Raw genomic sequence first — 57,671 nt, 5'->3', positions numbered from 1 at the left:
TTCCGAGCGTACCACACTTTGGACATTCCACTCCTCGCACTAAATCTCTAGGTGAAATACGATAATATTCACATAACGGAGGCATAATGTACGGTGATAGATTTTTCTCGATGTGCGACGTAATTTCTTCAAACTTGACCAACGAAACTGGCTCGTGCAAGCCGTTGCTATGCATTTGATAAATTTTCTCCATCATGCTTTCTAGCTTAAATATAGGATAGTGGGAAGGTTTCTCGCGAATGCGACTGGATTTAGCGGTTATAATGACTGCACCAGTAACTTTCATGGTAGGGCACACGTTTCGGAGAAATTCTTTCATGAAGCGAATGTTGCGTGTGAGTTGAAAGTAGGGGTTGGGGAAGGGAGTTTCTATTCCATCAACTTCTTTATAAAATTCTTCCTCTTTAAAATACAAGTTACCACTCATATTTTTGGATTCGATGACCATACAACAGCGATCGCTGACTATTAAACAATCAATTTGTACTTTCCAATCTTCTAACACCAATCCCACATCAGAAAACACTTGTAAATTTCCAGAAAGCCTTAATTCATCTAGCTTAGCTACCAACCGATCTTCTCCTCGGTCACCAGATTCACTACGACGAATATCATCTGCCACCAGCATATATTTCTCATGCTCACCTAACAATCTTTTTAATAAAATCTTCTGTACAGGATACAATACTAATATTCACCTCCATTCTAATTATATATGTTACTTCAAACGTCAGAAAATTTCATTATTTTATAAATTGAAACTTATTCATTGAGTTTTCGTCATAACTATGACAAAATAACCAACAGCAGGAGGGAAACAGATGAGACTAATAATCCAAGTACTTACTCTCGCAGCAATTACACTAGGACTTGCTGCTTGTAATGATAAAGAAGAGGTAAATCCAAGTTCGGGATCAGTGAACGATTCAACTCCATCACAAACGGAGTCAGCAATCGATCATGGAGCAGAGGATAAATCAGACGTAGGCTTCCAAATGTCTTCTGGTGGAGACATTGAAGAGGCAGCTAATGTACCCGAGGAAGAAAAAACAGCAGTATTAAATGCATTTAACGAATACATTGAAGCATTTAACGAAGAAGATATAGACCGCTATTTAAGTGTAATCTCCAAAAAACCAGAGGGCTTCAACTATGAATCCGAAAAAGAACTAGTATTGGAGACCTTCGAAAACTACGATACTGTACGTACAGCTGAGGACGTTACTATTATTGAATATAATGACAAAGAAGCTCAAGTATATTCAAATATCCATATTGCACTTCACGAGCCAGGGTCTGGAGCAAAACTCGATCGTAATGGTCGTCAGGTGACGGTTTTTGTGAAGGAAGAAGGCAAATGGGTGGTAACAAGTGTCTATTTTATAGGCGAAACAACTGAATAAATCACCATATCCCCAGCATATATGACAAATATCATGTTTGGGGTCTTTTTATGCTTTCCTTTCCTATCCATATTCAGTAAACTAGAGTTAGGAGAGTGATTTCTTACATGACAAAAACGGTAATAGTGACTGATAGTACAGCTTATATTCCAGAAGATAAACGAGCAAGTTTAAACATTAAAATGGTTCCTCTTAGTGTCGTAATCGGTAACGACACATATAGAGAAGAAATAGATATTAACGCTTATGAATTTTACGATAAAATCCGAAATGAAAAAGCACTTCCAAAAACCTCACAGCCTTCTCTAGGAAACTTCGTTAACACCTTCGAAGAGTTAGAGAAGGATTATGACACCATCATTTCTATCCATCTTTCTAGCGGAATTAGTGGAACATTGGCAGGAGCAGAGCAAGCAGGAGGTATGGTCGAAGGTATTGATGTGTATACATTCGATACAGAGATTTCTTGTATGGTTCAAGGCTTCTATGTAATCCGTGCTGCAGAAATGGCGCAGGCCGGTGAAACTCCAGAAGTAATTTTACAAGAATTAAACAAGATGAAACAATCGATGCGTGCATACTTCATGGTGGACAACCTAGATCATCTTCACCGTGGCGGCCGTCTAAACGGCTTTGAGCGTGTCATTGGATCTGTGCTTCAAGTAAAACCAATCCTTCATTTTGAAAATAAAGTCATCGTTCCATTTGAAAAGGTTCGCACTCGCAAAAAAGCGATGAAACGAATTGCAGATATGCTAGAGGAAGATGCAAGCAAATACGATAAAATCAAGGCTACTATTATTCATGCCAACAACGAGCAAGAGGCTATAGAATGGAAAATTCTTTTAGAAGCAATTATGCCAAACGTTGAATTTACAATCAGCTACTTTGGTCCGGTTATCGGTACGCACCTTGGAGAAGGCTCCATGGGACTAGGCTGGTACCACGTAGAATCATAATGAAACAAGTAAACGAGCAATTACAGCAATTTCTCACTGGACGCATATGGCTTCGCGCACACACGCCTTTTCCGCGCGAGGTCATAGACGACCATATCCTCAGCGGCCACATTCATCTAAAACCAGGAATCAAAACGATTAAACCTCAAACAATATTTCAATCAATGAAACACATCTGCAATCGATGTCACAACACAAATCCATCATTATTTTACTCTTTCCAATGCGCCTATTGTAATAAAACCTGTACCTACTGTCGTCATTGCATCCGTATGGGACGAGTTAGTAGTTGCTCTGAACTGATAACTTGGGTCAAGGAGCCAGCTATCGGAACAACCGAGGACATTTTTAATTGGTCCGGTCAGTTAACTGCACTTCAACAAAGGGCAAGTGAAGAGCTTTTAAACAGTGTCCAAAACAATCAGTCTCACCTTTTACATGCAGTCTGTGGAGCAGGCAAAACAGAGCTACTTTTTCCATCTATCTTTGCCTCTTTGCTAGCAGGCAAACGTGTATGCGTTGCTGCACCAAGAACTGATGTCATTTTAGAACTGTTCCCTCGTTTTCAAAAGGTGTTCCCAAAAACTATCATCCATGCACTTTACGGAGGAGCATCAGGCCAGGAAGGCTTTGCCACTTTAATCCTGGCCACTACCCATCAGCTATACCGATTCGAAGATGCTTTTGATGTCGTATTTGTCGATGAAGCAGATGCCTTCCCTTATTATGCAGATGAGACTCTTCGACAAGCGGTTGTAAAAGCTGCAAAACCAAATGCCGCTATTCACTATGTAACAGCCACGCCCAACAATTCCCTTCAAACAGTCAACCAATCCATTCTCACCAAGCGATATCATGGTTATCCTTTGCCTGTACCTAGATTCGACAGCCTTTGGGGCTACGCTAGACAATTAAACAAAGGAAAAATCCCGCGCAAACTACAGCAATGGATAGATGAAAAAATTCAAAAAAATATCCCATTTCTCGTATTCCTCCCAACTATTGAAATGCTAGAGCAATTCCCTGGTGATTTGCCTCGTGTACATGCTGAACATCCAGATAGAAAGGAAAGAGTCATGCAGCTTCGCGAAAAGAAAGTGCCTGGTTTATTAACAACTACAATATTAGAAAGAGGAATCACTATAGAAAATGTTCACGTTGCAGTAGTAGGAGCAGAGCAGGATATTTTTACTGCTAGCGCTCTCATACAAATTAGCGGGAGAGTAGGACGCTCCATCCAGTATCCAGACGGTGACATTGTTTTCTTTCATCATGGAATAAGCCATGCGATGGATGAGGCAAAGGAGGAAATTGAAAGGTGGAATGGGCTATAAACTGTTTGATTTGTGGGAGTATATTTTCACGCCCTGCGACATGGAGGCGGTTATTCCTCTATGAAATCGAGACTGCTAGCTGTGATCGATGCCACCAAAAATTTGAGAGAGCGGAAGCCTCATTTGATTTCTCTGACTTTATTGGGACCCCCTATGAAGGAGCAGTGGATCAAGTTACATCACTTCATACTTACAATGAAGCGATGAAAAACTATCTCCATCAATACAAGTTTCTACAGGATATTGCACTTGCTGGCGTATTTGCTCGTGAAATAAATGAATTCCTTCGCCTTAAACAAGGAATAGTTGTCCCTATACCTATGCACCCGGAAAAATTAAAGGAAAGAACCTTCTCTCAAGTGGAGGAATTTCTAAGTAAAGCCGACATTCCATTCCGAAACCTTCTTGTGAAAACTACTAGTAACGAGCAGGGAAAAAAGTCAAAGAAGGAACGTCTGGAAGCTGGAATTTTATTTGAATCTATAACAGATGTCCAGCCAGTACACTATATTTTATTTGATGATATTTACACAACAGGTGCCACCATTCATCATGCTGCAAAAGTGCTGAAGGATGCTGGTGCTAAGAGTGTGGAGGCAATTACTTTAATAAAAGGGTAATCTGCCGATATAAAAGACAACTAGCAGAAATAGTGGAGGTATGGTCATGGGAGAACTAAAGAATTGTCCATCATGTGGCGAGTTTTTTAACTATACTGGGTTAAGAGAAGTGTGTAATCCTTGTGCTATGAATGAGGAAAAGCTATACGAGATCGTCTATCGATTCTTAAGAAAACGAGAAAATCGCGCAGCTACGGTTGATAGAATCGTAGAGGTAACAGGAGTGGATGAGGACCTCTTACATAAATGGGTTCGTAAGGGAAGATTACAGCCAGCTCTATTTCCGAACTTAGGATATCCATGTGACAGCTGTGGCAAATTGACACAGGTAGGAAAGCTTTGTGCAAAATGCTCCGATGAATTGAAATCTGGGCTACGCCAGTTTGAGGCCGCAAAAGAATTTCGTGATAAGGTAAATAATCAAGAGGCAGTCTATTATAAGGATCAAAAGTAGCTCTCACCATGTGTGGGAGTTTTTTTATCTGGTTCAAACTAAGTGCCCTTTAAGGTCAACTGGAACAAAGGTTCGACCGATAGTTCTACCTACTTGCTTGAGTCATAGAATTCTAGTCAAATGGTAATGCCCTAAGGCTCATTTCCCATACCAATCTTTTCCTACAAAAGAACTCTAAACACTTTTTAAAACTTACCGAAATATAGAATAGATACTAATAGAACGAAAGGGGTATGTATATGAAAATCACAAATCTAGGTGTCAATCAGATCAATCCTTACAAACGCAATCAAATGCAAACAGAAAAAACACAAAATGCTTTGAAGGCAACTGCAGACCAGTTGGAAATTTCATCAGCAGCAAAAAGTATGCAGACGAAATCTCCGATAGAGGTAGAGCAGGCAGAGCGCGTTGCTGCTATTAAAGCAGACATCGAAGCAGGCACTTACAAAGTTTATGCGAAGCAGCTAGCTACAAACATTTTGAAATACTACCAAATTTAAAGGAGACCCGAGCATGTCCATCGATAAGATTCTGCACTCTCTAACAAACCTAAATATGCTTCACAAAAGTTTGTTAGAAATTGCGTACAAAAAAACAGAGGCCATCAAAACTGGGGACATGGACAGTCTTAACCAACTGCTCAAGGACGAGCAGGCGCACGTAGCCGGTATTTCTCAGCTAGAGCAACAGCGTCAATTAGAGGTAACGGATTACCTTAGAGCAAAAGGAATTGCTCCGATCGACAACCCAACTGTTGCACATGTCTTAGAAAACACCAACACTGAGGAAGAAAAGGAGCAGCTAAGTACTGCACGTAAACAGCTTCTTCTCACATTGGAAACTCTCAAAAATCAAAACGATCTGAATCAAAAGCTAACATTCCAATCATTACAATTTGTCAATATGACGTTAGATATGCTACGACCAAAGCCAGACCAAATAAACTACTCAAAGAACGAAGTAAAGCGTCCTTCAAAGGATAAATCTTACTTCGATTCACAAGCTTAAGGAGGCCAACCCATGCGCTCCACATTTATGGGATTAGAAGCAAGTAAACGAGGACTTTTCACACAGCAGTCCGCTCTATATACAACAGGACATAATATTTCAAATGCCAACACTATTGGCTTCTCACGTCAAAGAGTAAATATGGAAGCTACATTAGGCTATCCTGGTACGGGTCTTAATGCACCAAAGACTGCCGGCCATATTGGCACGGGTGTACAAGCGCAGTCTGTACAAAGAATAAGAGATAATTTTATTGATAGACAATATCGTCAAGAAACAACAAAACTAGGTTATTGGGAATCACGATCTAATGCCATTAGCCAAATAGAGGATATTGTGACAGAGCCTTCAGATTATGGTTTAAATACAGCCCTTGATCAATTTTGGAACTCTTTACAAGATCTAAGTGGAAGTCCAGAAAATGCTGCGACACGTAAAGTTGTCATACAACGTGCACTACATGTAGCAGATTCATTTAACTATACACACAAACAACTGTCAGATATTCAATCAAATCTTGGAAATGAAATCAAAGTCTCTACTGACGATATTAATTCTATATTAAAACAGATTGCTTCTATTAATGAACAAATTCAAGCAATTGAGCCAAATGGCTATATGCCCAATGACTTGTATGATGCTAGAGACTCTCTAATCGATGATTTATCCCAGTATATACCAATTGAAACTGAACGTGTACCATCAGGTGGTAATGCTTTAGCGATTGCAGAGGGAAGCTTAACTGTTACGATGAAGTTAAAAGACGGCACTAAAGTAGAACTAGTAAACGGGAAAAACTTTGCACAGCTTGAAACTTTAGATACTTCTAATAATAAGTTGGATGGTACAGACCTCACAGCAGGATTTAAGGAAATTAAAATTACAGGTTTAGGTGGCGAAACAATTACCTATAATCAATTAGATCCTTCAAAAGGAAAGTTAGTTTCACTAATTGACTCATTTGGTCACGGAGATCCTGCCACCGGTTATTTCACAGAAACATTAGCAAAATTAGATGATATGGCCAATGCATTTATGAAAGAGTTTAATGATATTCATAAACAAGGATTCACTCTTGCAGAAGGGGCGACTGCTAGTACTAATAATCAGGAGTTTTTTACGGGAGTAGGAGCTTCAGGTATTGAAGTACTAGAGGAAATTATAAAGAATCCAAATTTAATTGCTGTTTCTGACGCTGCTGGGGAAGTAGGAAACGGAAAAAATGCAATTAAATTAGCGAACATGAAATTTAATAAGTTAACTGATTTGGATGGCGCAACGGTACAATCTTTTTATCAAGGAGTTATTGGTAAACTAGGAGTAGATGGTGAGCAAGCGAATCGATTAACAAAGAATGCTGGAACAATACTTCTAACAGTTGCAAATAATCGTGCTTCAGTAAGCTCCGTATCTCTTGATGAGGAAATGACTAATATGATTACATTCCAACAAGCGTACAATGCGAATGCCCGTATGATTACGGTAATTGATGAGACTCTAGACAAAATAATAAACGGCATGGGTCGAGTAGGCTTGTAGAAAGGGGATATTTAAATGCGTGTAACACAATCGATGCTTTCTAGTAATATGCTTCGTAATCTCTCAAACAGCTATTCCAAAATGGGGAAGCTACAGGATCAAATTAATACGGGTTCAAAAATTAGCCGTCCTTCAGATGATCCAGTAATAGCTGTAAAAGGAATAGGTTATCGAACAAATCTAAATAAAGTAGAACAATATAAGCGCAATATGGGGGAAGTAGAAAATTGGTTAGATACTTCTGATGATACCCTTGATCATGTTGGAATTGCTCTTCGTCGTGTTCAAGAGCTCGTAACCAATGCAGCAAGTGACACGAATACAGATGAAGACCGAGAAAAGATGAAAAAAGAAATAGATCAAATTAAACTTCAAATCCGTGATTTAGCAAACACCAAAGTTGGGGAAAAATATTTGTTTAGTGGAACAAATACCCTGAGTCCTGTTTTTGAAAATGGGAAATTTGCTGGTCAAACTTTTACAGAAGGTGATAGCTTAACTAATTTAGTTAATACCGCTAACCCTGGATTTTCAAACTCTGTAGAAATTGAAGTGTATGATGGAGTTAATTTAGATGTGAATACAAAAGCAGTTGATATGTTTGCTCAAATTGACGACATGCTAACAAGTATTCAAAAAGATTTAGCTGATCCTGCTGGAACAATAGGAAGTAAAATTGGTGATCATTTAAGTACAATAAGTACTGTGCAAAATAAAGTGCTTGAAAACCGTGCAGATATTGGTGCTCGACAAAATCGAGTAGATATGATGATTAATCGTCTTGCAACACAAGAAGTAGTTGTAACAAAGCAACTTTCTGATAACGAAGACATTGATTATGAACGTGTTATTACAGATATGATTACCCAAGAATCTATTCACCAAGCAGCACTTTCAGTAGGTGCCAAAATCATTCAATCCACATTAGTAGATTTTATTAGATAATTCAAGGCGTTTGGACAACCTGTTCAAACGCTTTCTTTCGAGGTGAGACAAATGAATTTTCCACAGCTTCAAATACGGACCACAGATGCAAAGCTAGGACTTAATATCGTTAATGCTAAGCAAACAATTAAACAACCGAAGGCAACTCAACATATTGAACAACCTGCTGCTATATTAGATTTAGAAACAACTCGTGGTATTATGAAGATTGATTCTTCTCAAGCAAGAAGAGATATAGGATTAATAGGACCCCTCGAATCTGCTTCTAACTTTGCGGCAGAGGGTCGGAAAAAAGCCATGCAAGGGATAGCCAGGCGTGTTAGGGAAGGAAACCAAATGATGGATATCGCACATAACCAAAATGCAGTACCATCTATTGCGAAGCAAAACACATTTCCTCATAAAAAGGCTTTAGGTATAGATTTTATTCCATCGGTAGGTTCTGTAAAATTAGATTATGAGCCAGCTAAGCTGGATATAAATGTTCAAACGCAAAAGCCTATAATAAATGCTCAAATTAACAAACCGGTTTACGGCTATACACCAGGTAAAGTATCAGGGGTTATGATGCAAAATCCAACGATTGAAATCGACTTCATAGTCTAAAGGAGTAAAAAACATGAACATTGAAACAAAATTTTTAGGATCAATGGCAATAGATGAAAAAGATATTATTCAATTTCCAGATGGAATACCAGGATTTGAAGAAATAAAGGAATTTGTAATTTTACCCTTAGAAAAAGATTCACCTTTCGCAGTACTTCAATCAATTAAAGAACAAGAAATTGGGTTTGTTATTGCTTTCCCTTTTGCATTTAAAAATGATTATACATTTGATGTTTCAGAGGACGATAAAGAGGACTTGCAAATAGAAAAAAGTGAAGATTTAATCACCTACTCCATTGTTACATTAAGAGATCCATTCCATAGTTCCACTTTAAATTTACAAGCACCCTTGTTGATTAATTACAAAAAGCGACTTGCAAAACAATTAGTATTACAAGATGTAACCACTTATCCGATTAGGTTTCCTATTGAAGGGAGTGCTATTTAATGCTTGTTCTTTCAAGAAAGAAAGATGAATCTATAATGATTGGTGATAAGATAGAATTAAAAATATTGAGCGTAGACGGAGATCAGGTTAAGCTAGGAATTGTAGCTCCCCAAAATGTAAAAGTATACCGTTCTGAAGTGTATGAAAGCATTCAACAGCAAAACAAAGAGGCATTAAATATCTCTAAATCATTAATTGAACAAATTTCAAAAAAAAATATTTAATAAACTATTAAACTATCTTTAACTTGTACGATAATACTAGTGTAAGGCAGAAATGGGGCGGCCGACCTTATACTGCCAAACAAATTCCACAAGGACGTGGAACTAATTAAACCAAAATTCAAGGAGGAATCTCACAATGAGAATTCAACACAATATTTCAGCTTTAAACACACACAGAAACTTAACAGCTAACCAATCACAATCTTCTAAAAACCTAGAAAAATTATCTTCAGGTTTTAAAATCAATCGTGCTGGTGACGATGCTGCTGGTCTTGCTATCTCTGAAAAAATGCGTGGACAAATCCGCGGATTAGACATGGCTTCTAAAAACGCTCAAGATGGTATTTCTTTAATTCAAACTGCTGAGGGTGCACTTAACGAAACACACTCTATTCTACAACGTATGCGTGAATTAGCAGTACAATCTTCAAATGATACAAATGTTGCTGCAGACCGTGAAGCAATCCAAGCTGAAATCGATGCATTAGCATCTGAAATTACACGCATTGCTGATAATACTGAGTTCAATACACAAAACCTATTAGGTGGTACTTTCTCAGGTAAAACATTCCATATCGGTGCCAATTCAGGACAAAATATTGAATTAACTATTGCTACTATGAATGCTGGAGCATTATCAGTTAATACTTTAGATGTAGAAACTCAATCAGGATCAGATAAAGCGATCACAACTATTAACGATGCTATCGAAACTGTTTCGAAAGAACGTTCAAAATTAGGTGCAGTTCAAAATCGTTTGGAGCATACTATTAATAATCTAGGTGCTACTTCTGAAAACTTATCTGCTGCTGAATCTCGTATTCGCGATGTTGATATGGCAAAAGAAATGATGTCATTCACTAAAAACAATATTTTAACTCAAGCTGCACAATCTATGCTAGCTCAAGCAAATCAACAACCTCAAGGTGTTTTACAATTACTTCAATAAAATAGTAAAATCCGAACTTTATTTTAAAGTTCGGATTTTTGTTTTTAACAAAAAGGGATTTAAGCAAAGTAGCTTAAATTTCTTTTTTTATTATAATAATAAAAAATTCTTCTTAAAGTAATGATTACGTTTACGTAATAGATTTGATGAAGTGTAGAGTTAAGGGGAACTTCTATATTTATAAACAAAAACTACTGGAATTGACTTTTAATTTGAATCATGATTTTAATACTTTATTTATTTGGATAGGTGTCGATAATAAAAGTAGAGGTGTTAAGATATGACAACATTAGATATAGAAAGAATTACATGTAAATCGGGAGATATAACAATTAAAATAAATGGTTTCTTTTTGCACAGTAAGTATGATCCTTTAAAAGAAGCAGAACAATTTGTAGACATGAATTATAAACCAAACCATCTTCATATATTATATGGGTATGGAAATGGTTATTTTTATAAAAAATTTAAAGAAAAGCTTAAAAGTGAAGAAGAATTATTAATTATAGATCCGATAGCAAAGGAAATCGATATTGAATGTTACAAAGAAATCATAACTGATATATATGAAAAAAAAAATTTGAACATTTTGGATAAAAAAATTGACAAATTTAATAGACGAGTAAATATAATTATTTCTCCAAATTATGATAAAGTAATGGAAGAAGATTATGTAGAATTTTTAAAATTAATAAAAGATAGGCTTAATATAAATAGAGTTACTGAAAACACAGTACGTTTTTTTTCAGAAATATGGCAAAAAAATTATCTGTTAAATCTCTACTATACTACTAAAGATAAATCTTTAATTGAGTTGAAAAATAAGTATAATCTTCCAGTAGTTATTGCATCAGGTGGTCCTTCTCTTACTAAACAGATTCCGATATTACAAAAAATAAAGGATTCGGTAATTATTCTAGCTGCTGGTTCCACTATAAATACTTTACTTAAAAATGGTATAGAACCTAATTATGTTGTTTCTGTTGATGGGTCAGATAATAATTACAATCATTTTAGAGAATTGAACCTTTCTAATACAGGATTTATCTATAGTTTATATAGCCATTATAAGATAAGGAAGAGTTTTGGAGGAAATGGTTATATATTTGATACCACCTGTAATTCAGTAGTAAATAAACATTTAACTTATTTGACTAACGAAATCTATCCTTCCTTAATCGGAGGAGGATCAGTAGCTAACTATGCTTTCACGGTAGCGAATTATATTTCAAGCGGGCCTATAGCATTAATAGGGCAAGATTTGGCTTATACTGATAATAAGACCCATGCGGAATTTAATAAAAACTATCTTGAGATAGATGAAGACTTTCGTAAAAAAAGAGGAGCTTTTTTAACCGAAGGTTATTTTGGTGAAGAGGTATTAACTGACTATGTTTTTTATTCAATGAAGGAAAGTTTTGAGAAATTAATTACTTTTACTGATAAAAATAGAACTATTTATAATTGCACTGAAGGAGGAGTTTTTTTGAAAGGATTTACGCAAATCTCCTTTCAAGAATTCTGTAATAAGTATGCTGAAAATATAGAGTATTGTAATTTTGAGAAATCTTGCATTTCCAGTACTGATATAATGAAAAAATTTGACCTAAAAGACAAAATGGAAAAAGAACTTAAACACTACAGCGATATTAAAAAAATATTAACAGAAAGTCTGGATTTAATTTCTAAGAACAAGTCAAAAATAAAATTCGAGCAAAAAACTATAAAACTGCTTAATAAAAATGATGAAAAGCTAAAAAAAATCTATCAAAATGTGTCTATCATTAGTTTAATAGATCCTATCACTTTAAATATAAAAAATAACTATTTACCAAATATAAATGAATCAAGTAAAGAAAAATATATTAGGGTATATAATCAAAATCAGGAATTGTACTCTAGTTTAGCAAAGGTCATTGATATAGCTGAAGCGTATACAAATGAGTTAATCATGAAAATAATCAAAGATATTGAGGATGAAAACCATGAATAAATTAGTAGAAGAAACAATTGAAAGCTACAATGAATATCTGTCAATATTGCCAAAAGGATGTCAGAAAATAGCGGATGACATTCGACAAACTAATTTAAATGAAGCTTTAAAGGAAATTCTTGCATTTAGTGAAGGTGTCTCATGGTTAATTAGTGCAAATGTAAATTTAGAAAAATATTTATACTATAATCCACTTAATACAGAGAAAATTCACGTTTTTTTAAATGAAATAAATAGTGGATTGGAAATTCAGGATTATGTAATTGTAGCAGATATGTTTGAATATGAGATTAAACCTTTTTTTGAAAAATGTCAGACATACTAAGATTATGAAAATTATTATAAATAGAAAAGTAGTTAATATAGAATTCTAATATTTTATCAAACAAAAATAGAAACATAAAGGTGATTTTAATATATGAAATACAAGGCATTAAATCAAAAGACTATATTGGTAACAGGTGGAACTGGATCATTCGGGAAAAAAATTATACGTAAATTACTAGAATTTGATATAAAAAAAGTTATTGTTTTCAGTAGAGATGAGTTAAAACAATATGAGATGGCACAAGAATTTCAAGATAATAGAATTAGGTTCTTTATTGGTGATGTAAGGGATAAAGATAGACTTTATCGTGCATTTGATGGAGTAGATATTGTCATACATGCTGCAGCAATGAAGCATGTTGAAGCATGTGAATACAATCCATTTGAAGCTGTAAAGACAAATATTCATGGTGCGCAAAATATTATAGAAGCTGCCATAGACCGGGGAGTAGAGAAAGTCATAGCTCTTAGTACAGATAAAGCATGTAGTCCAGTGAATCTTTACGGAGCAACTAAACTAGCATCGGACAAACTATTTGTTGCAGGAAATTCCTATGTTGGTGAAAAGAAAACTCGTTTTTCGGTTGTAAGATATGGAAATGTTGTCGGTAGTCGCGGAAGTGTAGTCCCATTTTTCAAAAAGTTAAAGGAGACAGGTACGTTACCTATTACTGATGGACGCATGACACGATTTTGGATTACTCTTGATCAAGGGGTTCAGTTTGTTTTAGATAATTTAGAGCGAATGCATGGTGGAGAGATTTTTATTCCTAAAATTCCAAGTATGAAAGTTACAGATTTAGCAATTGCTATAGCTCCTGAATGTGAAACTAAAATTGTAGGTATTCGTGCAGGAGAAAAATTACATGAAGCTATGATTACCGAAGATGACGCTCGTCATACTGTTGAGTTTGATGATTATTTTATCATACAACCTGAGTTTTCTTGGTGGTCCAAAGAATTTGCAGTGGGAGGAAAGCACCTTCCAGAAGGCTTTAAATATGCAAGCGATATTAATGATGAATGGCTATCTATTGAACAATTAAAAGAATTGGTGGAAGAAATGTAGTCTTTGACTGCATTTTTTCTTTAAGGAGATATTAGAAGTGAGAAATACTTATTTGCCTTATGGTAAGCAATTTATTGATGACGACGATATTAATGCTGTGATAGAGGTACTAAAAAGTGATTATTTAACAACTGGGCCTGCTATTGAAATGTTTGAAAAAAAAGTGGCTGAATTTGTAGGTGCATCATATGCAGTTTCTTTTTCTAATGGAACTGCAGCTTTGCATGGCGCCTGTTTTGCAGCAGGAATTAGCAGCGGAGATGAGGTTATAACAACCCCCATTACATTTGCAGCAAGTGCAAATTGTGTTCTGTATCAAGGTGGAAAAGTCATTTTTGCTGACATCAACCCGAAAACCTATAATATAGACCATACTGATATCGAGAGGAAGATTACTCCTAGAACAAAAGCAATAATACCAGTACATTTTACTGGTCAACCAGCGCAATTGGAAGAAATTAGGAAAATTGCTAATAAATATAATTTAGTTGTTATTGAAGATGCCGCCCATGCTTTAGGGAGTAAATATAAAGGAAAAAAAGTTGGTTCAATTAGTGATATGACAATGTTCAGCTTTCATCCTGTGAAACATATTACTACGGGTGAAGGAGGAATAATTACAACAAATAATATAGATTATTATAATAAACTTTTACAATTTCGTTCTCATGGGATTACGAGAGATCCAAAACTATTGCATGAAAATCATGGACCTTGGTATTATGAAATGCAATTTTTAGGTTATAATTATCGAATGACTGATATTCAAGCAGCACTTGGCGTAAGTCAATTAAATAAATTAGATAGTTTTGTTAACAGAAGAAAGCAAATTGTTGCAGCCTATAATGAGAGTTTTACTGAAATGGCAGAATTACAAATTCCATACCAATTGCCTGACACAGATTCAAGTTGGCATTTGTATGTGCTTAAATTAAACCTGGAGAAATTAAATGCTTCTCGAAAGGAAGTTTTTGAAGAGCTACAAAAACTTAAAATTGGTGTTAATGTTCATTATATTCCTGTACATACTCTTCCTTTCTATCAACAGTTGGGATATTTAAAAGGTTCTCTTCCAGAAGCAGAGAAATTATATGAAGAAATTATTTCTCTACCTTTATTTCCCTTAATGCAAGATCAGGACATCAAAGATGTTATTGATGCTGTAAAATTAGTGATTGGAAAAGTAAAAAAATGAAAATTTTAGCGATTATCCAAGCTCGAATGGGTTCAACTAGATTACCCGGTAAAATATTAAAAGAAGTGAATGGCAAACCTTTATTATTATATCAATTAGAAAGAGTGAAAAAATCAAAACTGATAGATAAAATTGTTATTGCCACTACAACTAATAAAAACGATGATCTTATAGTTAGTTTTTGTGAACAGTATAACGTTGATTACTACAGAGGCTCCGAAGAGGATGTACTTGCTCGTTATTATGAAGCATCGCAACAATTTGGAGGAGAAGTTATAGTTAGGTTAACTTCAGATTGCCCTATTATAGATCCATCTATCATCGATAAAACTATTAAATATTATATAGACAATTTACCATATTATGACTATGTATCAAATACGATAGAAAGAACGTATCCAAGAGGGTTAGATACGGAGGTTTTTTCTGAAAAAGCCTTAGAAAAAGCTTATTTAGAAGCTATTTTAGAAAGAGATAGAGAACATGTTACAGCGTATATGTATTCGAATCCACAGAATTTTAATATTGGTTTTATCTCTTGTAATCAGAACTTTGGCAAATATCGCTGGACTGTGGATACAATTGAGGATTTCCAATTAATTGAACTTATCTTAAAGAAATTATACAAAGAAAATCATATTTTTTCTATGAATGATGTTATTAACATTCTTGATAAGAATCCAGAATGGATGCAATTAAACATTCATATTGAACAAAAGAAATTATAAGGTGGTATCTATGCAAGTATTTATACGGACCGATGCTTCAATTCAAATAGGTACGGGTCACGTAATGAGATGTTTGACTTTAGCTAAACAATTGAAAAGTAGAAACGTAGTTGTAACGTTTATTTGTAGAAATTTAGAAGGCAATTTAATTAACTTTATAACTGAACAAGGTTTTGATGTACTTTGTCTTTCGGAAATACCTAAAACAAAAGAATCACCCGAAATATCACATTGGGATTGGACAAGAGATAACTGGTTTGATGATGCAGAGGAAACTATTTTACTATTGAAAAAGGTAAATTTGCCAATAGAATTGTTAGTAGTAGATCATTATTCAATTGATATAAATTGGGAACAAAAATTACAGTCAATTGTCAAGAAAATAATGGTGATCGATGACATAGCTGATAGAAAACATGATTGTGATTTATTACTTGATCAAAATTTCTATTGTAGTATGGAGAATAGGTACAGTAATCTAGTTCCTGAAAAGTGTTATCAATTTTTAGGGCCTTCCTATGCCTTGCTGCGCGAAGAATTTTTAAATATAAATCCATCTAAGATTATTAGAGATGGTACTATCAATAATATTCTTATATTTTTCGGTGGAACTGATTCTGCAGGAGCAACCTTAAAAATTCTATATGCTATAAAAGAATTAATAAAAGTAAATATTATAATTAATGTAGTAATAGGATTTGAAAATCCTTTTAAGGAACAAATAGAATCATTCTGTAATAAATATGAAAACGTTATTCTACATTGTAATATTGACTATATGGCCAATCTAATGTCACAAGCAGATTTAGCAATTGGAGCAGGTGGAACTGCATCATGGGAAAGAATCTATCTAAGATTACCATCTGTTGTAGTAACAACAGCAAGTAACCAATTAGAGTTAACGAGGGATTTAGCACATACAGGTGCAATTAAATCACTGGGAGTTATACAAAGTATTTTAAAATCAGACATTCAGTCCCAACTAAAGCTATTAATTGATAATCCACAAGCTATATTAAAAATGGTAGAGAGTTGTAACTATATTATAAATTACTCTACTGTTAAAAAAAATAGAGTGTCATCTCGGATATTGGAGATTATAAATGATACTAGATAACAGAGCACTATTGAAAGATATTCAATATGAGGATTTATCACTTGTTTTAAATTGGAGAAACCAAAATCACATTAGAACCGTCATGTATAATAGCGATTATATTTCGATTGAGCAACACCTAGCTTGGTATGAAAGACTGTTGATAAATGAAAAGGCACTTTCAAAATTATTTTATTTTGATGGCGTTCCTTACGGAATTGTTAATATTAACGAAATCAATCCTATCCATAAGAGTTGTGAGTGGGGATTCTATATTGGCAACACAAACGCATCACGTGGCATGGGAACTGTCCTTGGCTATACGGCATTGAATTATATTTTTAATGATTTAAAGTTAAGAAAAGTAAATGCTAGTGTTCTTGATAAAAATCCAAGAAGTAAACACTTTCACGAAAAACTGGGATTTAAACATGATGTGACACGTAGAGAACATATTTTAAAGGATGGCCAATTCATGGATATTAATGATTACTCCATCTTGCATAATGAATGGAAAAGTCATTTAAAACAAGTTGAAGAAAGAATGGAATGGTATATATGAATACAGTTATTATTGAAAACAAAAAAATAGGTTTAAATAATCCACCATTTATTATTGCTGAAATGTCCGGTAATCATAATCATTCCTTGGAGAGAGCATTAAAAATAGTTGAAGAAGCTTCTAAGGCAGGTGCACATGCATTAAAAATACAAACATACACTGCCGATACCATGACTTTAAATATAGAAAATCCTGATTTTAAAATTGAGGATAGTGAAAATCTTTGGGATGGTCAAAATCTTTATAAATTATATCAACAAGCATACACCCCTTGGGAATGGCATAAGCCAATTTTTGATCGAGCACGTGACCTAGGTATGATAGCATTTAGTACACCTTTTGATGATACAGCAGTTGACTTTTTGGAAGAATTGGATGTACCTCTCTATAAAATTGCTTCTTTTGAAAACACTGATTTACCACTTATAAAAAAAGTTGCTTCTACCGGTAAACCCATGATTGTTTCTACTGGTATGGCTACTGTAGCTGAGTTAGATGAACTAGTAAGAACGGCAAGAGAGGCTGGCTGTAAAGAGTTAATTTTATTGAAATGTACAAGTACCTACCCAGCGACGCCTAACAATACAAACATCTCTACCATTCCTCATATGAGTGAATTATTCGATGTGCAAGTTGGATTATCAGATCATACTATGGGAATAGGTGTCGCAGTAGCAAGTGTAGCTTTAGGTGCTACTGTGATTGAAAAACATTTTACGTTATCGAGAGCAGATGGTGGTGTAGACTCTGCATTTTCAATGGAACCTAGTGAGATGAAGGAATTAGTTATAGAGACAGAGCGAGCATGGCAGGCGATGGGGAAAGTTACCTACGGTCCTACCGAAGTGGAGAAAGCTTCTTTAAAATTCAGACGTTCTATTTATGTTGCTCAGGATATTAATAGTGGAGAAAAATTTACAAAAAAAAATATAAAAATTGTTCGTCCAGGATATGGACTAGAACCTAAATACTATGAAAAAATAATCAACAAATTAGCTAGGAAAGATTACAAAGCGGGGACACCAATAATGATAGATGAGCTATTATAGAGTTATTTAATGATATTTATCAACTAAATGTGAAATTACATCATCAAATACATTGATTCAAGGTGACTACTCTTGAGGACTGCCGATTTTCAATAGAAGCTTATTGTAGATTTTCATAAAAACAGACTAGGAACCTTATTTTGGTTTCCTAGTCTGTTTTTTTTAGCTAAATAAACTTAGTACATCATTAACATTTTGATTCGTATGCTTAATTAGCATTTCATCGCCCTTTTGGCGTATTCCTTGTTTAACAAATTCCACCATTTCATAAGCCATATCTGGATCTCGAATAAGGGATTCTGACTTTAGAAGACTTGCCTCGATATTCGACACATTATCCTTATGTTGGGTTAGTACTTCATAGTCTGCTCCGGTATTTGTTACGTGACTAGAAATAATAGATTTGGCTGTATCCACTTTTGCTATTAAATTCTCTGCTTCTTCACGATTTGAAAGCTTAGCAATTGCTATACCTAATGAAGCTGTACTAACGTTCACTGTATCAATACGAAGGGTTTGGCCAGAGTTTGCGCCAACATGTATATACAATGGTCGGACGTCACCAAGAATAGTTTGTGTGTTGAATTCCATTTTCTCCGCAGTATCATCAATTGATTGAAGAAGCTGATCTAATTCCTCCTGAACTGTTCCTCTGTCACTGTCTGAAACTGTGTCAGTTGATGTTTGCACTGCTAATTCTCTAATTCGTTGTAATACACTACTTACATGCTGAAGACCGGCATCGGTTGTTTCTAGTACTGAAAGTCCATCTTGCATATTAAGCTGAGCCGTTGCAAGTCCACGAATTTGCCCACGCATTGTTTCCGAGATGGATAAACCTGAAGCATTATCTGCAGCACGAGTCAATTTGTCGGCACCTGAAAGTTTTTCTAGTGTTCGAGTTATTGCATTGTCATTTCTTTGATAGCGATTAATAGAGAAGGCAATCCCTGCCTGATTTTGTATTTTCAATGTATTCACCTCCATGTGAATTATTTTCCTTCTCTATTATTATCGTCACTTAAGATGGAAATTTTGCTAACAACTCAAAAATAATATTAATATGCCGATAAGGTATATAAGAACATCGTTAGCATAGGAGGAGAGCCTATTTATGCGTCTATCAGCACAGGCCCAGTCAAAAGAAGTTGCAATTGTCTCACAGCTAAAAACAGAAGTAGTTGGAGAAATAAAATCAAATGTAACGGAAAATTCGATAAGACAAATTATGCAATCAGAACAAAAAGCAAATGAAAAAGAAATATTTCCAAAAGAAAAAGTTCAAAAAGCAGTGGATGCATTAAATGAGTTTATGACTATCCAAAACAGAAATTCTAAATTTGTTATGCATGATGGTTTAGAGCGCTATTACGTAGAAGTAATCGACGCAGAAACAGAAGAAGTAATTAGAGAGGTGCCACCTCGAAAATTATTAGATGCATTTTATACGATGCAAAAATTTTTAGGTATGATAATTGACGAAAAAATTTAGGAGGTTTTTTTATGGCAGGCTTAAGAATAGGTGGATTAGCTTCAGGAATGGACATCGACCAAATTGTTGGAGATTTAATGAAAGCCCAACGCGTACCACTAGACAAATTAGTACAGAAGAAAACTACATTCGAATGGCAACGTGATTCTTATCGCTCAATTAATACTAAATTAAAAAGTTTCGATACTTACTTAGTTGATAATTTCCTCATTTCTAGTAATTTTAATAAAAAGAAAGCGGAAAGTTCTAATTCAAATCTAGTAAATGCTACTGCAACTGGTTCTGCATCAAGTAATCTCTCAATAGAAGGAGTTTCTCAACTAGCAAGCGCAGCAAGACAAATTGGGAATACAATTTCTACTTCAAATGGTGGCACAGTAAGTGGTGCCACTAAAATGGGGGAGCTGTCAGGGTTCACTGGAGATACTAGTATTTCTTTAAAAGCTATTCAAGCAGACGGAACATTGGCAAAGGAAGCAACTAAAATTGATATTAGTGCTTCAGACACAATAGATCAAGTTGTTAAAAAGATTAATGAAAGCAATGCCGGTGTATCTGCATTATTTGAAAATGGTAAGCTTTCCATTACTGCTAAGAATACTGGTGATTTAAAAGGAGAAGCTGAAGTACAAGTAGTTGATGGAGAAAATGTATTTAATGCGCTAGGAATGACTGAAGCTCGAAATTTAGCGACTGGTGGTACAAATGCAGTATTTCAAGTTAATGGTATTTCAACAGAACGTGCTTCTAATACTTTTAATCTTGCAGGGTATAATGTAACTTTACAATCAACTTTCAATGTTAAAAATACACTAGAACAGCAAGTAATTAAATTACAAGAAGCCAAAACAATGGCTGCACAAGATGTGATTAATGCTATCTCTGCAAGAGATGCTTCAAAAGTAGCGGCAGAAGCTCAACAATCAACATTTGATGGAATATATACTCCCTTAACGACAGAACAAAAAAATACCTATCAGTTATTAGTAACAGATAAAACTTCCTTACGTAACGCTTTGGCTAATATTAGTGAAACTGACTTTTCTACTTTTAAAGGTCTAGTAGAAAGTGAAGACGGGAAGATTAATAATGCAGCAATAGATGCAGCTGAAATTTCAGATGATGCAAAAAAAATGTTGAAAAGTTTAAGCGACGGAGAACGCTCTCAATTAAGAGACTTAGAAAATGCTGAATTTAATTTATATGGTTCCGTCGCTAAGGAAGAAATAAAACTGGAGATTTCAAACAAACAAAAGGTACAAGCTGAGCAAGATTTAGTCACTAAAGAGCAAAAAAAGATACAATTAGATGCTGAATACGATAGTATTGTTGAAAAAAATAATAATACCCCTCAGGACAGTAATGTTTCATCAGTCCAATTAAAGTCATCTACTGATATCGATTCCATGGTAGACAAAGTAAAAGAATTTGTTACAAAGTATAATGAGCTTATAAGCGGAATGAATGATTCATTAAAAGAAAAAAAATATCGTGATTACCCACCACTAACAGACGAACAACGCAAAGATATGTCCGAAAGCGAACAGAAGCTGTGGGATGAAAAAGCTAAAAGTGGCCTTCTAAGAAGTGATTCCATTGTTAGTAATGGTTTATCGAATATGCGTAATTCAATTTATGGAAAAGTTGGCAATGAAGATAATATAATTGATACACTTGCAGAAATGGGAATTACTACATCAAATATATATTCTGATGGCGGTAAACTAGTCATAAATGATGAAAAATTACGTAAAGCTTTGACAGAAAATCCTGATCAAGTTGTGAAAACAATTACTTCTTCAGGAACTAAAACAGAAACAGAAGATTCACGTGGAATTGTTAAACGTCTCCGCGATTCTATGAAAGATTTAACTACTAATATAGAAACCAAGGCGGGTAAAGCTAGTTCTACTGACCAGCAGTATTCAATAGGTAAAAGTTTAATCGATACGAATACTCGTATTACTAACTTCCAACGTCGTTTAGAAGATATGGAAGCACGCTATTGGAAACAATTTACAGCAATGGAAACAGCGATTAATAAAGCCAATTCACAATCAGGTTATCTATCACAATTCGGCCAAAGCTAAATATAATTATGTTTTTCAACAAAAGGAGTTGTAAGATTTGTCAGCACAATCGGTCCACCAAGCTTATAAAAATAATAGTGTGAGTACTGCATCGCCAGGTGAGTTGACTTTGATGTTATACAATGGTTGTTTAAAATTTTTAGGTAAAGCAAAAATTGCGGTAGCAGAAAAGAATATTCAAGAAAAAAATACAAACTTGCAGAAGGCACAGAAAATTATTCAAGAGCTTATGATGACCTTAAATATGGATATTGAAGTTTCTAAGTCAATGATGCAAATGTATGAATATATGAATCATCGCTTAATTGAAGCAAATATGAAGAATGACACTGCTATTATTGAGGAAGTGGAAGCATATGTCCTTGATTTCCGCGACACATGGAAGCAAGTCATTCAATTGAATCGTCAAAAGCAATTTACTACTGGCGGACAAGCGTGATGGCTAGTGTCGACCAATTTTTAGCGGTCTCTGAAGAGCTATACAGCCATCTTTTAAAAACACCATCTGATGATGAGCGTACAGAATTTATTGAAAAAATTAATGAGTTATTGGATGCTCGTGAAATGGCATTACAATCCTTAGATCTTGAACAAATATCCAAGCTATCAGTTTATGGCAAATTAATAGAGTTAGATCATGGGATCAATAAACAGCTAACTACTGTGATGGCTCTTGTTAAGAAAGATATTAAGGAGCTTCAGCAAAAGAAACGCCATGAAGGTTCTTACACTAACCCTTATGCGGCTACTCAAATGATTGATGGTATGTATTTTGATAATAAAAAATAATACAAAAAACGACTTTCGCTATGAAAGTCGTTTTTCTTTTTCTCTTAAAAACTATACTCCTTCAACAATCCCTCCAGCTTCAATGCCAATCCAATACTCCCGTCAACCTTCAGCTTCCCAAACATAAATGCAGAAGTGCTATTTAAATCCCCGTTAATGAGCTTTACAAAATCCTTTGAGCTTAATGTAAGAGTGCAATCAGCTTTTGAGCTAGTATCATCCGTTACAAATGCTCGACCGTCAGCTAGGACTAGCTGTTTGACGGATGGTTCGTCGCCGGTTAGGTGGAATTCGTAACGGACGTTTTGGTTTTGGATTGGAGTTGGGTGGTTATTCATTGTGTTTTCGATTTGGTTCCAGGTTTCGTTCATGTATCATGTCCCCTTTGTATTTACTGAATGGTTATTCATTAATTATCATGCCATATTTTCTGATAATTTACGAGCATTTATTTCCCAGGTAATATTTTGTTGAAAGTTGTGGATGTTACCAAAGTTTTACCGATATAAAAAGAAAGGGGGTTTAAAGTATGAGAAAGAAAGTGCTGATTATAGCATTTATACTGTTTTTTATTACAGAAACTGCAAGTGCTAGTACGCTTTATGAAGTGAAAAAAGGCGATTCGCTTACTAAAATTGCTAAATTACATAATGTAACAGTCGCTGATTTACGTACTTGGAACAAGCTGACAAAGGATAATATTTTTATTAAGCAAAAGCTTGTCGTTCAAAAGCCGGCAACTGTTAAGGGGACAACGAATACAACGCCAGTTAAAACAGCTCCTGTAGTAACAGCACCTGTAAAAAATGAGTTGGTTGTCTCACCGGCTCCTGTTATTACAGTACCTAGCAATGTATCTGAAGAAGGTTATGCTTATTACCCATTGATCATTGATTTTGCTAAACGCCTGGAGGGCATTCCTTATTTGTATGCAGGTAATACGATGGCTGGATTTGATTGTAGTGGGTTTATTTATTTCCTACATACGCAAGCTGGTATGAAAATCGAACGTAAGAGTAGCGAGTCCTACTATTTAGAAAGTATTGTGGTGACTAACCCGATTCCTGGAGATTTAGTGTTCTTCCAAAACACGTATAAAGAAGGAATTTCTCATATGGGGATCTATCTTGGAGACAATCAATTTGTCCATGCAGGATCTAAGGGAGTAGAGATCACAAAGCTAGATAATGTGTATTGGAAAGAGCATTTTGTATCCTTTAACCGTTTTGTTCAAAAGTAAATAATCAGACAGGAGATATATTATGAAGTGGACAATTACAAAGAAAATGTGGTTGGGCTTCTCCGCAATTATCCTATTGATGATTGTTGTTTCTTTTTTCAGTAGCTTAGCAGGCAAGGAAACAAATAAACAGTATAGAGAGATTCTTGAGGTGGATAGCGTAAATGTGAGGCTTATCCAGGAAATCAAAATGTCTCAAAATGAAACTACAGAAAATCTTTATGATTTTTTATTAACGAAAATGGATGCTTCTCGAAAGGGAGTCAGCTCGCATCTGGAGACCACTGGGACGCTGATGGAAGAGCTCAAACAGGGGATAAATTCAAAGGAGTCTCTTCCTTTCATCGAGGACTATGAAAGAAAGTACGTAATGTTTGTAGAGGCTAATGAAAAGCTCATCTCTAACCAAATTCTTGTTGACCCGACTCAAATAAATACGTTAACGAAAGATGTAAAAACTATTAATGACAATATGGTATCTATATTAAACAAGATAGAGGAACAACTTCAAAATGATATGGCTGTAACAGTGAATGAGCTGCAGGACTACGAGCGTGGTGCGAACATTTTCGTCATGGCTATTACGATTGTAGGGGCTATCCTTGGGGCAATTATTGCATTTTACATAGGCAGAAGCATTGCACGTCCAATTAAGCGTGTTACCTTAGGTCTTACAGAAATTGCAGGAGGCAACTTGCATGTAGAGCCAATTCATATTAAGAACAAGGATGAAGCAGGCGAAATGGCAGCAGCATTTAACATAATGTCAGAGGATCTTCGTACAATTGTTTCCAACGTCCAAGACACCTCTATGCAACTAGCAGCAAATGCGGAGGAACTATCAGCCATTGCAGAAGAAAGTCTTGCTAGCTCTCAATTAGTAGCAAGCTCGGCACATGAGCAAATGACTAGCAGTGAACAACAAGTAGAACATATGACCACTTCGATGGCAGGCATGTCTGAGCTATCTCAAGGCGTTAGTGACATTGCAGCAAGTAATGGGGAAATGTTGAACTCCGCAGAAAATGTAGGACACCTAGTGAAGCAGGGTTCTGATGTAATAGCGGCTGTGGCCACTCAGATGAATATGATTCATAATACGTTCAATGAAACGGCAAATAATATGAGAGATATGGAGAAGCACTCACATGATATCCAGGGAATCACTTCTCTCATTACAGAAATTTCAGAGCAAACCAATTTACTAGCATTGAATGCGGCTATTGAGGCTGCCCGGGCTGGAGAGTATGGCAAAGGCTTTGCGGTCGTTGCAGACGAGGTAAGAAAGCTAGCGGAGCAGTCGAAAAATGCAGCATCTGAAATTGCTAAAATGATTGAATTGATTCAGGGAGCATCTGGTACTGCGGTAGAGGCTATTACAACTGGGGAGAACAAGATAAAAGAGGGCATGAACAAAACAAACGAGTCTTTAGAGGTCTTCCAGCTTATTGAATCAGCGGTAGTGGAGGTAGGAGAGAAAGTAGAATCTGTTTCTACAGCAATTGAGCAAATTCAGGCAATTGCTCAATCGGTGTCAGAGGGCTCCTTGGAGGTTCAAAGACTTGCTGAAATCGTTGCCCAAGGAGCAAATGACACAAGCTCCGCAACAGAGCAGCAGCTTGCTTCTAACGAAGAAATTACCTCTAATGCCCAGTCTCTAGCAAACCTTGCTGAAACATTACAAAATAATGTAAGTCATTTTAAGATATAGGTAAAAGGGATCTATATTATGTTTCGTAGTATAGATCTTTTTTATTTTATTATGAATAAATATGTACATTTATCTATGTCTAAATACCTTAAAAAGAGTATAATTATAGAGGTGCATTTTTACTAGCGCTAAATATTTTAAAGGAAAAGGAGTTCCAAAATGAAATTGTCAATTTCAAAGAAAATGTGGTTCGGTTTTTCATTTGTTTTACTTTTATTAATTTTTATAAGTGTTATATCTATCTTTACTTCTTATGATGTTGCAGACAAATATAAATCTATTATTGATAAGGACATTGAAAAAATTAATCTAGTATCAGAAATTGAAGTAATTCAAAAAGATATGGCGACTGCTGTACTAGAATTCGTCATGTTCGGCTCGGAGGATGCTACCGATAAATTTGATGAGGAAATAGAAAAGGGTTCTATAGCAGCTCGTAAATTAATAGAGTCTGTTAAGGATGAAGAATCTTTAAAATTAATGAAAGACCTACAAACGGAGACAGTTCAACTGTTTGAATCAAATGATAAGATTATCTCATTGAAAAAAAGCAACCAGCCCTTTGATCAATATGCAGCTCAATCATCGGAATTAAATGAGAAGACATTAGTGATTTTAGGTGATTTAAAGCAAATTCAACAAGAAAATATGCAAAAAACTAGAGAAGACTTAGATACATATCAAACTAACGTTAATATAACTATTATTATTTTAGCCATTGCAAGTATTATTATTGGGGTTTTAGTATCACATTTCATTAGCAAAGGTATATCTAGCCCAATCCGCAAGGTTACAGAAGGCTTAGGAGAAATAGCGGATGGTAATCTGAATGTAGAGCCAATCGTTATAAAAAATAGAGACGAAGTTGGAGCAATGGCTTTAACATTCAACAAAATGACGAGCGATTTACAGCGTATCGTTTCCAATGTACGTGATTCTTCCATGCAGCTTGCTGCAAATGCGGAAGAACTTTCTGCAAGTTCAGAAGAAAGTTTAGCATCCTCTCAGATGGTTGCAAAATCTGCAGAAGAACAAATGGCAGCGAGCGAGGAGCAAGTGAAGCATTTAGAAAGCTCTGTTAGATCTATGTCAGAAATGCAACAAGGTGTGGAAGATATTTCGCAAAACAATAACGAGATGCTTCAAGCAACTGATGGCGTGAAAAAATTAGTAACAAAAGGCTCTACAGTAGTATCTGGTGTAGCAAGTCAAATGAATACTATCCATGAAACATTCAAAGAAACAACAGAGATTATGAATAATATGGCTAAGCATTCCCATGAAATTCAATCGATTACTGCATTAATCACGGATATTTCAGAACAAACGAATTTACTAGCATTGAACGCTGCAATCGAGGCAGCTCGCGCTGGGGAATATGGTAAAGGCTTCGCGGTAGTAGCAGAAGAAGTTCGCAAGCTTGCAGAGCAATCAAAAAACTCTGCTTCCGAAATTGAATCTATGGTTAAATTGATTCAGTCTGCTTCAACAGAGGCTGTAAAGGCGATTACAACCGGTGGTGACAAAGTAGAGGACGGTCTGTCTAAAACTACTGAATCATTAGATGTTTTCAACGAAATTGAATCTAGTGTAGAAGCCGTAGCTGAAAAGGTTGAATCTGTTACTACTGCAATCGAGCAAATTAAAGAAATGGCTAGCTCAGTAACGGATAATGCTCAACAGGTTCAAGGCTTGGCAAGTCATGCTGCAGATGGAGCTAGTGATACGAGTGCAGCAACTGAGCAGCAATTAGCTGCAAATGAGGAAATTTCTACAAACGCACAAACTTTAGCTACTCTTGCAGAAAAATTACAAAGTGAAGTAAGTCATTTTAAAATTTAATAAATAAAGTATTGGGTAGAGTCCACTTGTCTTAACTAAAAGACAGAAAAGCTTTAATCTCATGAGCGCTAAGGCATTGTCACATACTGTGGTAATGCCTTCTTTAATGATAGAGGAAGAGATTTATAAGTTTTCTTCAACCGAACAATTAGTGTAGTCTAGCAGGCTCAAATTTTTAATTCTATTTATCATGATAATTCCTCACCTAGTCACAATTAAAAGGAAAACTTTTTAGTATAATAAGGATAGGTGATCAATTATGTATTCATTCATTATGTATATGCACGTGATTAGTGCTATTCTTTCCGTAGGTCCATTCTTTGTATTGTTTCCTTTACTGAACCGTATGAAAGGCAAAGCAGGAATAGAGTTAGATACTCAGATAGAGGTATTTCAGGCAGCTATTCGAATTGTAAAGCATGCGGGACATGTCTTGGTTTTCTCTGGCATCCTGCTTATGTGGCAAGGGAATTGGCCATGGACGACTTCATGGGTAATAATGACAATTATTGTCATGGTAAGCTCTATCATCTTTTTGGCTAGAGCCTTTAAACCGAAAATTCGACAGTTTTATGCTGGTGAGATGAATGTAGAGACACTTATTTCAAAGCTACGCTCCTCCGTATGGAAGTATATTTTCCTGCTAATGATTATGCTTTGGTTCATGGTTGCAAAACCAATCCTATGGTAAAAATTGTTTCTAAAGGATCTTGTTTAAGAATGCGTATCTTTTTCTAAAGAATTTCATCATGATTTAATATTTATGCCGTGAACCTTGTGTTCATGGTATTTTTTAGGCAAAAAAGTGTTTAATTTCTTTAATGGGTAGGATAGTAGTTTCTCATTCTACAAGTCATCCATTTTCTGTTGATTGAAGCGACATGCGGCGACTCCAGTGGGATGAGTGAGATAGATAAGACATCACAACCGGCGCGTAAGCGACGGTGATGGCTTATCATTCACCCCGCGGAAAGCGTCCGCATAGAGCGAAAATCAAGATTTACATATATGTTTTTCATGTGAATTGCATCTATATGAGTATTCATATAACAGGCTAATTTATAAATTGATTTAATTTACACTATATTACTTCTTTACATATCTGATTGAAGCGCATGTGGCGACTCCAGCGGGATGAGTGAGAGAGATAAGACATCACAACCGGCGCGAAAGCGACGGTGATGGCGCTTATCACTCACCCCGCGGAAAGCGTCCGCATAGAGCGAAAATCAGGGTTATTTTGTCATATCACTGCAAAATCAATCTAGTGATTCTCCTATAATATATCTCGTCTAATTCTTGAAAATAATCCTTCCACCTTCCTTTTGTTCGCTTAAAAGACCAACATGCATATGCCTCCAACAATCATGTTATGTATAAATAAAATTAAAAATAATTTTTCTTTATTTAAAATGCGATATATCGCTATTGTAAGCGATTACAACATTTACGAATATTCAAAACTAACAGAAAATTTACTAAAATACTGTTGACGCAAGGATTTAAAGGCGTTATGATAGCTTCAATATATTAAATATTGCAAGAAAATTCACATAGTATTTAAAAATGAATTTCACGAATTTTGCACAGGTAAACGCGTTGAAGCGGTAAAGTATAGGGGCGATTTAAATGAGAAGTGACATGATAAAAAAAGGCGTAGATCGAGCTCCTCATCGTAGCTTACTTTATGCTACGGGAGTAAAAACAAGAGATTTAGATAAACCATTTATTGGTGTATGTAACTCCTATATCGATATTATTCCTGGCCATATGCATTTAAATAAATTTGCAGAGGTTGTAAAGGAGGCGATTCGTGAGGCAGGTGGAATTCCATTCGAATTCAACACAATCGGTGTAGACGATGGAATTGCAATGGGACATATCGGAATGCGATATTCACTTCCGAGTCGTGAGTTGATAGCAGACTCAGCGGAAACCGTTATTAATGCTCACTGGTTTGACGGTGTCTTCTACATTCCAAACTGTGACAAGATTACTCCAGGAATGCTAATGGCAGCAGTCAGAACGAACGTCCCATCCGTATTTGTGTCAGGCGGTCCTATGGAGGCAGGTGTATCTGCTGATGGAAAGCAGCTTTCCTTAACCTCCGTATTTGAAGGTGTGGGATCTTATAAATCTGGTTCAATGACTGCAGAGCAGCTCTTAGATATCGAACAAAATGCATGTCCAACATGCGGCTCCTGCTCAGGGATGTTCACAGCAAACTCGATGAACTCTCTAATGGAAATGCTAGGAGTAACTTTACCAGGTAACGGAACGATTGTTGCTACATCAGACGAGAGACACCAGCTCATTCGAGAAGCTGCAAAGCATCTTGTAAGAATGGTTAAAGAAGATGTAAAGCCTAGAGACTTAATCACGAAAGAAACAATTGATGATGCTTTTGCGCTAGATATGGCAATGGGTGGATCAACGAACACTGTATTACATACATTAGCTATCGCTCACGAGGCAGAAATTGAATATAACGTAAATGAAATTAATGAAGTTGCTAAAAGAATTCCTTATTTATCAAAAATTATGCCGGCATCTGATTACTCCATGCATGATGTTCACTTAGCAGGAGGAGTCAGCGCCATTATAAAGGAACTTTGTGAAATACCTGGAGCGGTTCACCCAGATCGTTTGACGATTACCGGGAAGTCACTCTATGAAAACGTAAAAGATTGTGAGATTAAAAACGAGCAAGTAATTAGAAGAAAAGAAAATCCTTATAGTCCTGTAGGTGGATTATCTGTACTGTTTGGAAACATTGCTCCTGAGGGTGGTGTGATAAAGGTTGGCGCTGTGGACCCTTCTATTAAGGAGTTTACGGGCGAGGCAATTGTCTTTGATTCACAGGAGGCTTCACAGGAAGCAATTGACAATGGAACTGTTAAGGCAGGTCATGTAGTAGTAATTCGCTACGAGGGACCAAGAGGTGGTCCTGGTATGCCAGAAATGCTTGCTCCGACATCAGCGATACAAGGTCGAGGATTAGGAACAAAGGTAGCACTCATCACAGATGGAAGATTTTCAGGTGCTTCCAGAGGAATTTCCATCGGACATATCTCACCAGAGGCGGCTGATGGAGGGCCGATTGCTTTAGTAGAGAATGGCGATATTATCGCTATTGATCTTATAAATAGAACGATAGAGCTGCAGGTTAGTGAAGAAGAACTCGCTAGCAGAAGAGCAGAGCTTCCACCGTTCGAACCAAAGATTAAAAAAGGATATTTAGCAAGGTATTCAAAACTCGTTACATCTGCAAGCACAGGTGGAGTCATGAAAATATAAATATTGCTGTAAATCATTGATGAGGTAAAAGTTAAAGGAATTTTGTATTCACAGAGAGCTGGTATAGCTGGGAGCCGGCAATACAACCTTTAACGACATCCCCTCGGAGTGAGGTGTTGAACGGGATTTCCCCCTTTAGATACTTCCGGGTGTAGTAAAAAGCTACTCTCGTTAAAAATGGACATTCGATGCTTAGTCGTATGTCTGCGAGGTAGCGGTTGCGCTGCGAACTAGGGTGGTACCATGAAAAGAATTTCATCCCTATACAAAAGAACTATGGTTTCTTTGTGTGGGAGGAAATTCTTTTCTTTTTATTTAGATGAGCTAGATGATTCATATCTAGCTTCTGGCCCCTGCCTTACGAGGGTGTCCTAGGTTTAAGAGTAACTGGACGATTGAGGAATAGGAGGAATGATGATGAAGTTTACTGTAGAAGCGGAACGTTTAAAAGAAGAACCTGCAACCAGTGTAGCTCTCAAGGAAATGAATGGTGCAGAAGTATTTATTGAGACACTGAAAAAGCATCAGGTGGAAGTAGTATTTGGTTATCCAGGTGGTGCGGTTTTACCGATTTATGATGCGCTGTATAAAAATCCGATTAAGCATATTCTTGCCCGGCATGAACAGGGTGCTATCCATGCGGCAGAAGGATATGCAAGGGTCTCCGGTAAAGTTGGAGTCGTGATTGCAACATCTGGCCCAGGTGCAACTAATGTAGTGACAGGAATTGCAGATGCAATGATGGACTCTATTCCTTTAGTTGTGTTTACTGGTCAGGTTGCTACAACAGTCATCGGAACAGATGCCTTTCAGGAGGCAGACATCATTGGTATCACTCAGCCAATTACGAAGCATAACTATCAAGTAAAAGATGTGGCAGATTTCCCAAGAATTATAAATGAAGCTTTTCACATTGCTTCCACAGGTCGTCCAGGACCAGTCGTTGTAGATATACCTAAAAATATGGCAACAGGTATTTTTGTCCCGAAGGAAGGGGCAACCGAAGCAGTAAACTTACCAGGCTATCAACCGACAACTACGCCGAACTTCCTGCAAATTCAAAAGGCGTCACAGGCGATTACAAACGCCAAACAGCCATTAATTCTAGCAGGCGCAGGAGTACTTTTTGCGAAAGCCAACGAGCAATTGAAAGAGCTAGCGGAAAAATATCAAATACCGATTACAAATACACTTCTAGGACTAGGGAGTATAGAAGGTACACACCCATTATTTTTAGGGATGGCTGGTATGCATGGTACATACACAGCAAACATGGCCATTCAAACATGCGACCTACTCATTAATGTAGGGGCAAGATTTGATGATCGCTTGACAGGAAACTTAAATTACTTCGCTCCTAATGCAAAAGTAATTCACATTGATATAGATCCCGCAGAAATTGGAAAAAACGTTCCAACAGAGATTCCGATTGTCGGTGATGCGAAAGAGGCTTTAGAGGCTTTATTGAACCAAAATGTACCTAATGGAAATACAGCAGCTTGGCTTGAGAGTTTGAAGGTCAACCAAGTGCAATATCCATTACATTACGATGCAAGTGGAAATCGAGGACTTCTTCCACAGCAAGTATTGGAATTAGTTCAGGAGTACACGAATGGTGATGCCGTTGTAACAACAGACGTTGGGCAGCACCAAATGTGGACTGCACAATACTACAAATTCAGTCAGCCACATAATTGGGTAACGTCAGGTGGCCTAGGGACGATGGGCTTTGGATTCCCAGCGGCAATTGGGGCTCAAATTGCTAAGCCGGATGCAAGGGTTGTTTCCATTGTTGGAGATGCTGGCTTCCAGATGACGCTTCAGGAGCTGTCACTGCTACAAGAAATGCGTATACCAGTGAAGGTCATTATTTTAAACAATCAGGCACTCGGAATGGTTCGTCAGTGGCAGGAGACCTTTCACGGAGAAAGGTATTCTCAGTCATTAATCTCAGTTCAACCCGATTTCGTCAAGCTGGCTGCTGCCTATGATATTAAGGGATACAAGATTGAGACATACGAAGATGCAAAGGTTCAATTGAAAGAAGCATTAGCTTCGGATGAGCCAGTGCTCATCGATTGCCGAGTAGTACAAAAGGAAAGTGTTATGCCAATGGTTGCCCCTGGCAGAGGATTACATGAAATGATTGGAGTGAAGCCAGAATGAAACGCATTATTACCGTAACGGTTATCAACCAAAGCGGTGTACTCAATCGGGTTACCGGTCTACTCATGAAGCGCCAATTCAATATAGAAAGTATTACGGTAGGACATACAGAGCAGCCTCAAATCTCTAAAATGACCTTCGTCGTAAATGTGGAGGATGAACAGAAGCTGGAGCAGCTGTTAAAGCAGCTACAAAAACAGGTGGATGTTTTAAAAGTTAATGATATTACGGAAAAATCGATAGTAGTTAGGGAGCTCGCCTTAGTAAAGGTAGTATCTCCTCCGTCTGCAAGAGCAGAGATCAATAGTTTAGTAGAGCCTTTCAGAGCTTCTACAATTGACACAGGAAAAAATGTTGTCACATTCCAGGTCACTGGAAACCCGGAGAAAATTGACGCATTCATCGAGCTCGTCAAGCCTTATGGCATTAAAGAACTAACAAGAACAGGTGTGACAGCCTTTGTAAGAGAAACACAAAAGGTTACGAATGCACCTTATCTTTCTATATTGCAATAACAAAACAAAAATTCTGAGGAGGAAAAGAAAATGGCGAAAATGTATTATAACGGGGATATCAACGAAGGAACTTTAAAGGAAAAAACAATTGCAATCATCGGATACGGATCACAGGGTCATGCACATGCACAAAATTTAAAGGATTCAGGATTTAACGTTATCGTAGGAATTCGTGCTGGAAAATCATTTGACCAGGCGGCAGAAGATGGGCAGGAGGTTTACTCCGTTCAAGAGGCGGCAGAAAAAGCAGATGTAATTATGATTTTATTGCCAGATGAAAGACAAAAGGCAGTGTATGAGGCAGAAATAGAAGCAGCTTTAACAGCAGGTAAAGCTTTAGTATTCGCGCATGGTTTTAACATTCACTTCGACCAAATCGTTCCTCCGGCAGACGTGGATGTATTTTTAGTAGCACCAAAAGGACCAGGACATCTAGTTCGCCGTACATTTGAATCTGGAGCAGGAGTACCTGGCTTGTTTGCGGTATATCAAGATGCGACCGGGCAAGCAAAAGACTTAGCTTTAGCTTATGCAAAAGGCATCGGGGCGTCACGTGCAGGAGTATTAGAAACAACGTTCAAGGAAGAAACTGAAACGGATTTATTCGGAGAACAAGCAGTTTTATGTGGTAGTACAACAGCAATCGTAAAAGCAGGCTTTGAAACGCTAGTGGAAGCTGGCTATCAGCCCGAGCTAGCTTACTTTGAAACATTACATGAATTAAAACTGATTGTAGACCTTATGTATGAAGGTGGAATGGCAACAATGCGCTCTTCCATTTCCGACACAGCGGAGTGGGGAGATTTTGTGTCAGGCCCTCGCATCATTGATTCATCTGTTAAGGATCGTATGAAGGATGTATTAACAGATATTCAAAATGGTAAGTTTGCGAAGGAATGGATTCAAGAAAATGAAACAGGGCGTTCAAAATATAATGCAATCAAACAAGCCGAATCAGAGCATCAAATTGAAACTGTAGGTGCACAGCTAAGAGAAATGATGCCTTTCATCAATGAAGGGAAAAAAGCGAAGAAAGAAGTGGTGACGAGTGGGCAAAATTGATATTTTTGACACAACCTTAAGAGACGGAGAACAATCGGCAGGGATTAACCTCAACACCCAAGAGAAGTTAGAGATTGCTCGTCAGCTAGAGAAATTTGGAGTGTCTATTATCGAGGCAGGTTTTCCTGCTTCGTCACCCGGAGATTTTAACGCAGTCCAACAAATTGCGAATACCGTAAGAAATTCGGTCGTCACAGGTCTCGCTCGTTCTATAAAAAGCGACATTGAAACGTCTTGGGAGGCATTAAGAGGAGGGGTCCAGCCTCATCTCCATACATTTATCGCTACGTCTCCAATCCATATGCAATACAAGCTCAATAAAACACCGGAGCAGGTGATTGAAATTGCAGTTGAATCAGTTAAACTGGCGCGTAAGTATTTTCCTTTAGTGCAATGGTCAGCCGAGGATGCAACGCGGTCGGATAAGGATTTTTTAGTTCGCATTATCAATGAAGTTATTAAAGCAGGAGCTACTACTATCAATATTCCAGACACAGTCGGCTATGCAACACCAATTGAATACGGTGCGCTATTTAGATACTTGTCTGAAAATGTGACTGGAATTGAGAGAGTGAAGCTTTCCGCTCACTGTCATGATGATTTAGGTCTTGCAGTGTCCAACACACTGGCAGCAATTGAAAATGGTGCAACACAAGTAGAGGGAACCATTAACGGAATTGGTGAACGAGCAGGTAATGCTGCACTGGAAGAGGTCGCAGTCGCTTTACATATTCGTAGCGATTACTACCAAGCGGAATCAGGAATTATCCTAAAGGAAACAAAGCGCACGAGCCAGCTAGTAAGTAAGCTTACCGGAGTAGTGATCCAGCCGAACAAAGCGGTTGTAGGGAAAAATGCCTTTGCTCATGAATCAGGCATTCATCAAGACGGTATGCTGAAAAATCCAGAAACATATGAAATTATTACTCCAGAGTTAATCGGAGATGTCGCAACAGAGCTAGTACTAGGAAAGCATTCTGGTCGTCACGCATTCTTTAGCCGTGCAGTGCAAATGGGATTCCAGCTTAGCGAGGAAAAACTAAATGCAGCATTTGCAGCATTTAAAAAGCTTGCAGATCGCAAAAAGGAAATATCCGATGAGGATTTATTTGTTTTATTGACGGATCAGCAAGTCGACAATGGAGAAGTTGACGTTTACGAATTAGAGGAATTAATCATTAATTATGAAAACAACATACCGACATCAACTATTACAGTGAAGGTGCCAACAGGAGAGCAAATAAAAGAAAAATGTAGCGGTTCAGGGGCAGTGGAGGCAATTTTCAATACATTAGAAAAGCTAGTAAATGGAGATGTTCGAATTTTAGATTATCGGGTGTCATCTGTTTCGAAAGGGCGAGATGCTTTAGGCGAGGCAGTTATTAATCTAACGTATAACGGCGTAACTTCCTCTGGAAGAAATGCTTCGCAAGACGTTTTAAAAGCATCTGCAAGAGCTTATATCAATGCAGTCAATCGACAATTAATGAATGCACATTATCAAGAGCGTGTGGCAGTCAATCAATAAATAAATCTATGGGAGTGAATGGGATGGAAAAAACGATAACGGTATTACCTGGTGATGGAATCGGTCCTGAAGTAACGGAAGCGGCGGTAAAGGTGCTTGAAACAATTGCAAAGCGATATAATCATACATTCAAGCTGCAATTTGCGTTAATAGGAGGAGCAGCGATTGATGCTTGTGAAAATCCACTACCAGAAGAGACAATCAGCTTATGTAGTGATAGTGATGCCATCCTCTTAGGTGCTGTAGGTGGGCCTAAATGGGATCAAAACCCATCTCATTTACGCCCCGAAAAAGGATTGCTAGCAATTCGCAAGCACTTTGGTCTTTATGCAAACATTCGTCCAGTGAAGGCAATTCCTGCTTTACTAGAATCTTCTCCACTCAAAAAAGAAATAGCGGAAAATGTTGATATGGTTATTGTTCGTGAGCTAACAGGTGGACTGTATTTTGCAGAGCCTCGTAAGAAAACAGAGGATTATGCGTTGGATACGCTTGTTTATACTCGACCAGAAATTGAACGAATTGTTGACACAGCGTTCCAGCTTGCAAGAAGTAGACGAGGAAAGCTGGCCTCTGTAGACAAAGCGAACGTACTTGACTCCAGTAAGCTATGGAGAGAAATAGTGGAAGAGAAAAAGCAAGGATATCCGGACGTTGAGGTAGAGCATATGCTAGTCGATTCAACAGCGATGAAGCTGATTACAAAACCAGGTGCATTTGATGTAATCGTTACAGAGAATATGTTTGGCGATATTTTAAGTGATGAGGCATCTGTGATCACAGGATCTCTAGGAATGTTGCCATCCGCAAGTACACGAGGTGATGGTTTTGGACTTTATGAACCGGTTCACGGGTCTGCACCAGATATCGCAGGTCAAAATAAGGCAAATCCAGCTGCCTGCATTTTATCAGCGGCAATGATGCTACGAGAGGCGTTCCAAATGGAAACAGAAGCTGCGGCAATTGAAGAGGCTGTGTTTAGTGTATTGAATGATGGATATTTTACAGGAGATTTGCAGACTAAAGGAAGACGCGTTCTTTCAACAAGTGATTGGACCGACAAGGTGTTGGATGAATTGGATTCAGAGTTTGTTTCAGAAAGCATTATGTATTCATACGTTTAAAAGGGAGAGGGACTAAATGGCAAAAACGATTATTGAGAAAATTTGGGATGAACATATTGTGTATGAGGAAGAAGGGAAACCAGACCTTCTCTATATCGATCTTCATTTGCTTCATGAGGTGACTTCTCCACAGGCGTTTGAGGGCTTACGTTTAAATAATCGTAAAGTTCGCCGACCAGACCTGTGCTACGCGACAATGGACCATAATGTGCCGACTAGAAACCGGGAAGAAATAAAAGATGTAATTGCACGTAAACAGATTAATACATTACAGCAAAACTGTGATGAATTTGGAGTTCCTTTAGCTAATATCGGTCATCCTGACCAAGGGATCGTTCATATAATTGGCCCGGAGCTAGGGCTAACACAGCCTGGTAAGACAATTGTTTGTGGTGATAGCCATACTTCGACACACGGTGCCTTCGGTGCAATCGCTTTTGGTATCGGAACAAGTGAAGTAGAGCATGTCCTGTCTACACAAACCCTTTGGCAGGCTAAACCAAAGACAATGGAGATAAAGGTAACTGGTGAGCTAGGGATAGGAGTAACAGCTAAAGATATTATTCTGGCTATTATCGCTAAATTCGGAATCGATATGGGAACGGGTTATATCGTAGAATATACTGGTGAAGCTATTCGCAAGCTAACTATGGAGGAGCGCATGACAATCTGCAATATGTCTATTGAAGCAGGAGCAAGAGCAGGATTGATTAGTCCCGACGAGACTACTGTAGAATTTTTAAAAGGTCGAGAATACGTGCCAGAAGGTGAAGCATTCGACCGAGAAGCGTCACGCTGGCTACAGTTAGCATCGGATAATGGAGCTATTTACGATAAAACTTTAGAAATCAATGCCAATGAAATTGAACCATTTGTTACTTGGGGAACGAATCCATCTATGGGATCTGGAGTCTCCCAAAGCATTCCTTATATAAAAGATTTTCATGAGTCATCTGATCAGCAGGCACATGAAAAAGCACTTACTTATATGGGTCTGCAGGAAGGTATGGCATTAACAGATATTCATATTAGTAACGTCTTCATCGGCTCATGTACTAATGCTCGTCTAAGTGATCTACGCGATGCTGCTAACATAGTGGAAGGACGTACGGTGCATCCGAATGTAAAAGCAATTGTTGTACCAGGTTCTCAAACTGTAAAAAAACAAGCAGAAGACGAAGGAATTGACCAAATTTTCAAAGTAGCGGGCTTTGAATGGCGCGAATCTGGCTGTAGCATGTGTCTAGCAATGAATGACGACATAGTTCCTGCAGGTGAGCATTGTGCCTCAACTTCAAATCGCAACTTTGAAGGCCGCCAAGGAGCAGGAGCGAAAACTCATTTAATGAGTCCAGCAATGGCAGCTGCAGCTGCAATAGAGGGGCATATTGTAGATGTACGCAAATTTCAGCTAGCGCATGCATAAGGAGGAGAACCATGGAGCCAATCAATGAAATTAAAAGTGTCATAACACCTTTAAATAGAAAAAACGTAGATACAGACCAAATCATCTCTAAAGAATTTCTCAAAAGAATCGAGCGCACTGGCTTCGGTAAATACTTGTTCTACCATTGGCGCTTCGACGCGGAAGGAAAAGAACGAACAGATTTTGTATTAAACGATGAACGCTATAAAGATTCAGCTATTTTAGTAGCACATGATAACTTTGGCTGTGGCTCTTCAAGAGAGCATGCGCCATGGGCGATTTTGGACTATGGCTTCCGAGTAGTTATCGCGCCAAGCTTTGCAGATATCTTCTATAACAACTGCATGAAAAATGGCATTCTTCCTATTAAACTATCAGTTGAAGAAGTAGAAGCAATCCTCAGCAAGGAAAACTACTCGGTAGAAGTAAACTTAGAGTCACAAACAATAATCGGAGAAGATGGAGTAACATACTCATTCCAAATCGACCCCTATCAAAAGAAAATGCTCCTAAATGGCTGGGATGAAATCTCCTTAACCTTCCAATACGAAGACCACATTAAAGCCTACGAAGAAAAGAAATTTGCAGGAGCATTATAAAGGTTTAGCCACTAATCTATAGAAGATTAGTGGCTTTTTATTGGTAAAACATAGTTTATGTAGCTAGAAAGAGAATTTATCATAGACATTTTAACCAGAAAAATAGCTTTATGACCGGATAGAGCACATTTATGACCGGATAAAATATTTATGACCGTTCAAGAGAGATTTATGACCGGATAGAATTTTTTATGACCGCATAGAAAAATTTATAACCGTTCGCATCAAAAATAGACTTTGGAGCAAGTTTATTTTGCAATAACGGCAATTCCCAATGCGATTAGTGGCTATTTATTAGAAAAGAGGATTTAGCATAGACATTTTAAGCAGAAAAATAGCTTTATGACCGGATAGAGCACATTTATGACCGGATAAAAATATTTATGACCGGATAGAATTTTTTATGACCGCATAGAAAAATTTATAACCGTTCGCAGCAAAAATAGACTTTGGAGCAGATTTATTTTGCAATAAAGGCAATTCTCAATGCAATTAATGGCTATTTTATCTAGAAAAGAGGATTTAGCGTAGACATCCCGCATTCGGTGCAGGTTCATTTTGTAACAAAAGTTATCCCCATTGCGAGAATAGCTTTTAAAAACAGGTAATATAATTCCCGTGTTTGTCTACAATGAAAGAGAGTTGACTTTCTTAGGTAATTAAAATATAATTACTTACGAAAAGTAAGTTAATTAGAGGAGCCAATAACTATGAAATTTCATCAAAAACCATGGACTTACGTAGAGCTAGTAGAGTTAAAGGTATCAGACTTAGAGCAATCACTTAAATTTTATGAAGAAGTAATCGGGTTTAGAGTATTAGATAAACAAGCAAACAAGATATGGCTAACGGCTGATGGACAAACGGCGTTGTTATCAATTGAACAGCCTGACAATGTAGAGCCAAAGCTACCTAAAACGACAGGTCTTTATCATTTTGCATTACTATTACCTAGTCGTGAAGATTTGGGGGCTGTTTTAAGATTCTTTGCAGAAAACGGAATTCGCATTGGTGCAGGAGACCACTTAGTGAGTGAGGCACTCTATTTAAATGACCCAGATGGTAACGGGATAGAGATTTATAGCGATCGTCCTGATTCTGGATGGAAATGGGATAATGAGTTTGTTGCAATGGATACATTGGCAATTAATGCTCAAGATATTTTAGCAGCTGGAGCAGGAACAGAGTGGAAAGGATTGCCTAGTGGAACAGTAATGGGACATATTCACTTGCAGGTGGTTGATATCGAGGAAGCCAAAGAGTTCTATGAGCTATTGGGCTTTGAAGTTGTTACACCTTATCCAGGTGCACTATTTATGTCCACTGGAAAATACCATCACCATATTGGATTGAACACTTGGGCTGGTGCAGGGGCCAAACCCGCTACAGAAGAAATGACCGGATTAGAAGCATTCAATATTATCTATCCTTCTATACAAGAAAGAGACTCTGCGATTACTAATTTAAGAAAAAAAAATATTTCTGTTCTTGAAGAAAACGATATTTTTTATACAAAGGACCCTTCTGAAAATAAAATAAAAATGATTGTTAAATAAATAAAAATGCCTCCTAAATTCTAGGGGGCATTTTGCGTATTATTTCATTTCCTTCTATATAAGACAGCTTCACTAATTTAATGTTTATCGATAAAACGCTCCAACCTCTTTAAGTAAGTAGAGGTTATCTCAACATATAAAATTTTTCAAAGCAATGCACGTCTTCTCCCTCATTTATAGAGCCTTTAACATTCCGCCATCGATAACTAAACTTTGACCAGTCATATAAGTATTTGCTTCGGAGCATAAAAATGTAATCACTTTGGCAAATTCTGCTGGATCCCCATATCTGCCCATCGGAATCACTTGTTTGAATCCATCACGAACTTCTTCTATTGTGATATCTCGCTTTTTAGCAGCAATTTCATCTAGCTCTGTTACACGGTCTGTTTGAATCCGACCAGGCCCCACTGTATTAATCAGAATATTATCATTCCCATATTCTCTCGCTATGCTTTTCGACAAACCAACCATACCTAAACGGAAAGTGTTCGACAAAATTAAACCATCTAAGACCTCTTTTGTAGAAGATGACGAAATGTTAACTATTCTGCCGAATTTTTGCGCTTGCATGTATGGAAGGGCTTGTCGAATAGTGCGTATATAGCTAAGCAAATTTTTTTCAAAAGCATTTGCCCAGTCCTGATCGGTTACTTGGCCAAATCCTCCGGGTGTCGGGCCTCCTGCATTATTGACAAGAATATCTACGCCACCAAGCTTTGTCTTTGCTTCTTTGAACAATTGAACAATATCATCTTCCTTCGTAACGTCACAGACGGTATAAAAAATTTCAGCATTACCGCTATTTTGTTTGATTTCCTCTAATGTTGTTTTTAATTCTTCTTCATTTCTACTAGAGATAAGCACCCTAGCTCCTTCTTTAGCAAACTGTAAAGCTGTTGCCTTTCCTAAACCTTTACTTGATGCAATCACAATCACGCGTTTATTTTGAAGTCCTAAATCCATTATTGATCACTGCCTTTCCGTAAATATATGTTAATAATAATTTTACATTTAATATTCTGTTTTGTCAGTGTAAAGGTAATATTAAGAATACGTAAATCAAAACTGTTTTAGAAAATTATATGCTATATTTTCATTTAGGGGGGCTGAATACCTATGTTGAAGTGGTCAAAAATGCCAATTAGAATGAAGTATAACGTTGCTTTTTTTAGTTCTTTTCTCTTGTTTGGAGTCATGACAATATTGTTAATATACCAAGTGACAAAAAACTACAATCTTACAAATGAGCTAGAATTATCTTCTAAGAATGTGGAATATGTAGACAGAATGATGAATGAAAATGCAGGAATGTATATTGCCATTACTCATTTTACAGGAGATCCAATTGAGCAGTATGAAACTGATTATCAAACATATAAAAAGAACCTGGAGTTACTTTTAAATGAAAAAAACAGATTTACTCAAGCAGAGAAGGAAAAGGTGTTAAGTACGATCCAAGGTATCCAAACTATCTATGAAACCAATCTTAGAACATCTGTACTAAATAAAGAAAACGTTGCCAAACGAAGGCAACTGAATGCTATACATACTCAATACAATGATCTTACATCTTTCCTAAATGATCAAAGAGAGAAAGAGTCGAATAATAGAGAAACAATTATAGAAGAAATGAATGAAAGCCAATTACAAACAATCCAATGGATGATTGGTTCGTTTCTTATATCAGGAGTCTGTTCAATTGGCTTGCTACTTTTGACTAACAGGCAAATTAAAGAGCAATTATCAATAGTTGCCTATTCTGCTAAAGAAATTTCTAAAGGAAAACTAAAAATAGCTCCAATTTCTATACTTAGTCAGGATGAATTAGGAGAGGTTTCGAGTGCTATGAACGATATGAAGGATAACCTCAAGGAGATGGTTACTATTATAAAAGCTACATCTAACAAGCTAAGTGAAGATAGCGTTTTATTAAAAGAGAATTCTTACCAATCCGTTGCTGGAGTTAACAGCGTACAGGAGGCAATCGAAGAGGCAAGCGTTAATATGAACGAGCAAAGAAATATGTCATTAGATATAAAATCTTTCCTAGAAAGATTCTCAGAGACCTTAACAATGGTAGCGGATCATGCCAATGAAGTAAAATTACAAGCTAAAAGTGCTGTAAGTATTGCAGATGCAAGTGCAATTGCTTTAAATAATGCAATTTCGGAGGTTGGGATTCTTAGATCTTTATTTAAGTCCGCTGATCAAGAAAGAAAATTACTACAGAAGAAAACAGAAGAAATAGTAAGATTAACCTCAAAGGTTCAATCTATTTCTAAGCAAACAAATTTATTAGCATTAAATGCTGGGATTGAAGCTGCGAGAGCTGGGGAACATGGCAAGGGGTTCAGCGTGGTAGCAGAGGAGGTAAAGAAACTAGCAGATGATGTCTCGGAAACCGCAGCAATTATTCGCGAAACTTCCATCTATATAACGGAGCAAGGAAATGACCTGAAAAAAGTATTTGCCGAAGGTCTTACTACAGCAAATTCCAGTGAGTTAGTGTTTCATTTATTACAGGAAAAATTAGAGGTCATCATTAAATATATCCATCAATCAAACGAACAAAACAATCAAATGGCTTTATCTATGCAGACTATAGAGAATGACAAAAACGAAACAGAAAATAGAATAATAGAACTCGCAAAGTCAATCGATATAAATTCAGGCTATATGGATGAAACAGTTCAATTGCTTTTCCTTAATGTCAAAAATATTAAGTCCTTATCGAAGCTAATTAGTGATTTAAGCGACCAAGCAGAAATTTTAGAACAATCTACAACTCGCTTCGAACTTTAAAAATCATGTATATGAGATTAAAATATGACTTAAAAGTATATAGGTAAATAGTTTGTTAAATTTTTTCAGATTGCACCTTCTAGTGATAAAAATTTTTCATATGCTCTTTGAACTTAATTTATGATAATTGTCCCAATATCTATTTTAAAAAGATTTCAAAATATTTATAATGAAAAACATCGACTTTTGTCGATGTTTTTTTAAATAAATCCCTTTATACCAAGGGTTGTCCATAATTCCAATGAAAAAAGCTCTGTTACATTAGACGTTCTTTGTAATGAAATTGTTACATAACTGTAAAATAAAAAAGGTTTAAAAAGTGATAAGATGAATTCAGTTAAGTTTTCAGAAAATTTATGACGTCGGAGGAACTACATGAACTTGAAGTCTATATCGCAAAAAGTCATTGGTATAATAATTTTATCCATGCTTTTAGTCACACTTCCATTTGCAGCAAGCACCGAAGCTTCTAGCTCAATAGATTCATCTGAATTAGTAGCAACCGCTAAAAACTTAATAGGTATTAAATATCGCGGAGGCGGAACTACAACTGCTGGATTCGATTGTTCAGGCTTTGTAGGCTACGTATTTGATGATTTAGGCATTAATCTTCCAAGATCATCCGCAGGTATGTATGCAACTGGTTCTAAAGTTGAAAAAGATAACCTGGCTTCAGGAGATCTTGTTTTCTTTAATACATCTGGTAAAGGCATTTCACATGTTGGAATATACATTGGGGATGGAAAATTTATTCATTCATCGACTTCTAAAGGCGTGAAGGTAGATAAGTTAAGTGATCCTTATTATTGGGGCAAACGCTTTGTTGGAGCAAAAAGAGTCGCAGATGTAACAATGACAGCAAATAAATAAAACATATACCCAGATACCTTATCGTATAGTGCGATAAGGTATTTTTTTATTACTAAATAAAATATACGGTGCTACAGCGAATGACCATCAGCATAAGCGCTTTTGAACCTTTTGTAGTTTGAATAATTATGCGGTGGTTTTAAGATAACTAAAGAGAGGTATATAGGCTAATAATAACTTCCACTCTATAACTACAATATGGAGTTTGAGCACTATTAATTTCTTGATAATTATTCTTCCGTTAGTCATAATGGAGGGATAGAAATAGGTTAATATTGGTGCATGTGGGGGGAATTACTATGCAGTATAAGAGAAATGAATATTTTCGATACACTTTCGGTGAACCTTGTGAGGCAACATTTCGTTTAATAAAGGACACGGGAGGTGACCGCCCTACAGAATTCTCGAATAAAGGGAAGTGTCAAATCATAGATATAAGTCCCAATGGCTTAAGGATAATTACAGAGCTTTCTATTGTAATTGAGCTATTAAAAGTGATAGAAGTGAATTTTATCATTGATGAGACACCACTTAGCATGATTGGGGAGCTCGTGTGGTCTAAGAAAAATGTCAATGGCTTCGAATACGGAGTGCGACTGAGCGAGGATCAAAATAACGAGCAAAAAATCGTAAATGACCTTAAAGTACGAAGTCGAAAAGAAATGGAATTAAAAACCAAAAATGTGTCAAGATTCGACAAAAAATAATTATTTTATTTTACGAAAAGAAGGATATTTAAAAGGAAATGTTGAAATATTATATAGAGTTAAATTAAAGGAGGAGTTTACATGCTAAACTTTAACATTCGTGGAGAAAACATTGAGGTGACTCCTGCAATTCGTGAGTACGTTGAAGGTAAGGTCGAAAAAGTCGGTCGTTACTTTAACGAAGAAATTCAAGCGACTGCAAACGTCAACTTAAAAGTGTACAATGACAAACAAACTAAGGTCGAAGTAACAATCCCGATGAAGAATTTAACTTTAAGAGCGGAAGAACGTCATACTGATATGTATGCCGCTATTGATCTTATAGTAGATAAATTAGAGCGTCAAATTCGAAAATATAAAACTAAAGTAAATCGTAAAAGCCGTGAGCGTGAGGGAGTAGGAGCATATTTTGCTGCTATCGATCCACCGGATGCTCCAGTTTCTCTTTCAGAGGAAGACGAGTACAATATCGTCCGTACAAAACAGTTTGATTTAAAACCAATGGATCAGGAAGAAGCAGTATTACAGATGAATATGCTTGGTCACAGCTTCTTTATCTTTACTGATGCTGATTCAAATGGTACTCATATCGTCTATAAACGTAAGGACGGAAAATACGGTTTAATCGAAACAAATTAATTATACCAATAAAAATTACAACTAAATTAAGCATATCGACATAAAGTGACAAAAACTCTTCTCTTTTCATGGAGAAGAGTTTTTGTATTTATGGCTCACCTCATTTGCGTGAGTATGTAACGAATGGTAAAATGGAGAGTAAGACTAAATGGGAAGTGAATATAAATGCTTAATGTTCTTAATAAAGTGTTCGATTTAAATAAACGTGATTTAAAACGATTAGAAAAAATCGCTGATAAAGTAGAAGCATTGGCTAGTGAAATGGAAGCTCTTACTGATGATGCACTAAGCGCAAAAACGGAGGAATTCCGTGAAAGGTTCTCTAAGGGTGAGACTTTAGATCAGCTTTTACCAGAGGCATTTGCCGTTGCGCGTGAGGGAGCTAAACGAGTACTAGGTTTGTATCCATTCCGAGTGCAAATCATGGGTGCAGCAGCACTGCATGAGGGGAATATTGCAGAGATGAAAACTGGGGAAGGTAAAACCCTAACGTCTACTATGTCTGTTTATTTAAATGCCCTAACAGGACAAGGAGTCCACGTAGTAACAGTAAATGAATACCTGTCTAGCCGTGATGCTGCGGAAATGGGTAAACTATATAATTTCTTAGGTCTATCTGTTGGACTAAATTTAAATTCTCTTTCTAAAGATGAAAAGCGTGAAGCATATGCTGCTGATGTTACGTATTCCACAAACAATGAGCTAGGATTTGATTATCTTAGAGATAATATGGTGTTGTACAAGGAAGAAAAAGTACAACGTCCGCTTCACTATGCCGTAATAGATGAGGTTGACTCCATCTTAATCGATGAAGCGAGAACGCCTTTAATCATTTCCGGACAAGCAAACAAGGCTGCTGCACTTTACAAGCAAGCAAACGCATTTGTTCGCACTTTGAATAAAGAAGAAGATTATACGTATGAAGAGTCAACTAAAGGTGTAACTTTGACTGACACAGGAGTTGAAAAAGTAGAAAAAGCTTTCCATATCGAGAACTTATTCGACTTAACTCATGTTCGATTGAATCATGCGATCAACCAATCTCTAAAAGCACACGTTTCCATGCATTTAGATGTTGATTATGTTGTGCAAGATGGTGACGTAGTCATCGTTGACTCCTTCACCGGACGACTAATGAAGGGCCGTCGTTATAGTGACGGATTGCATCAAGCGATTGAGGCTAAGGAAGGCTTAGAAGTACAAAATGAATCGATGACAATGGCCACGATTACCTTCCAAAACTTTTTCCGTATGTATGACAAGCTGTCAGGGATGACAGGTACTGCTAAAACAGAGGAAGAGGAATTCCGTAATATTTATAATATGAATGTTATTGCTATTCCAACGAATAAACCGATTGCTAGAGATGATCGTCCAGATTTAATCTATGCATCCATGAATGGAAAATTCGAAGCGGTTGCAGCTGATATAGCAGAACGTCATAAAAATGGACAACCAGTTTTAATAGGTACTGTTGCGATTGAGACTTCTGAAATTATTTCAAAGCTGTTAACAAAGCATGGTATCAAGCATAATGTATTAAATGCAAAAAACCATGAGCATGAAGCAGAAATTATCGCAACTGCAGGACATCTTGGTTCTGTAACAATTGCCACTAACATGGCTGGGCGTGGTACAGATATCAAGCTTGGAGACGGAGTTTTAGATGCTGGTGGGTTAGCAGTAATTGGTACAGAGCGTCATGAGTCGCGTCGTATTGATAATCAGCTACGAGGACGTTCTGGACGTCAAGGGGATCCTGGTGTGACTCAATTCTATCTTTCTATGGAAGATGAATTGATGCGTCGATTTGGTTCAGACAATATGCGCACTATGATGTCTAAGCTTGGAATGGACGATTCACAGCCTATCCAATCTAAAATGGTATCCCGTGCAGTGGAATCTGCTCAAAAACGTGTAGAGGGTAACAACTTCGATTCTCGTAAACGTCTGTTACAATATGATGATGTTTTGCGTCAGCAACGTGAAATTATATACAAAGAACGTAACGAAGTATTGGAAACAGAAAATATGCGTGCTTTAGTGGAGACTATGATCTTTGCTGCTATTGAGCGTTTAGTTACTGCTCATACAAATGCAGAAAATAAAGCAGAGTGGAACTACAAGGCAATAGAGGATTATGTTCAAGCTAATCTGCTTCCAGAAGGTGTCATCACTCAAGCAATGTTAGAAAATATTTCTCAGGATGAAGTTATTGAGAAAATTAAAGATGAAGTAATTAGCTTCTATGATGCAAAAGAAGCGGAAATGACTGCTGAGCGCATGCGCGAGTTCGAAAAAGTTGTTTTACTTCGTTCAATTGACTCTAAATGGATTGATCATATCGATGCGATGGATCAGCTTCGTCAAGGTATTCACTTACGTGCATATGGACAAAATGATCCACTTCGTGAATACCAAAGTGAAGGGTTCGCCATGTTCGAATCCATGGTAGAGGCTATCCAAGAGGATGTAGCGAAGTATGCTATGAAAGCAGAAATTCGCAACAACCTGGAGCGTGAAGAGGTAGCTAAAGGGCAAGCTGTGAATCCAAAAGAAGAAGGCGGTCCTGTTAAGAAAAAACCAGTTCGCAAGCAGGCCAATGTAGGTCGCAATGAGCCATGTCCATGTGGTAGCGGAGAAAAGTTTAAAAACTGTCATGGTGCAGTTAGATAATAGAGATATTCGGAGGAACAAAAAAATGATAGAAATTTCAGTTGTAAGAAATGAATTAGACCGTACAGCCGGTAAGTTAAAAGACTTTAGGGGGTCTCTTTGACTTAGAAAACAAAGAGGTTCGTATTCAGGAATTAGAGGAGTTAATGACTTTCCCGGATTTTTGGGATGATTCTCAAGGAGCTCAAAAGGTTATTAATGAGTTAAATGGTTTAAAAGGAATTGTTGAACAATATTATAATCTTGTATCTACACAAGAAAATCTGGAAATGACTCTTGAATTATTGAAAGAAGAGCCAGATGAAGAATTACAAGAAGAGCTTGGAAAAGAGTTAAAAGAATTCACTACTGCTCTAGAAGAATTTGAACTTCAATTATTACTAAGTGAAGAATATGATAAGCACAATGCTATTTTAGAATTGCATCCTGGTGCGGGTGGAACAGAATCACAGGACTGGGGTTCCATCCTTCTACGTATGTATCAGCGTTGGGCAGATAAACGCGGCTTTAAGGTTGAGACAATTGATTACTTACCTGGCGATGAGGCTGGTATTAAATCCGTTACCTTACTGATTAAGGGTCATAATGCTTACGGTTACTTAAAAGCAGAAAAAGGCGTTCATCGTCTTGTCCGTATATCTCCTTTCGATTCATCTGGTCGCCGTCATACATCATTTGTTTCGTGTGAGGTTATGCCAGAGTTTAATGATGAAATAGAAATTGAAATTCGTACAGAAGATTTAAAAATAGATACGTACCGTGCAACAGGTGCCGGTGGTCAGCATATCAATACAACTGACTCAGCAGTTCGAATTACTCACTTGCCGACCAACACAGTAGTAACTTGTCAAACGGAGCGTTCACAGATTAAAAACCGTGAACACGCAATGAAGCTTTTAAAATCTAAGCTATACCAATTAAAAATTGAAGAACAGGAAGCACAGCTTGCTGAGATTCGTGGAGAGCAAAAAGAAATCGGATGGGGTAGTCAAATTCGATCTTATGTATTTCATCCATACTCAATGGTTAAAGACCACCGTACGAATGAGGAAAGTGGAAACGTCCATGCGGTTGTAGATGGTGAAATAGACCCATTCATTCATGCTTACTTACGCTCCAAAATAAATTAATAGACGGTAAAAACTCCCATGTTATAATACAATTACATGGGAGTTTTTATGTGTTATTTCATAATGGGAATGGAGAAAAGGAAATGAATATTAATGAGTTGAAGCAGAAAGATCTATTAAGAAAAAATACCATACTTTATATTGCTTATGCATTAGCAGCTGGATTAGGGCTATTAGTGCAAGTTATGATGCAAGCGAAAACTGCAATTATTATTTCAATAGGTATACCCTTTGTTGCTTCTTTTATTTTTTACTATTTAGCTAGAAAATCGATGAATATTGCCAAAATGTTTCCTTATATTATTATATTGGCTACCGCAATTACTGCAGGTAGTACAGCTTATTTCAATGTAATCAGTATAGCGACAATTATTTTAGCATTCTTCGTCCTTATATTAAGTAGTATCCATAATGATCGTTTCGTTTTTGTATATGGTTTTGTTTTATCAATTATTGCCATGTCTATAAATGTTATAAGGGATGAGCCAAACTTATTTGATGGGCAAACAGTAAATGTGTTCTTTATACATTTTATAATGGCATTGGGTATCTATTTACAGGTTACTCAAAGTAAGTCTTTGTTCTCAAATGTAGAAAGATTAATGGGTGAAGCCGCTCTTAAAGCTAAAGAAGACAGCCTTCTTAACGATAAATTGGAAAATGCAGTACATATCATTACTTCAAATTTAGAACAAATTCGTCAAAGTACACAATCTGCTAATATAGCTCAACAGGAAATGCTTATTGCAGTAGGGGAAGTCAGTAGCGGGGCTCAACGTCAAGCTGACAATGTAGCTGATATTGTCCATAATACAGAAGCTACATCTAGCTCAGTGAAAGAAATGGCTATTAACTTAGAGTCGATAGTTCAGAAGGCAGAAGTAGCAGGAAAAAACGCTTCAGATGGGTCACTGGTTATGGAGGAAATGACGAAAGACATTAATCAATTTACAATCTTTTTCGAGGAATTAAACCAAACGTTTCAAAATCTTTTTGAAAAAATTACTGAAACAAATCAGTTTGCCAGTGACATTCGTCAAATTACAGAGCAAACAAATCTTTTAGCATTAAATGCATCTATTGAAGCTGCACGCGCTGGAGAACACGGTAAGGGATTTGCAGTAGTAGCTGAAGAAATACGAAAACTAGCTGGTGTAACCAATCAAACGGTAGAGAAAATAGATGATAATCTAAACAATGTCAACAAGTTTAATGAGGCAGCTCTGCAAAAGCTTGAAATAGGTTTAGCACAAATTCACAATCAGTCAGAAACAGCTGAACAATCTAACAAATCGTTCAAAAATCTATTTGAAACGATGAGCTCACTTCAACAGTCGTTGGCAATCTATTTAAAAGAGATTGATACGATTGCAAAAAACAGTGAAGAAATTAACATAAGCACTACTGAGTTTGCTGCAATTATCGAGGAAAGTACGGCAACTGTGGAGGAACTAAATGCGACACTAGTAAATATTACAGAGGATCAGCTAGCCATTGCCGATTATATTGAGGAAACCTATAAGGAAGCACAGTCCATTAATAACTAATCTATTATGTTTAAACTGCGTATCTAATTAATTTTAGAAACGCAGTTTTTATGTATGATTTTATTTAACTATATAGTACATACTAATCAAATCAATCTATTAATACGTCATCTTGCTGAAGTTCACAAAAATGTCTTCTGTTGTTATACTATTTCAGGTTGAATAAAAGTATTTACATGAAAGAGGAATTACGATGACTACAACGACAAATAATAGAGTTCATAAAGAAATGGCTCCATGGATGGTACAAGCGAGAGATTATTTTTACGTCATAATAGGAGCAGCAATAATAGCTCTTGGCTTTAACGTATTTTTATTGCCGAACCAAGTAGCCTCCGGGGGAGTTAGTGGAATAAGTACGATATTAACAGGAGTATTTGGCTGGGAGCCAGGACTTGTTCAATATGCTTTCAATATTCCATTATTTATAGCAGGTTTAATATTTCTTGGAGCAAGGTTTGGTATCAAATCATTAGTAGGAACCTTAGTGCTACCAGCTGTTGTCTTATTAACAGCAAGCTGGGAACCATGGACATATAATCCATTGTTAGGCGCTTTGTTCGGTGGAATCACAGTAGGGCTTGGATTAGGAATTGTCTTCAGAGGTGGTGCTTCCACAGGTGGAACGGATCTAGCTGCTCAAATTATCACAAAGTACACAGGTTTTTCATTAGGAAGAAGTGTTTTACTTATCGATGGCTTAATTGTACTGAGTGCAGCAGTAGTATTTGATATAGAAAAGGCTTTATACGCGTTGATTGGGTTATTTGTTACAACAAAAACGATAGATATCGTGCAGCTAGGATTTAGCCAATCTAAAATGATTTATATAATTACGAATAAACAGGATGAAATAAGGGAAGCTATATATAAGGAGATTGATCGAGGTGTGACGAAGCTTCCTGCCTATGGCGGATATACCAATGAAGAGAAATCTATCCTTATGGTGGTGGCCTATCAAACAGAGTTCACAAAGCTGAAACAAGTAGTCCAAATCATTGACCCCACTGCGTTTGTCATAGTTTCTGATGCCTATGAGGTATTAGGAGAAGGTTTTAAAAGGTACTAAATTTGGTATAATAAGATTGCAATTCCATAATGTTGAGGGAGGTTAAATTAATGAACAAAAAATTACTAGCTGTCATCTTTGGAGCAGGTCTAATGCTTGCTGCTTGTGGTGGTGGAGACGATGAAGCAAAAGACACTTCAACAACTGATGATGGATCGACTGGTTCTTCTGAAACTGCTTCTGTAGATGCAGAGAAGATTGTCAATTCTAAATGTATTACTTGTCATGGTGGAAACTTAGAAGGACAAGGTAGCTTCCCAGCAATTGCTGATGTAGGCTCTCGCTTATCTGAAGATGAAATCTTAAATGTTATTTTAAATGGACAAGGCGCAATGCCACCAAAAATCATTCAAGGTGAAGAAGCAGAAGCAGTTGCTGCATGGTTAGCTGAGAAAAAATAATCGATTGAACGAAAGCAGCTACTTGTAAAAGTAGCTGCTTTTTTGAATGATAAGAAAAGAATGTAGAAAAAAATATTTAGTAGTACATATGTAAAACTAATTTTTGAGAGGTCAATTGCTTAAAGAAATATCTAAATATTTTTCATATCTTTGCTTTTCATTGTTTAATTCATAAACTCTAATAAAATTAACTTCAAATTGAGGGTATGGTGTCAATTCTATATCTGCTAATCTTTCCATTTCTTTTAGTTCTTTTTTTGAGAGCCCAGTAGAAACGTTTCCACCATACTGTGCTTTCCCAAGAGTTAAGTGAGCTACAAAGTCATCGAGTTCAAAATACTGTTGTATTAAGACTTCTGATGGTGAAACCTCTTTTACTATTTTTTGATGCAATTCGTGTAAACTATTTGAGCGAACACTCAAATATAAAATGTTATCTCCAAAATACTTTGGCTTATCTAATGACACTTGAAAAGACTTAAAATCCTTACACGCTCTTTGTACTTTGTCTATCCACTTTTTATCTGCGGTTAATCCCCCTTGTGCTTTCAAAGTAATATGTGGCTCAACACCTAATTGGTTAATCCATTTACGTTGAAAATGCTCAATTCGTTCTAAATATTCTTCTGGTGGGACAATTCCTATAAAATACTCTACTTTCATTCTAATCCACTCCTATTTTTCTCCGTTTAAATAATTTTAGCAGAAATAAAACAGCCTTCTTAAAAGATAAGAAATAAATGAAGTAAGTACTACATGAATTCAAAGTATATATTTAAAATCGATCAATGACACACAACTTAAGAATGAGAGCATTTTCAGGAACTAAGATTTTGAGTTTGAAATTATTCAAAAGCATCCATTAATTATTAATTGTAGCGACAGGCGGGGCCTCAGTGGGATGAGTGAGACAGATATGCCATCATCTGACGCGGAAGCGACGGTGATGGCATATCGCTCACTCCTCGGAAAGCGGAAATCCAGTCTACTATTTAAAATATAACGGATACCTGTCCCTGTATGATGCTAAATACTCTCTTTTAAATGCTAGTAAATGACATATATTGAAGGAAATTAATGAAAAATAGTTTAAATAATCAGAGCAATATCACGAAATGTTCAATTTATTGGTTGAAAATAGACTTTACTGTAAAAATTTTCTCTTAATCGATTTTAAAGCAGGAGATTTGAATGAATGTGTAGAAATAAGGGGTATAGTCCTTTTGTAAGGGAGCATAAAATACCAAAAAAACTGAAAAATCGATAATTATTTAGTTTTTTTGACTATATTTACCTACAAATTGAAATCTAATTGTAACATTAACAAAGGTCTCAAGTGTTATAATAGGCATTGTTGTATTTAATCAAAGAAAGTAATTAGGTGGTATACAAATGATAGAAATGACTAACGTCTATAAAAAATATCCTAATGGTATTGTTGCTGCTAATGGGATTGACGTAGCAATTAAACAGGGTGAATTCGTATACGTAGTTGGCCCAAGTGGAGCAGGTAAATCGACATTTATCAAAATGATGTATCGAGAAGAACGCTCAACGTCAGGTACGATTGTAGTCAATGGTATGAACTTAGCTACATTAAAAAACAAAAATGTTCCTTACTTGAGAAGACAAATTGGAGTTGTCTTTCAAGACTTTAAATTACTCCCACGTTTGAATGTATATGAAAACGTTGCTTTTGCATTAGAAGTAATCGAGGAATCCCCTAAGATTATTCGTAAAAAAGTAATGGATGTGTTGGAGTTAGTTGGATTAAAAAATAAGGCAAGAATGTTCCCAACTGAGTTATCAGGTGGAGAACAACAACGTGTTTCGATTGCGCGTTCCATTGTAAATACTCCTAAACTAGTAATTGCAGATGAGCCAACAGGAAACTTAGACCCCGAAACATCATGGGAAATTATGAATATTTTCGAAGAGATTAATTCCCGTGGAACTACAATTGTTATGGCAACTCACAATAGAGAAATTGTAAACACAATTCGACACCGTGTTATTGTAGTTGAGGGTGGATTAATCACTCGAGACGAGTACGGAGGAGATTACGGATATGAAGGCTAGAACAGCAGGACGACACTTCCGAGATAGTTTGAAAAGTATTAGCCGAAATGGTTGGATGACCTTTGCATCCGTTAGTGCTGTAACCGTTACATTATTACTTGTAGGCGTGTTCGTCATGATTATGATGAATTTAAATAAAGTAGCCGATGATTTAGAACGAGACGTAGAGATAAAAGTTTACGTGGAATTGACTGCAGATGAAGCATCTGTCACTACGTTACAAGAAAATATAAAAAACATTCCCGGAGTTTCTGAGTTAACTTACGCTACTAAGGGAGAAGAATTAAAAAAGCTTGTTATGGATTTTGGAGAAGACCTTGAATTATTCGAGCAAGAAAACCCTTTACATAATGTTTTTTACGTAAAAGCAAAAAATCCTCAAGAAACTGAGAAGGTTGCGAAGGAGATCGATCAGTTAGACAACACTTTTGAGGTTAGTTATGGAGAAGGAAAAATAGAAAAACTATTTTCTGCCTTAAATATGGGTAGAAACGTAGGTATTGTACTTATTTTAGCGCTATTGTTCACAGCGATGTTCTTAATATCGAATACTATTCGTATTACGATAGTTGCTAGAAGAAGAGACATAGAGATTATGAAGCTGGTTGGAGCTACAAACTGGTTTATCCGTATTCCTTTCATATTGGAGGGTATGTGGCTTGGTATATTAGGAGCGATACTACCAATCACACTAGTTACGGTGCTTTACTATAATCTTTATAATGCATTGCAGCCTAAATTAGAATCAGGAAATTTATTTAATTTACTAGAGTTTTCCCCATTTATCTATCAGTTAAACGGCTTGATCTTGTTAATGGGAGTTTTAATCGGTGTATGGGGCAGTTTCATGTCTGTACGAAAATTTTTACGAGTATAAGCAGGTAGCTTGAAGGGAGCAGGGAGATTTGAGAAAACAGTCGAAATGGGTGCTGCGCATATTTGCAGTGGCAGCATCTGGAGCGCTTTTATTTAACACGCCAAGTGCTCTTGCCAATTCATTGAATGACCTTAAAAAAGAACAACAAAACATTCAAGAAAAGAAAAGTTCTATTCAATCAAATATTAAAGAAACTGAAACGAAGATTGATACAAATGAGTCCAAAATTGACCAAATTATGGCTCAAATCCAAGCGTTGGATAATGAAATTATGGCAACCGAGAAAAGTATTTCAGCAGTTTTAAGTGAGATTGAACAAACCACGACTGAAATAGAAGCTCTTAATGCTTCTATCGCTGAGCTAGAACAGAAAATTGCAGACCGTGATAAGCTTTTGAAAGAAAGAATTCGCGCAGTTCAAGTTAGTGGTGGATCTGTAAATTATTTAGATGTTTTACTTGGAGCTAATAGCTTCGTAGATTTTATCGACCGTTTTTCAGCAGTTAATACATTGATGGAAGCCGATCGAAAAATTTTAAAGGAGCAAGCGGAAGATAAAGCAAAACTAGAAGAGCAAACAGCAAGCTTAGAGAAAAAACTTCAAGAACAAGAAGATAGTAAAGCACAACTTCTTTCATTAAAAGCAAATTTAGATAACCAAAAATCTTCTAAGGGTACTTTGGTTGACCAGTTAGAGGCTGAACAAGCAAAACTTCTAGAAGATAAAGAGCAAATGGAAACTGAATATGAAGAAGTTTTAAACTTAGATAAAGAAATTCAAGATAAAATCGTCGCAGAACAAAAACGACAAGCAGAAATAGCTAGAAAAGCAGCAGAAGAGAAAAAGAAAAGAGAGGCTGCAGAACGTCAGCGTCAGCAAGCCGCTAGCGGATCTACAACATCTATCCCAGAAGTTTCTTCTGGTAACTGGACTAAACCTGCATCCGGTCGATTTACTTCTGGATATGGATATAGAATGCATCCGATATATGGCAAAGGCAAAATGCATTACGGAATCGATATTGCAAACAGCACAGGTACACCAGTAGTATCGGCAGCTGATGGCGTAGTTTCTTATGCATCACCTTTAAGCACATACGGTAATGTTATTATGGTTACACACTCTATTGATGGCCAAACTATTACTTCCTTATATGCTCATTTAAGCAGCATTAAAGTAAGCGTTGGACAAGTTGTTTCAAAAGGCCAGCATATTGGCGCGATTGGAACTACTGGTAACTCAACTGGACCACATCTTCACTTCGAAACTCATTTAGGATATTGGGAAGGCATGGCAAGTAACTCAGTTAACCCATTAAGATATATTTCTTTATAAAATGAAAAGACACTTCTATTACTTAGGAGTGTCTTTTTTTGTACACATTTATAACAAAACAAAAGGAATAGAATAGTATTCTAATTCTACTTATGCATATAATTAGAGTAATGATATTTAATAGGTAATATGGAGGTACAAAGTGAAGAAAATCATTGGGTTACTAATTGTTGGTTGTTTAGTAGCTATTGCTACTATATCCTTTGTCAAAGAGAATATCGATGAAAAAGCAGATCCATTTGAAGGGGAGCAGATGGGCACAGACCTTGCTGAAAACCCTGCAAACAAAGGCACTGGTAAAGGAGATATTGCTCCTGAATTTACTCTGACCACTCTGGCTGGTGAAGAAGTATCGCTTTCAGATTATAAGGGAAAAAAAGTTGTTTTAAACTTTTGGGCAACGTGGTGCCCACCTTGTAAGGCCGAAATGCCTCATATGCAAAACTATTATGAGGATATGGCAGAAGAAGCTAACGTAGAGATACTTGCGGTCAACCTTACGAAAGGTGATTATGGTATTGATAAGGTTAGTTCATTCGTGGATGATTATGGTTTAACTTTTCCTATCCCACTGGATGAAGAAGGGG

At 36.7% G+C, this 57,671-nt stretch carries 56 protein-coding genes (2 of these 56 cut by a window edge); 51 read left to right on the top strand and 5 right to left on the bottom strand.

What is annotated here, in order from left to right; genetic code table 11:
• On the bottom strand, nt 1-685 hold the 5' portion of the coding sequence (locus H9650_RS02895; protein WP_191696515.1) for a nuclease-related domain-containing protein. The gene continues 233 nt to the left of window position 1, outside the view; 685 of the gene's 918 nt are visible here — the first part of the coding sequence; it begins with the start codon at nt 683-685; the stop codon falls past the left edge of the window.
• Between the two features lie 136 nt (nt 686-821).
• Here H9650_RS02895 and H9650_RS02890 point away from each other — a divergent pair, with 136 nt between their 5' ends.
• The 21 genes from H9650_RS02890 (at nt 822) to pseI (ending at nt 18,511) form a co-directional block, all read left to right on the top strand.
• A complete protein-coding gene (locus H9650_RS02890) occupies nt 822-1,403 on the top strand; it encodes a nuclear transport factor 2 family protein (RefSeq protein ID WP_191696514.1) in 582 nt (193 codons plus the stop codon).
• A 107-nt stretch (nt 1,404-1,510) separates the two neighbouring features.
• Nucleotides 1,511-2,362, top strand: coding sequence for a DegV family protein (locus H9650_RS02885; protein WP_144537559.1), 852 nt, complete (start codon nt 1,511-1,513; stop codon nt 2,360-2,362).
• Nucleotides 2,362-3,696, top strand: coding sequence for a DEAD/DEAH box helicase (locus H9650_RS02880; RefSeq protein WP_191696513.1), 1,335 nt, complete (start codon nt 2,362-2,364; stop codon nt 3,694-3,696). The genes H9650_RS02885 and H9650_RS02880 overlap by 1 nt, the downstream gene beginning before the upstream one ends.
• The gene (locus tag H9650_RS02875) at nt 3,681-4,316 is read left to right on the top strand and encodes a ComF family protein (RefSeq protein ID WP_191696512.1); all 636 of its coding nucleotides are present in this window, start codon (nt 3,681-3,683) and stop codon (nt 4,314-4,316) included. The genes H9650_RS02880 and H9650_RS02875 overlap by 16 nt, the downstream gene beginning before the upstream one ends.
• A gap of 46 nt (nt 4,317-4,362) precedes the next feature.
• Entirely contained in the window at nt 4,363-4,770 is a 408-nt protein-coding gene (locus H9650_RS02870) for a TIGR03826 family flagellar region protein (RefSeq protein ID WP_144537565.1), read from the top strand.
• 239 nt (nt 4,771-5,009) lie between these two features.
• Nucleotides 5,010-5,273 carry a flagellar biosynthesis anti-sigma factor FlgM gene (gene flgM / locus H9650_RS02865; RefSeq protein WP_191696511.1) on the top strand — a complete coding sequence of 88 codons (264 nt, stop codon included), beginning with the start codon at nt 5,010-5,012 and terminating at the stop codon, nt 5,271-5,273.
• A gap of 13 nt (nt 5,274-5,286) precedes the next feature.
• Complete coding sequence (locus H9650_RS02860) at nt 5,287-5,781, top strand: flagellar protein FlgN (RefSeq protein ID WP_191696510.1); 495 nt, start codon at nt 5,287-5,289, stop codon at nt 5,779-5,781.
• A gap of 12 nt (nt 5,782-5,793) precedes the next feature.
• Nucleotides 5,794-7,320, top strand: a complete 1,527-nt coding sequence (flgK, locus tag H9650_RS02855) for a flagellar hook-associated protein FlgK (RefSeq protein WP_191696509.1) — start codon at nt 5,794-5,796, stop codon at nt 7,318-7,320.
• A 15-nt stretch (nt 7,321-7,335) separates the two neighbouring features.
• On the top strand, nt 7,336-8,265 hold the full coding sequence (gene flgL, locus H9650_RS02850) for a flagellar hook-associated protein FlgL (protein ID WP_191696508.1): 930 nt from the start codon (nt 7,336-7,338) through the stop codon (nt 8,263-8,265).
• Between the two features lie 51 nt (nt 8,266-8,316).
• Nucleotides 8,317-8,871 carry a DUF6470 family protein gene (locus H9650_RS02845; protein WP_191696507.1) on the top strand — a complete coding sequence of 185 codons (555 nt, stop codon included), beginning with the start codon at nt 8,317-8,319 and terminating at the stop codon, nt 8,869-8,871.
• Between the two features lie 13 nt (nt 8,872-8,884).
• Nucleotides 8,885-9,319: a flagellar assembly protein FliW gene (fliW, locus tag H9650_RS02840; protein ID WP_191696506.1), complete on the top strand. Its 435-nt coding sequence runs from the start codon at nt 8,885-8,887 to the stop codon at nt 9,317-9,319.
• Nucleotides 9,319-9,543: a carbon storage regulator CsrA gene (gene csrA, locus H9650_RS02835; RefSeq protein WP_151110906.1), complete on the top strand. Its 225-nt coding sequence runs from the start codon at nt 9,319-9,321 to the stop codon at nt 9,541-9,543. Before fliW ends, csrA begins: the two co-directional genes overlap by 1 nt.
• Before the next feature lie 136 nt (nt 9,544-9,679).
• Nucleotides 9,680-10,492, top strand: a complete 813-nt coding sequence (locus H9650_RS02830; RefSeq protein ID WP_191696505.1) for a flagellin N-terminal helical domain-containing protein — start codon at nt 9,680-9,682, stop codon at nt 10,490-10,492.
• Nucleotides 10,493-10,772: 280 nt separating this feature from the next.
• Nucleotides 10,773-12,485, top strand: a complete 1,713-nt coding sequence (locus tag H9650_RS02825; RefSeq protein ID WP_191696504.1) for a motility associated factor glycosyltransferase family protein — start codon at nt 10,773-10,775, stop codon at nt 12,483-12,485.
• Entirely contained in the window at nt 12,478-12,810 is a 333-nt protein-coding gene (locus H9650_RS02820; RefSeq protein ID WP_191696503.1) for a hypothetical protein, read from the top strand. Before H9650_RS02825 ends, H9650_RS02820 begins: the two co-directional genes overlap by 8 nt.
• Nucleotides 12,811-12,903: 93 nt before the next feature.
• Nucleotides 12,904-13,881: a UDP-N-acetylglucosamine 4,6-dehydratase (inverting) gene (gene pseB / locus H9650_RS02815; protein ID WP_191696502.1), complete on the top strand. Its 978-nt coding sequence runs from the start codon at nt 12,904-12,906 to the stop codon at nt 13,879-13,881.
• A 37-nt stretch (nt 13,882-13,918) separates the two neighbouring features.
• On the top strand, nt 13,919-15,076 hold the full coding sequence (pseC, locus tag H9650_RS02810) for a UDP-4-amino-4,6-dideoxy-N-acetyl-beta-L-altrosamine transaminase (RefSeq protein WP_191696501.1): 1,158 nt from the start codon (nt 13,919-13,921) through the stop codon (nt 15,074-15,076).
• Complete coding sequence (locus H9650_RS02805) at nt 15,073-15,804, top strand: cytidylyltransferase domain-containing protein (protein WP_191696500.1); 732 nt, start codon at nt 15,073-15,075, stop codon at nt 15,802-15,804. The genes pseC and H9650_RS02805 overlap by 4 nt, the downstream gene beginning before the upstream one ends.
• 10 nt (nt 15,805-15,814) lie before the next feature.
• On the top strand, nt 15,815-16,921 hold the full coding sequence (gene pseG / locus H9650_RS02800) for a UDP-2,4-diacetamido-2,4,6-trideoxy-beta-L-altropyranose hydrolase (RefSeq protein WP_191696499.1): 1,107 nt from the start codon (nt 15,815-15,817) through the stop codon (nt 16,919-16,921).
• Complete coding sequence (pseH, locus tag H9650_RS02795) at nt 16,908-17,462, top strand: UDP-4-amino-4,6-dideoxy-N-acetyl-beta-L-altrosamine N-acetyltransferase (protein ID WP_191696498.1); 555 nt, start codon at nt 16,908-16,910, stop codon at nt 17,460-17,462. Before pseG ends, pseH begins: the two co-directional genes overlap by 14 nt.
• Nucleotides 17,459-18,511: a pseudaminic acid synthase gene (gene pseI, locus H9650_RS02790; protein ID WP_191696497.1), complete on the top strand. Its 1,053-nt coding sequence runs from the start codon at nt 17,459-17,461 to the stop codon at nt 18,509-18,511. The genes pseH and pseI overlap by 4 nt, the downstream gene beginning before the upstream one ends.
• Before the next feature lie 162 nt (nt 18,512-18,673).
• Here the strand turns inward: pseI and H9650_RS02785 are convergent, their stop codons facing one another.
• The gene (locus H9650_RS02785) at nt 18,674-19,492 is read right to left on the bottom strand and encodes a flagellin N-terminal helical domain-containing protein (RefSeq protein ID WP_318245388.1); all 819 of its coding nucleotides are present in this window, start codon (nt 19,490-19,492) and stop codon (nt 18,674-18,676) included.
• Nucleotides 19,493-19,625: 133 nt separating this feature from the next.
• Between H9650_RS02785 and H9650_RS02780 the strand changes: the two genes are divergently transcribed.
• From H9650_RS02780 to H9650_RS02765, 4 genes are read left to right on the top strand one after another with little or no spacing between them, the layout of a single operon-like run.
• Nucleotides 19,626-20,003: a flagellar protein FlaG gene (locus H9650_RS02780; RefSeq protein WP_191696495.1), complete on the top strand. Its 378-nt coding sequence runs from the start codon at nt 19,626-19,628 to the stop codon at nt 20,001-20,003.
• Nucleotides 20,004-20,014: 11 nt separating this feature from the next.
• Nucleotides 20,015-22,093 (top strand): flagellar filament capping protein FliD, encoded by a 2,079-nt coding sequence (fliD, locus tag H9650_RS02775; RefSeq protein WP_191696494.1) that lies wholly within the window; start codon nt 20,015-20,017, stop codon nt 22,091-22,093.
• Nucleotides 22,094-22,130: 37 nt separating this feature from the next.
• A complete protein-coding gene (gene fliS / locus H9650_RS02770; protein WP_151110877.1) occupies nt 22,131-22,532 on the top strand; it encodes a flagellar export chaperone FliS in 402 nt (133 codons plus the stop codon).
• Nucleotides 22,532-22,882, top strand: a complete 351-nt coding sequence (locus tag H9650_RS02765) for a flagellar protein FliT (protein ID WP_151110875.1) — start codon at nt 22,532-22,534, stop codon at nt 22,880-22,882. Before fliS ends, H9650_RS02765 begins: the two co-directional genes overlap by 1 nt.
• A 44-nt stretch (nt 22,883-22,926) precedes the next feature.
• On the opposite strand, the gene H9650_RS02760 is transcribed toward H9650_RS02765, so the two are convergent.
• Complete coding sequence (locus H9650_RS02760) at nt 22,927-23,253, bottom strand: SCP2 sterol-binding domain-containing protein (protein WP_144537613.1); 327 nt, start codon at nt 23,251-23,253, stop codon at nt 22,927-22,929.
• Between the two features lie 158 nt (nt 23,254-23,411).
• Here H9650_RS02760 and H9650_RS02755 point away from each other — a divergent pair, with 158 nt between their 5' ends.
• From H9650_RS02755 to H9650_RS02695, 13 genes are all read left to right on the top strand, one after another.
• Nucleotides 23,412-24,122, top strand: coding sequence for a C40 family peptidase (locus tag H9650_RS02755; RefSeq protein ID WP_191696493.1), 711 nt, complete (start codon nt 23,412-23,414; stop codon nt 24,120-24,122).
• A 22-nt stretch (nt 24,123-24,144) separates the two neighbouring features.
• A complete protein-coding gene (locus H9650_RS02750; protein WP_191696492.1) occupies nt 24,145-25,833 on the top strand; it encodes a methyl-accepting chemotaxis protein in 1,689 nt (562 codons plus the stop codon).
• A gap of 159 nt (nt 25,834-25,992) precedes the next feature.
• Nucleotides 25,993-27,675 (top strand): methyl-accepting chemotaxis protein, encoded by a 1,683-nt coding sequence (locus H9650_RS02745; protein WP_191696491.1) that lies wholly within the window; start codon nt 25,993-25,995, stop codon nt 27,673-27,675.
• A gap of 259 nt (nt 27,676-27,934) precedes the next feature.
• Nucleotides 27,935-28,366: a hypothetical protein gene (locus H9650_RS02740; protein ID WP_225215868.1), complete on the top strand. Its 432-nt coding sequence runs from the start codon at nt 27,935-27,937 to the stop codon at nt 28,364-28,366.
• A gap of 938 nt (nt 28,367-29,304) precedes the next feature.
• Nucleotides 29,305-30,972 carry a dihydroxy-acid dehydratase gene (gene ilvD / locus H9650_RS02735; RefSeq protein WP_154311284.1) on the top strand — a complete coding sequence of 556 codons (1,668 nt, stop codon included), beginning with the start codon at nt 29,305-29,307 and terminating at the stop codon, nt 30,970-30,972.
• 411 nt (nt 30,973-31,383) lie between these two features.
• A complete protein-coding gene (gene ilvB / locus H9650_RS02730; RefSeq protein WP_404814864.1) occupies nt 31,384-33,138 on the top strand; it encodes an acetolactate synthase large subunit in 1,755 nt (584 codons plus the stop codon).
• Nucleotides 33,135-33,653 carry an acetolactate synthase small subunit gene (gene ilvN, locus H9650_RS02725; protein ID WP_191696489.1) on the top strand — a complete coding sequence of 173 codons (519 nt, stop codon included), beginning with the start codon at nt 33,135-33,137 and terminating at the stop codon, nt 33,651-33,653. The genes ilvB and ilvN overlap by 4 nt, the downstream gene beginning before the upstream one ends.
• A 30-nt stretch (nt 33,654-33,683) precedes the next feature.
• On the top strand, nt 33,684-34,715 hold the full coding sequence (gene ilvC, locus H9650_RS02720) for a ketol-acid reductoisomerase (protein ID WP_191696488.1): 1,032 nt from the start codon (nt 33,684-33,686) through the stop codon (nt 34,713-34,715).
• Nucleotides 34,702-36,243, top strand: coding sequence for a 2-isopropylmalate synthase (locus H9650_RS02715; RefSeq protein ID WP_191696487.1), 1,542 nt, complete (start codon nt 34,702-34,704; stop codon nt 36,241-36,243). The genes ilvC and H9650_RS02715 overlap by 14 nt, the downstream gene beginning before the upstream one ends.
• Nucleotides 36,244-36,266: 23 nt before the next feature.
• A complete protein-coding gene (gene leuB / locus H9650_RS02710) occupies nt 36,267-37,367 on the top strand; it encodes a 3-isopropylmalate dehydrogenase (RefSeq protein WP_191696486.1) in 1,101 nt (366 codons plus the stop codon).
• Between the two features lie 16 nt (nt 37,368-37,383).
• A complete protein-coding gene (leuC, locus tag H9650_RS02705; RefSeq protein WP_191696485.1) occupies nt 37,384-38,793 on the top strand; it encodes a 3-isopropylmalate dehydratase large subunit in 1,410 nt (469 codons plus the stop codon).
• An 11-nt stretch (nt 38,794-38,804) separates the two neighbouring features.
• Nucleotides 38,805-39,392 (top strand): 3-isopropylmalate dehydratase small subunit, encoded by a 588-nt coding sequence (leuD, locus tag H9650_RS02700; RefSeq protein ID WP_191696484.1) that lies wholly within the window; start codon nt 38,805-38,807, stop codon nt 39,390-39,392.
• Nucleotides 39,393-40,102: 710 nt separating this feature from the next.
• Nucleotides 40,103-40,948 carry a VOC family protein gene (locus H9650_RS02695; protein ID WP_144537639.1) on the top strand — a complete coding sequence of 282 codons (846 nt, stop codon included), beginning with the start codon at nt 40,103-40,105 and terminating at the stop codon, nt 40,946-40,948.
• Nucleotides 40,949-41,122: 174 nt separating this feature from the next.
• Here the strand turns inward: H9650_RS02695 and H9650_RS02690 are convergent, their stop codons facing one another.
• Nucleotides 41,123-41,914, bottom strand: a complete 792-nt coding sequence (locus tag H9650_RS02690; RefSeq protein ID WP_191696483.1) for an SDR family oxidoreductase — start codon at nt 41,912-41,914, stop codon at nt 41,123-41,125.
• 153 nt (nt 41,915-42,067) lie between these two features.
• Here H9650_RS02690 and H9650_RS02685 point away from each other — a divergent pair, with 153 nt between their 5' ends.
• The 9 genes from H9650_RS02685 to cccB all read left to right on the top strand — a co-directional run bounded on the left by H9650_RS02685 (nt 42,068) and on the right by cccB (nt 52,792).
• Nucleotides 42,068-43,753: a methyl-accepting chemotaxis protein gene (locus H9650_RS02685; protein ID WP_191696482.1), complete on the top strand. Its 1,686-nt coding sequence runs from the start codon at nt 42,068-42,070 to the stop codon at nt 43,751-43,753.
• A gap of 375 nt (nt 43,754-44,128) precedes the next feature.
• A complete protein-coding gene (locus H9650_RS02680) occupies nt 44,129-44,623 on the top strand; it encodes a C40 family peptidase (RefSeq protein ID WP_144537645.1) in 495 nt (164 codons plus the stop codon).
• 299 nt (nt 44,624-44,922) lie between these two features.
• The gene (locus H9650_RS02675) at nt 44,923-45,330 is read left to right on the top strand and encodes a PilZ domain-containing protein (protein ID WP_191696481.1); all 408 of its coding nucleotides are present in this window, start codon (nt 44,923-44,925) and stop codon (nt 45,328-45,330) included.
• An 81-nt stretch (nt 45,331-45,411) separates the two neighbouring features.
• Complete coding sequence (gene hpf, locus H9650_RS02670) at nt 45,412-45,969, top strand: ribosome hibernation-promoting factor, HPF/YfiA family (protein WP_144537649.1); 558 nt, start codon at nt 45,412-45,414, stop codon at nt 45,967-45,969.
• Between the two features lie 165 nt (nt 45,970-46,134).
• Entirely contained in the window at nt 46,135-48,645 is a 2,511-nt protein-coding gene (gene secA, locus H9650_RS02665; protein ID WP_191696480.1) for a preprotein translocase subunit SecA, read from the top strand.
• 28 nt (nt 48,646-48,673) lie between these two features.
• Nucleotides 48,674-49,775, top strand: a protein-coding gene (prfB, locus tag H9650_RS02660) for a peptide chain release factor 2 (protein WP_144538236.1) whose coding sequence is annotated in 2 segments (ribosomal slippage) — nt 48,674-48,745 and nt 48,747-49,775 — 1,101 coding nt in all. Because the reading frame shifts where the segments join, the coding sequence is not laid out codon by codon here.
• A 50-nt stretch (nt 49,776-49,825) separates the two neighbouring features.
• On the top strand, nt 49,826-51,322 hold the full coding sequence (locus tag H9650_RS20735) for a methyl-accepting chemotaxis protein (protein ID WP_191696479.1): 1,497 nt from the start codon (nt 49,826-49,828) through the stop codon (nt 51,320-51,322).
• A gap of 241 nt (nt 51,323-51,563) precedes the next feature.
• On the top strand, nt 51,564-52,391 hold the full coding sequence (locus tag H9650_RS02650) for a YitT family protein (RefSeq protein ID WP_144538237.1): 828 nt from the start codon (nt 51,564-51,566) through the stop codon (nt 52,389-52,391).
• Nucleotides 52,392-52,441: 50 nt separating this feature from the next.
• Nucleotides 52,442-52,792 (top strand): cytochrome c551, encoded by a 351-nt coding sequence (gene cccB, locus H9650_RS02645; protein ID WP_144537655.1) that lies wholly within the window; start codon nt 52,442-52,444, stop codon nt 52,790-52,792.
• 111 nt (nt 52,793-52,903) lie between these two features.
• Here the strand turns inward: cccB and H9650_RS02640 are convergent, their stop codons facing one another.
• The gene (locus H9650_RS02640; RefSeq protein WP_144537657.1) at nt 52,904-53,455 is read right to left on the bottom strand and encodes a 2'-5' RNA ligase family protein; all 552 of its coding nucleotides are present in this window, start codon (nt 53,453-53,455) and stop codon (nt 52,904-52,906) included.
• Nucleotides 53,456-54,184: 729 nt separating this feature from the next.
• On the opposite strand from H9650_RS02640, the gene ftsE reads away from it, so the two are divergent.
• The 4 genes from ftsE to H9650_RS02620 form a co-directional block, all read left to right on the top strand.
• Nucleotides 54,185-54,871 (top strand): cell division ATP-binding protein FtsE, encoded by a 687-nt coding sequence (gene ftsE / locus H9650_RS02635; RefSeq protein ID WP_144537659.1) that lies wholly within the window; start codon nt 54,185-54,187, stop codon nt 54,869-54,871.
• The gene (gene ftsX, locus H9650_RS02630) at nt 54,861-55,748 is read left to right on the top strand and encodes a permease-like cell division protein FtsX (protein ID WP_144537661.1); all 888 of its coding nucleotides are present in this window, start codon (nt 54,861-54,863) and stop codon (nt 55,746-55,748) included. The genes ftsE and ftsX overlap by 11 nt, the downstream gene beginning before the upstream one ends.
• A 28-nt stretch (nt 55,749-55,776) precedes the next feature.
• The gene (locus H9650_RS02625) at nt 55,777-57,084 is read left to right on the top strand and encodes a murein hydrolase activator EnvC family protein (protein WP_144537663.1); all 1,308 of its coding nucleotides are present in this window, start codon (nt 55,777-55,779) and stop codon (nt 57,082-57,084) included.
• Nucleotides 57,085-57,226: 142 nt separating this feature from the next.
• A protein-coding gene (locus H9650_RS02620) for a redoxin domain-containing protein (protein ID WP_144537665.1) crosses the window boundary here: on the top strand, nt 57,227-57,671 show its 5' portion. It continues 134 nt past the right edge of the window; the window shows 445 of its 579 coding nt (coding positions 1-445); it begins with the start codon at nt 57,227-57,229; its stop codon lies off the right edge, out of view.

The organism is Psychrobacillus faecigallinarum, from assembly GCF_014836595.1.
Lineage (GTDB): Bacteria > Bacillota > Bacilli > Bacillales_A > Planococcaceae > Psychrobacillus > Psychrobacillus faecigallinarum.
The sequence above is the reverse complement of the archived record's forward strand: the minus strand, read 5'-3'. Positions and strand labels throughout refer to the sequence as shown.

Bases quoted from the DNA above. Each gene is read 5' to 3' on its own strand.
- H9650_RS02870 (WP_144537565.1), top strand. From the start codon at position 4,363: ATGGGAGAACTAAAGAATTGTCCATCATGTGGCGAGTTTTTTAACTAT.
- H9650_RS02780 (WP_191696495.1), top strand. From the start codon at position 19,626: ATGCGTCTATCAGCACAGGCCCAGTCAAAAGAAGTTGCAATTGTCTCA.
- pseI (WP_191696497.1), top strand. From the start codon at position 17,459: ATGAATACAGTTATTATTGAAAACAAAAAAATAGGTTTAAATAATCCA.
- flgM (WP_191696511.1), top strand. From the start codon at position 5,010: ATGAAAATCACAAATCTAGGTGTCAATCAGATCAATCCTTACAAACGC.
- flgK (WP_191696509.1), top strand. From the start codon at position 5,794: ATGCGCTCCACATTTATGGGATTAGAAGCAAGTAAACGAGGACTTTTC.
- hpf (WP_144537649.1), top strand. From the start codon at position 45,412: ATGCTAAACTTTAACATTCGTGGAGAAAACATTGAGGTGACTCCTGCA.
- ilvB (WP_404814864.1), top strand. From the start codon at position 31,384: ATGATGATGAAGTTTACTGTAGAAGCGGAACGTTTAAAAGAAGAACCT.
- H9650_RS02765 (WP_151110875.1), top strand. From the start codon at position 22,532: ATGGCTAGTGTCGACCAATTTTTAGCGGTCTCTGAAGAGCTATACAGC.
- leuC (WP_191696485.1), top strand. From the start codon at position 37,384: ATGGCAAAAACGATTATTGAGAAAATTTGGGATGAACATATTGTGTAT.
- ftsX (WP_144537661.1), top strand. From the start codon at position 54,861: ATGAAGGCTAGAACAGCAGGACGACACTTCCGAGATAGTTTGAAAAGT.
- fliW (WP_191696506.1), top strand. From the start codon at position 8,885: ATGAACATTGAAACAAAATTTTTAGGATCAATGGCAATAGATGAAAAA.
- H9650_RS02880 (WP_191696513.1), top strand. From the start codon at position 2,362: ATGAAACAAGTAAACGAGCAATTACAGCAATTTCTCACTGGACGCATA.
- ilvD (WP_154311284.1), top strand. From the start codon at position 29,305: ATGAGAAGTGACATGATAAAAAAAGGCGTAGATCGAGCTCCTCATCGT.
- flgL (WP_191696508.1), top strand. From the start codon at position 7,336: ATGCGTGTAACACAATCGATGCTTTCTAGTAATATGCTTCGTAATCTC.
- H9650_RS02650 (WP_144538237.1), top strand. From the start codon at position 51,564: ATGGTACAAGCGAGAGATTATTTTTACGTCATAATAGGAGCAGCAATA.
- fliD (WP_191696494.1), top strand. From the start codon at position 20,015: ATGGCAGGCTTAAGAATAGGTGGATTAGCTTCAGGAATGGACATCGAC.
- H9650_RS02805 (WP_191696500.1), top strand. From the start codon at position 15,073: ATGAAAATTTTAGCGATTATCCAAGCTCGAATGGGTTCAACTAGATTA.
- ftsE (WP_144537659.1), top strand. From the start codon at position 54,185: ATGATAGAAATGACTAACGTCTATAAAAAATATCCTAATGGTATTGTT.
- leuB (WP_191696486.1), top strand. From the start codon at position 36,267: ATGGAAAAAACGATAACGGTATTACCTGGTGATGGAATCGGTCCTGAA.
- leuD (WP_191696484.1), top strand. From the start codon at position 38,805: ATGGAGCCAATCAATGAAATTAAAAGTGTCATAACACCTTTAAATAGA.
- secA (WP_191696480.1), top strand. From the start codon at position 46,135: ATGCTTAATGTTCTTAATAAAGTGTTCGATTTAAATAAACGTGATTTA.
- H9650_RS02695 (WP_144537639.1), top strand. From the start codon at position 40,103: ATGAAATTTCATCAAAAACCATGGACTTACGTAGAGCTAGTAGAGTTA.
- H9650_RS02745 (WP_191696491.1), top strand. From the start codon at position 25,993: ATGAAATTGTCAATTTCAAAGAAAATGTGGTTCGGTTTTTCATTTGTT.
- H9650_RS02830 (WP_191696505.1), top strand. From the start codon at position 9,680: ATGAGAATTCAACACAATATTTCAGCTTTAAACACACACAGAAACTTA.
- H9650_RS02685 (WP_191696482.1), top strand. From the start codon at position 42,068: ATGTTGAAGTGGTCAAAAATGCCAATTAGAATGAAGTATAACGTTGCT.
- H9650_RS02640 (WP_144537657.1), bottom strand. From the start codon at position 53,455: ATGAAAGTAGAGTATTTTATAGGAATTGTCCCACCAGAAGAATATTTA.
- H9650_RS02860 (WP_191696510.1), top strand. From the start codon at position 5,287: ATGTCCATCGATAAGATTCTGCACTCTCTAACAAACCTAAATATGCTT.
- H9650_RS02750 (WP_191696492.1), top strand. From the start codon at position 24,145: ATGAAGTGGACAATTACAAAGAAAATGTGGTTGGGCTTCTCCGCAATT.
- cccB (WP_144537655.1), top strand. From the start codon at position 52,442: ATGAACAAAAAATTACTAGCTGTCATCTTTGGAGCAGGTCTAATGCTT.
- ilvC (WP_191696488.1), top strand. From the start codon at position 33,684: ATGGCGAAAATGTATTATAACGGGGATATCAACGAAGGAACTTTAAAG.
- H9650_RS02890 (WP_191696514.1), top strand. From the start codon at position 822: ATGAGACTAATAATCCAAGTACTTACTCTCGCAGCAATTACACTAGGA.
- H9650_RS02740 (WP_225215868.1), top strand. From the start codon at position 27,935: ATGTATTCATTCATTATGTATATGCACGTGATTAGTGCTATTCTTTCC.
- csrA (WP_151110906.1), top strand. From the start codon at position 9,319: ATGCTTGTTCTTTCAAGAAAGAAAGATGAATCTATAATGATTGGTGAT.
- pseH (WP_191696498.1), top strand. From the start codon at position 16,908: ATGATACTAGATAACAGAGCACTATTGAAAGATATTCAATATGAGGAT.
- pseG (WP_191696499.1), top strand. From the start codon at position 15,815: ATGCAAGTATTTATACGGACCGATGCTTCAATTCAAATAGGTACGGGT.
- H9650_RS02825 (WP_191696504.1), top strand. From the start codon at position 10,773: ATGACAACATTAGATATAGAAAGAATTACATGTAAATCGGGAGATATA.
- H9650_RS02845 (WP_191696507.1), top strand. From the start codon at position 8,317: ATGAATTTTCCACAGCTTCAAATACGGACCACAGATGCAAAGCTAGGA.
- H9650_RS02680 (WP_144537645.1), top strand. From the start codon at position 44,129: ATGAACTTGAAGTCTATATCGCAAAAAGTCATTGGTATAATAATTTTA.
- H9650_RS02760 (WP_144537613.1), bottom strand. From the start codon at position 23,253: ATGAACGAAACCTGGAACCAAATCGAAAACACAATGAATAACCACCCA.
- H9650_RS02675 (WP_191696481.1), top strand. From the start codon at position 44,923: ATGCAGTATAAGAGAAATGAATATTTTCGATACACTTTCGGTGAACCT.
- pseB (WP_191696502.1), top strand. From the start codon at position 12,904: ATGAAATACAAGGCATTAAATCAAAAGACTATATTGGTAACAGGTGGA.
- H9650_RS02820 (WP_191696503.1), top strand. From the start codon at position 12,478: ATGAATAAATTAGTAGAAGAAACAATTGAAAGCTACAATGAATATCTG.
- H9650_RS02885 (WP_144537559.1), top strand. From the start codon at position 1,511: ATGACAAAAACGGTAATAGTGACTGATAGTACAGCTTATATTCCAGAA.
- H9650_RS02755 (WP_191696493.1), top strand. From the start codon at position 23,412: ATGAGAAAGAAAGTGCTGATTATAGCATTTATACTGTTTTTTATTACA.
- ilvN (WP_191696489.1), top strand. From the start codon at position 33,135: ATGAAACGCATTATTACCGTAACGGTTATCAACCAAAGCGGTGTACTC.
- H9650_RS02690 (WP_191696483.1), bottom strand. From the start codon at position 41,914: ATGGATTTAGGACTTCAAAATAAACGCGTGATTGTGATTGCATCAAGT.